Genomic DNA, 55415 nt, shown 5'->3' with positions numbered 1-55415 from the left:
GCCTGCTGATTGCCTTTGGTAGCGCCTTTGCCGGCAGCTGGCTGTTTGGCCTGAAAGCACAGGATGCCAAGCGTGAGCAATAAGCATCCCGCCGCCACTGGCAACTGGCGACCGGCGTTTCACCTGTCTCCCCCGCAAGGGCTGCTGAACGACCCCAACGGGCTGGTTTATTTTGCCGGTCGTTACCATGTGTTTTTCCAGTGGAACCCGCACGCCTGTGCACATGGCCCCAAATACTGGGGTCATGCCAGCAGCCCTGACCTGCTGGACTGGACCATGCACCCGCCCGCACTGCAACCGGGCGAGTGGTATGACAGCCACGGCTGTTATTCCGGCTCCGCCTGGGTGATGGATGGCCGGCTGTGGCTGATTTACACCGGCAATGTGCGTAACGGTGAAGTGCGCCACAGCTACCAATGCCTGGCAGTATCGGATGACGGCATCCACTTCACCAAGCTGGGCCTGGCGCTGGAGAAGCCGCCCGCAAGCTATACCAGCCATTTCCGCGACCCGCGGCTATGGCGCGATTGGGACGGTTTTCATCTGGCGTTGGGTGCACAGCGCAACAACGGCAGCGGCACGGTACTGCATTTTCACAGCGCCACGTTGCAGCACTGGACCTTGCGCGGCGAGCTGTTGCCCGGTAGTGACAACGGCTATATGTGCGAATGCCCGGATCTGCTCACCCTGCAAGATCGCCAGCTGCTGCTGTTCTGCCCGCAAGGGCAGGCCGGTGCAGACTGGCCCTGGCCCAACGCTAATGCCAGCTGCTACACCAGCAGGCAGCAGGACGGCGCGGTGTTTGACCGTCCGCATGCGCTGGATTACGGCCCGGACTTCTATGCGCCGCAAACCCTGCGCGGCCCGCATGGGGAACACATTCTGTGGGGCTGGATGGGACGGCCGGAACAGCCAGACACACCAAGCGTGGCCGATGGCTGGAGCCACTGCCTGAGCGCGCCACGCCTGCTGAGCTGGCGCGACGGTCTGCTCAGCCAGCAGCCGCACCCGGCACTGCAAGCCTTGCGTGGCAAGGGCGTGTTACTGACAGATCATGCCATTCACGGTGACTGGCAGCATGCAGCCGTACACGGTGAGTGCGGCGAGCTGCAACTGAACCTGCGCAGTACCGATGCCAGCGCCTGTCACCTCCTGTTGAGACAAGGTCAACATTGCCATACCCGGCTGAGCTGGCTGCCCGCCACTGCCGAACTACTGCTGGACACGCGTCACAGTGGCAGCGCAGAAGGACGTATCAGCCGTGCGCCGCTCCCCTCCGGCAAGCGGCTGCAACTGCAACTGCTGCTGGATCGCAGCACGTTGGAAGTATTTGCTGCCGACGGCACGGTGGCGCTGTCGGCCTGCATCTTCCCCGATGCTGATGCCCAGGGCATCAGCCTGCAGGCAGAGGGCGACATCCATATCGAACAGCTGGCGTTCTGGCCACTCAATGCCAAGCCGGTACACATGAGCAGCGCAGAAGGCCTGACAGCATGAATCTCCCGCACTATCTGGTTTTTGGCGAAGCACTGACCGACTTCATCCTGCAAGACGATGGCCGCTGGCAAGACTATCCAGGTGGCTCCTGCTGGAATGTGGCGCGCGTGGCCGCTCAACTCGGTTGCTCGGCGGCCTTTGCTGGCGCAGTCAGTCAGGACCGTTTCGGCGACGCCTTGTGTCAAGGGGCGGAAATGGCAGGGCTGGACATGCGCTACACCCAGCAACTGCCCTACCCGCCGCTGCTGGCCATGGTGCCATCCACCAGGCCTCCGCAATATTTCTTCATTGGCGACAATAGCGCTGATCTGCACTTCGATCCCGCACATTTGCCTGCGGGCTGGGATCAGTCAGTACGCATTGCCCATTTTGGCTGCATCAGCCTGGCGCGCGAACCACTGGCCAGTCGCCTGGTGCAGCTAGCCAGGCAACTGACTGCGCAAGGCTGCCGGATTGCCTTTGACCCCAACTTCCGCAACACCATGCACACGCCTTGCTACCAAGCACACTTCAACGCCATGTTAAGCATTGCCGACTACATCAAAGTGGCTGACGATGACCTGTTTGGTCTGTATCCCGGACTGGGCAAGCCAGCAGCACTGGCCACCTTGCGCCGACAGGCCCCGCAAGCCAGCATCCTGTTCACCCGGGGTGCCGACGGCATGACGCTGTTTGCCGACGGTAAAGAATATCGGCAAGCCGCCCTGCCCGTTGTCGTGGCCGACACCGTGGGCTGCGGCGACACGGCCATGGGCAGCTGGATGACATACGTCCTGCACCATCCGCAGACCACAGCGCAAGACTTGCTGCGTTTTGTTGCCACGGCAGCGGCCTGCACCGCCAGACAGCATGGAGCGTATGCACCGACACTTGGCGAAGTCACAGAAATGCTGACTTAACCAACTTAAGCTAGTGCCCACGGGGGGCGGGACAGACCAGTCAGCCTGACAGCGAGATGCGAGGCAGCATCGCAACCCGGTCGGGCTTTGTTAGTTTTTGAGACGCTCTCTTTCAGCATCTGGATATCCAGCGCCTGTTCGACCACAAGCCCTTTCAACCGGTTGCGCTCGTCTTTCTGCGTCCTCAGGCTTCGGACAGCGTCAAACCGCCGAACTTGGCCCACCACCACCTCAAAACTAGCGCGAGTGAATGCCAAAGCAAGGGCTGCGCCACACCCGCCCGTTTTGCATAATATCGAATAAGCATTGAAGAAATACTTATTTTCAGAATAAGAGTCCCGCGGATATCGTTTATTCGGTTATATGAATTGGAATCCACAATGTCAGCGACACTCGCTCCGCCATCCCGCCCTCCCCGCGTCCTGCCAGGCTTCAGCCTGTCGCTGGGTTTCACCGTCAGCTATCTGTCGCTGCTGGTGCTGATCCCGCTGGCCGCGGTGGCGTTGCGCGCCGCCGGCCAGCCGCTGGAAAGCTTCTGGCACGCCGCCGCCTCGCCGCGCGTGCTGGCCTCCTACCGGCTCAGCTTCGGCATGGCGCTGGCGGCGGCCGCCATCAACAGCGTGTTCGGCCTGCTGCTGGCCTGGTCGCTGACGCGTTACCGCTTTCCGGGCAAACGGCTGGTGGACGCGCTGGTGGATTTGCCGTTCGCGCTGCCGACGGCGGTGGCCGGCATCGCGCTGACCGCGCTGTACGCCGGCAATGGCTGGCTGGGCCGATACCTGGAGCCGCTGGGCGTCAAGGTGGCCTTCGGCCCACTGGGCGTGCTGGTGGCGCTGGTGTTCATCGGCCTGCCTTTCGTGGTGCGCACGGTGCAGCCGGTGCTGGAAGACCTGGAATCGGAGCTGGAGGAAGCCGCGGCCTGCCTGGGCGCGCGCCGCTGGCAGATTTTCCGCCACGTGATCCTGCCCACGCTGCAGCCGGCGCTGCTGACCGGCTTCGCGCTGGCCTTCGCCCGCGCGGTCGGCGAGTACGGCTCGGTGATCTTCATCGCCGGCAACGTGCCCATGGTGTCTGAAATCACGCCGCTGATGATCATCAGCAAGCTGGAGCAGTTCGACTACGCCGGCGCAGCCGCCATCGCCTCGGTGATGCTGGCCGCGTCCTTCCTGCTGTTGCTGACGATCAACGGCCTGCAATTCTGGAGCGCGCGCCGCCACGGCCGCGCGGGAGGCACCCGATGAGCGCCGCCATCACCCATCCGCGCCCGGCGGCGGACAAGGCCGCGCAGCTGGAATCCCGCGCCGCCACCCGCGAGTCGCGCGCCGTCAAATGGACCATCCTGACTTTGTCCCTGGGCTTCTTCGCCGTATTCCTGCTGCTGCCGCTGTTCGTCGTGTTCGCCGAGGCGCTGGCCAAGGGCTGGAGCACCTACCTGACCGCGCTGGCCGAGCCTGACGCGCTGGCTGCGGTGAAGCTGACGCTGCTCGCCGCCGCGGTGTCGGTGCCGCTGAACCTGGCCTTCGGCGTCGCGGCCGCCTGGGCGGTCACCCGCTTCGACTTCCGCGGCAAGCAGTTGCTGATCACCTTGATCGACCTGCCGTTCTCGGTGTCGCCGGTCGTCGCCGGCCTGATCTTCGTGCTGGTGTTCGGCCAGCAAGGCTGGCTGGGGCCGTGGCTGGCGGAGTACGGCATCAAGATTATTTTCTCGGTGCCCGGCATCGTGCTGGCCACGTTGTTCATCACCGTGCCCTTCGTCGCCCGCGAGCTGATCCCGCTGATGGAGGCCCAGGGCCGCGAGGAAGAGGAAGCCGCGGTGGTGCTGGGCGCGCGCGGCTGGCAGGTGCTGTGGCACGTGACGCTGCCCAATGTGCGCTGGGCGCTGCTGTACGGCGTGATCCTCAGCAACGCGCGGGCGATGGGCGAGTTCGGCGCAGTGTCGGTGGTGTCCGGCCACATCCGCGGCGAGACCAATACCCTGCCTTTGCACGTTGAAATCCTCTACAACGAGTACAATTTCGCCGCGGCCTTCGCCGTGGCGTCCCTGCTGGCCTTGCTGGCCCTGGTCACGCTGGCGCTGAAGAGCTGGGTGGAATGGCGCAGCGTCAAGGAAAACTGAGATGAGCATACAAGTAGAAAACATCCGCAAGGCCTTCGGCGACTTCGCCGCGCTGGACGACGTCAGCCTCAACTTCCCCGGCGGCGAGCTGGTGGCGCTGCTGGGCCCGTCCGGCTGCGGCAAGACCACGCTGCTGCGCATCATCGCCGGCCTGGAGCAGGCCGACGCCGGCCGCGTGCTGCTGGACGGACAGGACGCCTCCGCCACCCATGTGCGCGAGCGCCAGGTGGGCTTCGTGTTCCAGCACTACGCGCTGTTCCGCCACATGACGGTGTTCGACAATGTCGCCTTCGGCCTCAGGATGAAGCCGCGCCGCGAGCGCCCGTCCGAGGCCGAGATCGCGCGCAAGGTGCACGCGCTGCTGGACCTGGTGCAGCTGGACTGGCTGGCCGACCGCCTGCCGGCCCAGTTGTCCGGCGGCCAGCGCCAGCGCATCGCCCTGGCCCGCGCGCTGGCGGTGGAGCCGCGCGTGCTGCTGCTGGACGAGCCGTTCGGCGCGCTGGACGCCAAGGTGCGCAAGGAATTGCGCCGCTGGCTGCGCAAGCTGCACGACGAGCTGCACATCACCTCGATCTTCGTCACCCACGACCAGGAAGAGGCGCTGGAAGTGGCGGACCGGGTGGTGCTGATGAATCACGGCCGGGTGGAGCAGATCGGCTCGCCGGCCGAGGTGTATTCCCAGCCGGCCAGCGCCTTCGTCTATGGCTTCCTCGGCAGCGCCAACCGCATCCGCGGCGTCAGCGCGGCCGGCGCGGTGGCCGTCGGCGGCCAGACGCTGGACGCCGACCACCAGCTGCCGCACGGCCAGCCGGTGGAAGCCTTCATCCGCCCGCACGAGCTGGCCATTCTGCCGGAACACGGCGCCGGCCTGCCGGCGCGGGTGCAGCGGGTGCTGACCCTGGGCGGGCTGTCCCGCATCGAACTGGAGGGCCGCGACGAACTAGCCGGCCAATCCTTCGACGCCGAACTCCCTGCCGACGCGCCGCTGCTGGCCGAGCTCGCCGTCGGACAGCCGGTGCGGCTGCAGGCGCGCGCCGCGCGCGTGTTCGCCGCCGATCCGCAAGGAGGCGAAGCATGAATTTCCAGCAACTGCGCATCATCCGCGAAACCGTGCGCCAGGGCTTCAACCTGACCGAGGTGGCCAACGCGCTGTTCACTTCCCAGTCCGGCGTCAGCAAGCACATCAAGGACCTGGAGGACGAGCTGGGCGTGGAGCTGTTCATCCGCAAGGGCAAGCGCTTCCTCGGCCTGACCGACCCCGGCAAGGAGTTGCTGACCATCGTCGAGCGCATGCTGCTGGACGCCGGCAACATCAAGCGGCTGGCGCAGCAGTTCAGCCTGCGCGACGAGGGCCAACTGACCATCGCCACCACCCACACCCAGGCGCGCTACGCGCTGCCGCAGGTGGTGACCGAGTTCAAGCGCGCCTTCCCGCGCGTGCACCTGGTGCTGCACCAGGCCAGCCCGGAAGAGCTGGTCCGGCTGCTGCTGGCCGGCGACGCCGACATCGGCATCGCCACCGAGGCGGTGACCGAAGTGTCGGAACTGGTGTCCTTCCCCTACTACAGCTGGCACCACTGCGTGATCGCCCCGCCCGAGCATCCGCTGCACCGCGAGCCGCTGACGCTGGACGCGCTGGCCGAGCACCCCATCGTCACCTACCACCACGGCTTCACCGGCCGGGCCAAAATAGACAACACCTTCGCCGAGGCCGGCCTGGCACCCGACATCGTGATGGCGGCGCTGGATGCCGACGTGATCAAGACCTATGTCGAACTGGAGCTGGGCGTCGGCATCGTCGCCTCGATGGCGGTGGACCCGCGCCGCGACGCCGGGGTCAAGGTGGTGGAAGGACCGCCGCTGTTCGGCCAGCAGACCAGCCGCATCGCGATACGCCGCGGCCACTACCTGCGCAGCTACGCCTACCGCTTCATCGAGCTGTGCGCGCCGGCGCTGAACGAACAGAGCGTGCGCCTGGCGCTGAGCCCGGCGACGCAGGACTAGGCTCAAGCCCGCCGCAACAGACGATCGGTCCCGGCGCGCGTCGCCGCCAGCGCCTGCTCGGCCCGGTTGCGCATGTCGGCCTCGTAGCGGACGACGGCCCGGTCGACATCGCCGTCGGCCAGGCACGCCGCCAGCATCGCCGCGTCGGCCAGCGCGGTGTTGGCGCCGACGCCGCCGGCCGGGCTCATCGCGTGGATGGCGTCGCCCAGCGCCGTCAGCCGGCCGGATGGCCACACCGGCACATTGCCCGCCATCCTGACCTCCCGGCCTTTGATCGTTTCCGGCGCGGTCCGCGCCAGCAAGGCCGACAGGCTGGGATGCAGGCCGCGCGCCGCATCCTCGACGCGCCGGCGCACGCTGTCGCCGGCCTCGTTGGACAGCGCCCCGCCCAGGCATTCCATCCTGCCGAACAGCGCCCAGTAGACGTAGTCCGCCACCGGACTCAGCCGGCAATCCGGCGCATGCCGGGTCGCCAGCGTTTCCATCGGCGCGCGAAAACGCATCGGCTCGATCACCAGCGTGAAGCCGTCGGCGAAAACCACGGTCGGCCCGTCCAGCAAAGCCGGATCGACGCCTGCCAGCACTTCCTTGCCGTAAAGATTCAGCGCGCCGATCGCTTCCGGCTCCGCCTGCGGCAACCATTGCCGACGCAGCGGCGAGTGCAGGCCGTCGGCGGCCACGGCCAGATCCGCCCGGTGTTCAGCGCCGTCGGCGCAATGCACGACGATGCCATCGCCGTCGCGCTCGAATCCCCTCGCCTGCCGTCCCCAGCGGATGCGCGCCTCCAGACCGTGGCTCAGGATGTCCCGCAACAGCTGCCGGTCCGCGCTCAGATCGCCGTCCCCCTCGCACGCGCCGGCGTTTTCCCGCCAGTTTTCCGGCCGGCGGCCCGGCAGCGGATTCAACTGCGGATCGACGAAGCGCGCCGGGCCGCTGACCGCGCAGCTGACGCGGAACAACTCGAACAAGGCCGGCGGCAGGCACTGGCGCAAAGCGCGTTGCCCCATCGCGTCTATCCGCAAGCGATAGCCCTGCTCCCGAACCTGCGGACCCGCATCCGCCTCCAACACCTCGAATTCGATGCCGGCCTTCGCCAGGCCCTGCGCCAGGCACAGGCCGCCGATGCCGCCGCCGACAATGATCACGCTGCTCATGATGATTCTCCATTTCAAATGAATGCGGCTGCCAGCCATGCCAAGCCCCGCGCCATCATTGTCGGGCGATCTGGAATCATCGATATAACGCTATCTGGACAAGAAATAGTGAATAATGGCCATCATGGAATCGACACCCACTCCCGCCGACTTCAGCGAATGGCTGGAAGGCCCGGAGCTGATAGCGCTCAACGGCGGCGACGAGGCCGGCCGCGAGTACCGGCTGGGCACCCGCGAATACGACTGGCACAGTCATGCGCGCGCGCAGCTGTTCTGCGTGAGCGACGGGCTGATCCACGTCCAGACGCCGCGCGGCTCCTGGCTGCTGCTGCCGCACCGGGCCGGTTACCTGCCGCCGGACACGCCGCACCGGGTGCGCGTCAGCGGCGCGCTGAGCGGCTGGAGCGTCTTCCTGCTGCCCGCTTGCTGCGGCCTGCTGCCCGCCCAGCCCTGCGTGCTGGCCATCACGCCGCTACTGCAGGAACTGGTGCGGCGGGCGGCCTCATGGCGGCCCGATGCGCCGCATCAGCCGGAACAGCGGCGCATCACCGCCGTCATCCTCGACGAAATCCGGCTGGCGCCGCGCGAAGCGCTGCATCTGCCGATGCCATCCGACCCGCGGCTGCAAAAGATCGCCCGCGCGATGCTGGCCGATCCGGCGGCGAGCCGTTCGGCGGAAGAATGGGCCGCGCTGGGAGCGCTGTCCGGCCGCAGCCTGCGCCGGCTGATCCAGGCCGATACCGGCATGGGCTTCACGCGCTGGCGGCAGCAGGCGCAACTGGTATGGGCGATGGAGCGGCTGGCGTCCGGCCGCACCGTCGCCCAGGTGTCGGACGCGCTGGGCTACGCCTCGCCCAGCAACTTCATCGCCATGTTCCGGCGCGCGCTGGGCGCGCCGCCGGCGCAATACCTGAGCGCGCGCGGCGGCGAGCCATAAAAAAGCCCGGCTTCGCCGGGCTTATGGAATGATGAAAGGCCGCGCTCAGCGCTTGTCCATCATGATCTGCAGGATCTGGGTGTCGGTCTGCGCCATGCCCTGGGTGGCCAGCTTGCCCAGGTTGGCGATGGACACGTCCACGTCGTGGGCGACAATGCCTTCGTTACCGGTGACGCGGGTGCCGTCCAGCGCCATCAGCACCGCCTTGTAGCCGGAGCCGGCCGAGGTGGACACCTTCATCGCGCAGCTATTGGACGCGCCGTCGCAAATCATGCCGGCCAGGTCGCCGATCATGCTGGAGATCGCCATGCTGACCGCCGGATAGCCGCCGTTCAAAAGCTGGGCCATGCCGGCCGCCGCGCCCATCGACGCGGTGGTCACCGCGCACAGCGCCGACAGCTTGGGCAGCCGGGTATGGATGTAGACGGCGATCAGGTGCGACAGCGCCAGCGCGCGGATCAGGGTTTCCCGGTCCGCCTTGACGTGCTCGGCCACCGCCACCACCGGCATGGTCGCGGCGATGCCCTGATTGCCGGAGCCGGAATTGCTCATCGCCGGCAGCGTGGCGCCGCCCATCCGCGCGTCGGACGCGGCGGTGGTGCGGGTGAGAATGTTGGACAGCAGGCCTTCGGACAACAGGCCGGCTTCGATCTGCCGCTGCAGCGTGGCGCCGATGTGCAGGCCGTACTTGCCGCTCATGCCCTCGTCGGCCAGCGCACTGTTCAGCACCGCCGCCTCGTGGATGAAAGCGATGCTCTCCAGCGGCGCGCGCATCGCGAAATCGTACACATCGCGCGCGGTGGCGTCGCCCAGCTCGTAGGTTTCCACCGGCTTGGCGTCGGCGGCCTCGCGCTTCAGCTTCACTTCGCCGTTGCGCTCGATCTTGATCACATTGGTGTGGGCGTCGGCGATGGCGACGCGCGCGCACTCGTCGCCGTGCCAGACACAGGCCTCGGCGTACAGGATGTTGGGCACCGCGGCCACGCCCAGCTTCACCTTGCCGTCGGCCAGCATCTGCTTGCCGGCCGCCACCTGTTCGACGGTCAGGTTCTTCAATACCTCCAGCTTGGCGTCCGGGTCTCCGCCCAGCGCGCCGACGGCTGCCGCGATCGGCAAACCCACGGTGCCGGTGCCGGGCACGGTCACGCCCATGCCGTTCTTCATCAGGTTGGCCGATACCCAGGCGTCGATGCGCTCCGGCGCCTTGCCCAGCTCGCGCGTCGCCAGCGCGGCGGCCAGCGCCAGCGAAATCGGCTCGGTGCAGCCCAGCGCCGGCACCACTTCCTGTTTCAGGGCCTTGACGAATTCCGGCCACAACCTAACTTCACGTTCAGACATGCTCACTCCGCCGACACATAACAAATTAATATAAGCAAATAACTTTACATTTACTTTACCATCAACTCGCCGTTTTGTGCGCTTAAAAAACAGGCAATGTGCGCACAGTCAAGACACTATCCGTCAGAACTGTCGCAGCGGACGCAGGAGCAAGCCTAGCAGCAAGGCCCCCGCCGCGAACGCCGCGCCACCGTGAAAGGTCGCCGCCGCGCCCCACCCCTGCCACAGCGCGCCGGCCACCGCGCTCGCCAACAGCGTCGCCAAGCCGCAAATCAGGTTGAACAGTCCGAATGCCGATCCCGCCAGGCCCGCCGGCGCGGTCTGCGCCACCAGCGCCGACAACAAACCCTGGCTGCAGCCCAGATGCAGGCCCCACAACAGCGCGCCGGCCAGCAACAGCGCCGGGCCCGCGGCCGCGCCCAAGACCAGATCAGCCGCGATCAGCAACAGCAAGGACAGCTGCAGCAGCCGCGCGCGGCTGACATGGTCCGACAACCAGCCCAGCGGATAGGCGCTGAGCGCGTAACTGATAGACATCGCCACCATCGTCAGCGGCGCCCAGGCCAGCGGCAAGCCCAGCTGCGCGCCGCGCAGCACCAGGAAGGCTTCGCTGAAGCGCGCCAGCGTGAACACCGCGCCCAGCCCGGCCACGCCCCAGAAGCCTGCTGAAAATTGAGAAAAGACAGCTCGGCTGAACAGAGAGGCAGGTGCGCGCGCCGCGCCATGCTCTGCCGGTTCCCGCACCCACAGCCAGATGGCCGTCACCGCCAGCAGCGCCGGCGGCAGCGACCACCACAAGGCGCTGCGGATGTCGTCGCGGTAAAGAAGCATCAGGCCGATCGCCAGCAGCGGGCCCAGCACCGCGCCCGCGGTGTCCATGCTCTGGCGCAGGCCGAAAGCCGCGCCGCGGATGTCCGGCGGCGTGATGTCGGCGATCAGCGCGTCGCGCGGCGCGCCGCGCACGCCCTTGCCCACGCGGTCGACAAAGCGCGCGAGCAGCGCGGCGGAAGCGGAATCGGCGAGAGGAAACAGCGGTTTGGAGACAGCCGCCAGGCCATAGCCCAGCAAGAGCAGGGGCTTGCGTTTGCCGAGCCAGTCGCTGAACGTGCCGGAGAACACCTTGCAGATCAGCGCGGTGGCCTCGGCCACGCCCTCGATCAGGCCGATGGCCAGCACCGGCACGCCCAGGGTGCCGGCCAGAAACAGCGGCAGCAGGCTGTGCGCCAGCTCGGACGAAACATCCATCAGCAGGCTGACGATGCCCAAAACCCAGACACCGCGCGGCATGGCCGGGCGGGCGGCGGAAAGCGGAGTGGAAGACTGCGACACGAAAGCTCCCAACGGCATGGCGCGTCGCCGGGAGCCCCAGGCGAACTCAGCGCCTGATCAGCCCGGCAGCGATCGGTTTGGCCAACAACTGGCGGTACAGCGACTCCAGCGGCTCGGTCAAGGCCGCGCCCCGGCGCGACCACAGCGGCGACAAGGCAGCGTACCAGAAAACCGATACCAGCAAGGCTCCCAGCATGTCCAGCGGGAAATGCACGCCGAGGAACACGCGGGACCAGGCGACGGCGACGCCGGCGATCGCCAGCAGCCAGCCCCAGCCTCGCGCCGGACTGAAGCACCAGCACAAAGCCATCATCGCGAAAATGGTGCCGTGATTGCTGGGGAAGGACGGCGTGGCGTCGTGCAGCAGGAACGCGTGGCCAAGCGGGATCGCGAACGGCCGCGGATGCGGCCAGGCCTGGCCGATCAGCCAATTGCCGAGCAAGGCCACAATCGTCAGCGCCACCGATTTCAGAATGACGCCGCGCAGGGCCGGCCGGCCCCACAGCCACAGCGCCGCCAGCCATAACGGCATCAGGCGCATGATGTCCTGGGCGATAAAGGCGGCCAGCTTGATGGCTAGCGGGGAAGTTTCCGGCGTGGCGTTGATCAGCAGGAACAGCGATTGATTCAGGATTTCGATTTGGGGCATCGGCTTGCAGGGAAACGCGGCCGCACGGGCGCGAAGACTCGTAATAAAAACGACATATTAGGGCGAATGGCGGCGGTTTGGTTCCCCCCGCCGCAAAAATACCAACGACATTCCACCTCTCGCCCATTGCCCGCAGAGCCGTCTACACCAAAGAACAGTTCCCAGCGGAGAAACCCCGCAGCCATGCTTCCACCGTTGGCGGCGCCGGCGGCGGCGCGCCCTCTCCCAAGGAAAACCCGGCATGAGCGTATCGCACCGCCCCCTTAGGCAAGCAACGGCGCAGCATGCAGGCGCCCGCAACATACAAAGCCTGTCCGGCGCGGAATTCGCCGCCAGGCTCCCCGCCCTGTTGCAGCAGGCGCTGCGGCGCGAACATAGCCTGATCCCGCCCCTGCTCGCCGCATGGCTGTCGCTGAAGCCCGCGGCCAACCGCGCGCTGTCCGCCCTGCTTGAGGAGGCGATCGCGTCGCAGGTGCGGCGCATGGCGCTGGCCGCCAATCTGCAGACCGCCATCGGCGGACAGCCGCGCGCGGCGCTGTCCGGCTTTGTGCCGGCCTATCCCTCGCCGCCGCCGCTGGCGCCGGAGGCGCCGGCCTTGGGCATAGAACGATTCAGCTCCCGCCTGTTGCGCGATGTCCTGCTGCCGCAAATCGGACTCTCCTCCGATGGAGAAAACAGACATGCCGGAGCTGCGGGCTTTTACCTTATGCTGCGGGAAGGGCTTCAGCAATGCCATGGACGGCTGGATTTCGACGCCAGGCGCCGTCAGACGCTCGACCATGTTCCCGGCGCGCCGCTCGCCGCCATCCGCGGGCCGGGCGACGCGCTGGCGGCGCTCAACGAGCTGGGCGCCCATCATGCGCCGCTTGTCGACAAACTGGCGGCCTTCGCCGCGTCCGGCTCTCCTTCCGGCTTCGATCCGGACGGCGTATGGCCGATGCCGGCGAATGTCCGCGCCGACGACCACCCGTTCGGCAGCCCGGAACAGTCGCTGCTGGCGCGTTTCTCGGCATGCTACGCCGAGCTGCTGCGCAATCTGGATGCCGCGTTCAACGGCCGCGCCTCGGCGATGGCCCAAGCCCAAGACTTGCTGTTCGATCTCCGATTGCTGGCTGCGGGCCTGATGAACCCGGCCATCGTCATCGCGCCCGGGCATCGCCAGCCCCTTCCGCCCATCGGCCTCTGCTTCGTCGACGCGCAGCCGGCCGGCGGCTCCTCCCATTCAGGCCGGCGCGCATTCGGCTCAGACGGATAGCGCGCGCCGAATGCAAAAAGCCCATGCGCGAACGCATGGGCTTTTTTTGAATTCCTGGCTCCCCGAGCAGGGCTCGAACCTGCGACCTGCGGATTAACAGTCCGTCGCTCTACCAACTGAGCTATCAGGGAACATCAGAGAAAGCGATTCTAATTCAGATCTAAACGCCTGTCAATACCTGGCAGCCGCGGAGAGAGCGTCGCCCTCTCCGCTCCGCATCACGCTCAACCGTTGCGGGTTTCGATCTGCATCAGTTGCACCGGCTCGACAACCGCAGCGTCAGCGGCGGCGACGACATCGCGGCGGCGCGGGCCTTGCGGCAGCTCGGGCTCCGGCGTTGTCGAGGGCTGCTGCGACACCGGCTTGGTCGCGACCATCACCAGGCCGCCCAGATCCAATGGCTTGGACTCCACGGCAACCGGCTTCGACTCGACGACAATCGGATCCGCCTTGGCGGCCGGCGCTTCCACAACCGGAGCATCCTCCACCTTCGCCAACGCTACCGGCGCGGCCTCCTCGACAACCGTCTCTTCCGGAACGACCGGCTCGGCCTGGGCGGCAGCAACCGGCGCCTCAGCCACCGGCTCGGCAACCGGAGCCTGCTCGGCTTCGACCACCACCGCCGGCTCGACCACCACGGCCTCCGGCTGCGGTTCCGCGACGACGACGATCGGCGCTTCGCGCTCGGCGACAACCGCCTCGACCGGAGCGGACTCAACCGCCGGCTTGGCTTCTGCTTCCGCCTGCGGCTTGGACTCGACCGCTTCCACAGCCGACTCTACCGCCACCGCTGCGACGGCTGCTGCCACCGCAGCTCCAGCCGCTTCGGCGACAGGCGCGGCCGGCGACTCGGAAACCGCTTCCGCAGCGTTTTCCTGCTGGCCTTCCGGATTGTCGCGGCGACGATCGCGGCGGCTGCGACGGCGGCGGCGTTCGCCACGCTCCTGCTCGGCCTGCTCGCCTTCGGCATCCAGGCGCAGCTCTTCCTGCACCGGTTTTTCGACGGCTTCAGCCGGAGCGGCTGCCGGCGCCTGACGGCGGCGCGATTCCTGTTGCGGCCTGTCCTGCTTCTCAGCCTTCTCGCTCACGCGCTCTTCGCGCGGCGACTGCTCGCGGACTTCCTTGGGCTCGCGCGGTTCACGCGGTTCGCGGCCCTCGCGCTCGCGGCGGCGGTTGCCTCGCGGTTCGCGCGGCTGCTCGTTGCGCTCTTCACGCTCGCGGCTCGGCGCCTCCTTGCGTTCGGCGCGCTCAACGCGTTCGGCATCCTTGCGCTCGTCCTGGCGGCGGGTCCTGCCCTCATCCTGCTGGGCATGGCGACGCTGGTCGTGCTCGCGGCGGGCCTGGCCGCCGGTGCGGCGTTCCTGCTGCCGCTGGCGGTTGCCGCGCTGCTCGTTGCTGCGCGAAGCGGCCGGCGCGGGTTTTTTCTTGGCATCCTGCGCGGGCGCCTTTTCCGGCTCGGCGAACAAGCGCTTGACCCAGGCCGCGATGCCGGCGAACAAGCCGCCCTGCTCCACGGGCTTGGCCGGCTTGGCCTCGACGCTGGCGTTCGGGGCCGGCTGCTGAGGCGTGATGCCCTTGACGGCGGCTTCCTGGCGCTCCACCTTCGGCTTTTCCTGGCCGAAGTTGGTGATCACGTCTTCTTCCTGCACTTCGACGCGGCTGTAGCTCGGCGCTTCGCCCAGCTCGGCCAGGTCATCGTGGCGCACGCGCACGATCTTGTAGTGCGGGGTTTCGAGATGGATGTTCGGGATCAGCACCACGTCGACATCCAGCCGCTCTTCGATCGAGTGGATCTCTGCGCGCTTCTCGTTCAACAGGAAAGTGGCCACGTCGACCGGCACCTGCGCGTGCACCGCGCCGGTGTTTTCCTTCATCGCCTCTTCCTGGATGATGCGCAGGATGTGCAGCGCCGACGATTCGGTGCCGCGGATGAAGCCGATGCCGTGACAGCGCGGACATGGCTCGTGGCTGGTCTCGCCCAGCGACGGCTGCAGGCGCTGGCGGGACAGTTCCAGCAGGCCGAAACGGGACAGCTTGCCCATTTGGACGCGGGCGCGGTCATGCTTCAGAACGTCGCGCAGGCGGTTTTCCACGTCGCGCTGGTTCTTCGGGTTTTCCATGTCGATGAAGTCGATCACCACCAGGCCGCCCAGGTCGCGCAGGCGCAGCTGGCGAGCAATCTCTTCCGCCGCTTCCAGGTTGGTCTTGACCGCGGTTTCCTCGATGTCGGCGCCCTTGGTGGCGCGGGCCGAGTTCACGTCGATGGACACCAGCGCTTCGGTGTGGTCGATCACGATCGCGCCGCCCGACGGCAGCTGCACGCTGCGCGAGAAGGCGGTTTCGATCTGGTGCTCGATCTGGAAGCGCGAGAACAGCGGCACATGATCCTTGTACACCTTCACACGCGACAGCATGTTCGGCATCACATGGCTCATGAACTGGCGGGCCTGATCGTGGATTTCATCGGTATCGATCAGCACTTCGCCGATGTCCGGATGGAAATAGTCGCGGATCGCGCGGATCACCAGGCTGCCTTCCTGCAGAATCAGGAACGGCGCGGACTGCGCGCCGGCGGCGCCCTCGATGGCGCGCCACAGCTGCATCAAGTAACCCAGATCCCACTGCAGCTCTTCCAGATTGCGGCCGATGCCGGCGGTGCGCGCGATCAGGCTCATGCCATGCGACACCTCCAGCTGCGACAGCAGATCCTTCAGCTCCTGGCGCTCTTCGCCCTCGATGCGGCGAGACACGCCGCCGCCGCGCGGGTTGTTCGGCATCAGCACCAGGTAGCGGCCCGCCAGGCTGATGTAGGTGGTCAGCGCCGCGCCCTTGTTGCCGCGCTCGTCCTTCTCCACCTGCACCACCACTTCCATGCCTTCGCGCAGCACGTCCTGAATACGCGGACGACCGCCCTCATAGCCCTGAAAATAGGAGCGGGACACCTCCTTGAACGGCAGGAAGCCGTGACGCTCGGTGCCGTAATCGACGAAGCAGGCTTCCAGCGAAGGCTCGATCCGGGTGATGATACCCTTGTAGATATTGCCTTTGCGCTGTTCCTTGCCTACGGTCTCGATATCGAGATCGACGAGCTTCTGCCCGTCGACAATCGCGACGCGCAGCTCTTCGGCTTGCGTCGCATTGAACAACATACGTTTCATTTACATTCCTTGCGCAGCACTCACGCAAGGATGCAGCCAGTATTTGACGGCCCAGTGACTATTAATGGGCGCTTTCCGAAAGAAGTGTCGAGGTAAAGATCGAGAAAAACAGGTTTGCTATGAAAGCCGACTTCCTGATTTGAGTCACATGCAGCCCAGCGATTCTGTGCGCAAACGGCGCATCGGCGTTGTCGCCGATCCCGCCTACCAGGCGGGACAAACATTGCAGGACGGCTGGCATGCCGGGTCAAACTTCGCTGCGAAATCTCCCGACTGGCTTAGTATCGAGAGATGGAATACTCGTGAGTGCGTTATGCGTATAAATGCATTACCATCGCTACTTTTCGGTGAGCGAGTTAACCTTGGCTGCGGCTGTGCAAACGGCATCAGGTCAGGAGTTGGCCCCTGCCGGCCATTTCGGTTTCCGCAGCAGCATCACGCTAAACAGGCCGTGACCTTGGTTTCCGACCGCTGCCCGCTCGGGGTGCACTCGCACCGCGGACAGCGCCATAAGTATAAGCAATATGACAGACATTCGCAAAGATTCCGTAACCTTCCTTGAAGTGGACGCAGAAGATGCCGGCCAGCGGCTGGACAACTACCTGCAACGCCTGCTGAAAGGGGTTCCCAAGAGCCATATCTACCGCATCCTGCGCTCCGGCGAAGTGCGGGTGAACAAGGGCCGCGTCGATGCCAGCTACCGCGTGGCGGCAGGCGACACGCTGCGCATTCCGCCGATCCGCGTCGCCGAGCGCGCGGAAAAGAACGTGCCCGCCGCCACCTTCCCGGTGGTGTACGAAGACGACGCGCTGCTGGTGATCGACAAGCCCGCCGGCGTGGCGGTGCACGGCGGCAGCGGCGTGTCCTTCGGCGTGATCGAGCAATTGCGCCGCGCCCATCCGGAATGGCGCTATCTGGAGCTGGTGCACAGGCTGGACCGCGAGACGTCCGGCCTCTTGATGCTGGCCAAGAAGCGCTCCGCGCTGACCCGCCTGCACGACATGATGCGCGACAACGTGCCGGACAAGCGCTACCTGGCGCTGGCAGCCGGCCGCTGGCCGGAGAACGTCAAACAAGTGAAGCTGCCGCTGTTCAAGTTCCACACCCCGGACGGCGAGCGGCGGGTGAAAGTGGCCGAAGGCGACGACGGCCAATACGCGCACACCAACTTCTCCATCCAGCAGCGCTACACTGAATTCACGCTGGTGGAGGCTCATCTGCGCACCGGCCGCACCCACCAGATCCGGGTGCACATGCAGGCCAACGGCTGCGCGATAGCCGGCGATGAAAAATACGGCGACTTCGCGCTGAACAAGGAGCTGGCGCGGCGCGGGCTGAAGCGGATGTTCCTGCACGCCAGAAGCCTGACGCTGCCGCACCCGCTGACCGGCGCGCCCCTCAAGCTGGAAGCGCCGCTGCCGCCCGAGCTGCAGAAATTCCTGAAAACCCTGGAGCCGCGCTAATGCGTGAATACGATCTGGTAGTGTTCGACTGGGACGGCACCCTGATGGACTCCACCGCCCATATCGTGAATGCCATCCAGCAAGCCTGCCGCGATCTGGCCCTTCCCGTGCCGGATCGCGAGGCCGCCAGCCACGTGATCGGCCTGCGCCTGGCCGAGGCGATGCAGCAGTTCTGCCCGCAGGACCAGGCCAGCCGCCTGCCCGAACTGGTGGACGCCTTCCGCCGCCACTACCAGGCCGGACTCGACCGCGTCACGCTGTTCGACGCCGCCCGCGACACACTGGAGGCGATCCGCGCCTGCGGCGCCTTCGTCGCCATCGCGACAGGGAGCAGCCGCGCCGGTTTAGACCGCGCGCTGGCGGCTGCCGGCATCAAGAACCTGTTCGACGCCACCCGCACCGTCGACGAATGCCACTCCAAGCCGCACCCGGACATGCTGCTGCAATTGACCGACCTGTTAGGCGTGGCGCTCGACCGCACCGTCATGGTGGGCGACACCAGCCATGATCTGATGATGGCGCAAAACGCCGGCAGCCACGGCGTCGGCATCAGCCACGGCGCCCACGACAGCGCCGAGCTCATCCGCTGCGAGCCCCGCGCCATCGTCCACTCCCTGCCCGAGCTGTCGTCATGGCTGCTCCCCAGGCTCTGCTGATCTGCCGCTCCTCCGATCTGGAGGACGGCGGCCTCGCCCGCCGCTTCGAGATCGCCCAGGCGGATGGCGATCCGCTGCCCGCCTTCGCGGTGCGCTACCGCGGCCGGGTTTATGGCTACTTGAACCGCTGCCGCCACATCCCGGTGGAGCTGGATCTGCAGGACGGCAATCTGTTCGATCTCTCCGGCCACTACCTGATCTGCAGCATGCACGGCGCGCGCTACCGCCCCGACACCGGCTACTGCACCTGGGGCCCCTGCCGCGGCCAATCCTTGACGACGCTGGATGTGGTCGAAGAAGACGGCCAAGTCTGGCTGAATGTCATGCCCGCCTGAATTTTGCTAGACTCACGGGATTATCCTGGAGCAGATTCGAAAAATGAGCGACACCCCGAACTGGGAACGACAACTGCTGGAAAAGCTCGCCTCGGCGTCCCTGGTGGAACAGCGCCGCAGCCGGCAATGGAAAATCTTCTTCCGCCTGGCCTGGCTGGTCATCATCGGCATGATCGCCGCCAGCGTGTTCATGCGCGGCGAGGAAAAAAGCGCGGTAGGCCTGGCCGGCGGCGGCCACACCGCTGTGATCGAGCTGGATGGCGCCATCACCAGCGAGAATGAAACCGGCAAGAAAATGATCTCGGCGCTTGACCACGCTTTCCGCGACAAGAACACCAAAGGCGTGATCATCGACGCGAACAGCCCCGGCGGCAGCCCGGTGCTGTCCGGCATGGTCTACGATGAAATCCGGCTTCTGAAGAAAAAGCACGCGGATATTCCGGTCTACGTGGTGGTGAGCGAGGTCTGCGCGTCCGGTTGCTACTACATAGCCGCCGCCGCCGACAAGATCTTCGTCGACAAGGCCAGCATCGTCGGCTCCATCGGCGTGCTGTCCGACGGCTTCGGCTTCACCGGCGCGATGGAAAAGCTGGGCATAGACCGCCGCCTGAAAACCGCCGGCGAGAACAAGGCGATGGGCGACCCGTTCTCCCCGCCGAATCCCAAGCACGACGCCATCCGCCAGCAACTGCTGGACGACATCCACGCGCAGTTCATCCAGGCGGTGGAAAACGGCCGCGGCCCGCGGCTGAAGAAAGACCCGCAAATGTTCAGCGGCATGGTGTGGCTGGGCGAAAAAGCGATTCCGCTGGGTTTGGCCGACGGCTACGGCACCGTGGCCTCGGTGGCGCGCGACGTGGTGAAGGCGGAAAAAACCGTGGACTTCACCCAGCAGGACGATTTCTCCAGCCGGGTGGCGCGCCGCATCGGCGTGGAATTCGCCGGCGGCGTGAAGTCGCTGTTCGACACCCAGCTGTTCTGATTCAGGCGGAGGCTCAGATGGCATCGCGGCGCAGGAAGCAGGAAGAAGAGCACGAGAACCACGAACGCTGGCTGGTTTCCTACGCCGACTTCATCACGCTGCTGTTCGCCTTCTTCGTGGTGATGTACGCGATCTCCTCGCTGAACGAGGGCAAATACCGCGTGATGTCGTCCGCCATCATGGACGCCTTCCGCAACGGCACGGTGATCACGGTGCAATCGACGCCGCCCTCCGGCGGCGCCAACACCATGATAGAGATCCCGAAGACCAAGCCCATCGCCAAGGCCATCTCCCATGGCCGCAAAGAAGCGGAAGCCGCCAAGCTGGGCGAGCTGACGCAAAACCTGGCCAAGGTTTTGAGCCCGCTGGTGCAGAGCGGCGAGGTCACCATCACCCAGACCGACCAAGGGATCAATATCGACATCCGCGACAGCGCGCTGTTCGCCATCGGCCAGGCCGAGCCGAACCAGCAGTCGCTGCCGCTGATGTCCAATATGGCCAAGCTGCTGTCCGGCGTGGACAACGCGATCAAGGTTGAAGGCTTCACCGACGACGCGCCGATCCGCACGCCCGCCTTCCCGTCCAACTGGGAGCTGTCGGCGGCGCGCGCCGGCGGCGTCGTGCGGCTGTTCCAGGAAAACGGCATCTCGGCGCAGCGCATGGTGGCGGTCGGCCACGGCGCCAACCTGCCGGTGGCAGACAACGCCACCGCCGACGGCCGCGCGCGCAATCGCCGCGTCACTGTCTCCGTCCAGGCCAACACTTTCGCGGAACCGGAAAATCCTGAAAGCTCCGCGCCCGCCACCGCCGGCGGCGTCAAGCAACCACACCCCACCCCAACCGAGGTAAGACCATGAGCACTCCCCTCTCCCACGCCACGCTGGAACAACTGTTCCTGAATGCCCGCACCCACAGCCACTGGCAACCGCGACCGGTGAGCGACGAGTTGCTGCATCAACTGCACGAGCTGCTGAAACAGGCGCCCACCAGCGCCAACTGCTCGCCGGCGCGCTTCGTGTTCGTCAAGAGCGAGGCGGCCAAGGCCAAGCTGAAGCCCTGCCTGGCCGCCGGCAACGTCGACAAGACCATGGCCGCGCCGGTGTGCGTGATCGTCGCCCACGACACCCGATTCTACGAGCACCTTCCGCAGCTATTCCCCCACGCGGACGCCAAGAGCTGGTTCGAGGGCAATCAGCCGCTGATCGACACCACCGCTTTCCGCAACGGCACGCTGCAAGGCGCCTACCTGATCCTGGCCGCGCGCGCGCTGGGCCTGGATTGCGGCCCGATGTCCGGCTTCGACAACGCCGCAGTGGACGCGGCCTTCTTCCCGGATGGCCGCTTCAAGTCCAACTTCCTGATCAACCTGGGCTACGGAGAAGCCGACAAGCTGTTCCCGCGCTCGCCGCGCTTCGGCTTCGACGAGGCCTGCCGGATTCTGTAAGCCGCGCATTTGCCGCTGGCTTGATCCCGATGCCCGGTTATAATGCCGGGCATTTGTCTGCCCGGAGAATGCCATGCTGTACCCGCTGCTGCGCCCGCTGCTGTTCAAATTCGACGCGGAGACCGCCCACGAGCACACATTGAAGATGCTCGACCGCGCGCATCGGCTGCGCCTGACTCCGCTGGCCGCCTCGCCCGCCGTCCGCCAGCCGGTGCAAGCGATGGGCCTGACCTTCCCGAACCCGATCGGCCTCGCCGCCGGCCTGGACAAGAACGGCACCCATATCGACGCGCTGGCCGCGCTGGGCTTCGGCTTCATCGAGATCGGCACCGTCACCCCTCGCCCGCAGGATGGCAACCCCAAGCCGCGGCTGTTCCGCCTGCCGGAACACGAGGCCATCATCAACCGGATGGGCTTCAACAACCAAGGCGTCGCCGCGCTGCTGGACAATGTGCGCCGCAGCAAATTCAAGGGCATGCTCGGCATCAACATCGGCAAGAACGCGATCACGCCGATAGAAAACGCGGTGGACGACTACCTGGCCTGCCTGGACCAGGTCTACGCCGCCGCCAGCTACGTCACCGTCAACATCTCCTCGCCCAACACCAAGAACCTGCGGCAGCTGCAACAAGGCGACGAGCTAGGCCGGCTCTTGGCAGCGCTGAAGCAGCGCCAGCAGGCGCTGGCCGACAAGCATGGCCGCTACGTGCCGCTGGCGGTGAAGATCGCGCCGGACCTGGACGACGAGCAGATAGCCGAGATCGCCCGGCTGCTGACCAGCAACGGCATAGACGGCGTCATCGCCACCAATACCACGCTGTCTCGCCGCGAAGTGGCCGGCCATCCGCTGGAAAACGAGGCCGGCGGCCTGTCCGGCGCGCCGGTTCGCAGCCGCTCCACAGAAGTCATACGCAAACTGCACAAGGAACTTGGCGGCGCTCTGCCTATCATAGGAGTTGGCGGCATCCTTTCCGGCAACGACGCCGTGGAAAAACTGGATGCCGGCGCCAGCCTGGCGCAGCTGTACAGCGGCCTGATCTATCGCGGTCCGGAGCTGGTCGGCGAATGCGCGCGGGCGGCGGCGCAATATCTACAAGCTCGCAACTAAATAGAAAGAATGGAGCAGGAAAAATGATTTATTCCATCAGCCGCATTACCCTGGTCAGCCTGCTGAGCGTCGGCGTGCTCGCCGGCTGCTCGACATCGGATTCCGCAGCCGTTTACTCCAAAGGCCAAATGCGCCAGGCGCAGACCGTGCAGCTCGGCACCGTGCTGTCGGTGCAGAACGTGAAAATGGAAGGCCAGAACAATGAGCTGCTGACTCTGGGCGGTGCCGCACTGGGCGGCCTGGCCGGCAGCAATATCGGCGGCGGCAAGGGCCAGATCGCCGGCGGCATCGTCGGCGCGCTGGCCGGCGGTTTCGGCACCCAGGCCGCGCAACGCGCGATGACCAAGAACGCGCTGGAGATCACCGTCAAGCTGGATACCGGCCGCACCATCTCCATCGTCCAGGAAGCCGACATCCCCTTCGTCGTCAACCAGCGCGTCAAAGTGCTGAGCGGCGGCGGCAACGACCGCGTCGTACCGTACTGAGCGAATATCGCCCAAAAACGAAAACAGGCCCTTTCGGGCCTGTTTTTGTTTTCATCCATTTCAGCCGCTCTCCGGCATCGTCTGCCAACGGCCGCCGTACAACATCTGCAGCGGCCGATAGCCGGACTTGTAGGCCATCTTGCGGCAGTCTGCGATCCAGTAGCCCAGGTAGACGTAGCTCAATCCCAGCAGGCGCGCCTGCTCCACCTGCCACAGCACGTTGTAGACCCCCAGGCTGGACTGGCTGTCCTCCGGATCGTAAAAGGTGTAGACGGCTGACAGGCCGTCCACCAGCCTATCCACCAGGCTCACCATCTTCAGCTGGCCATTCAGCCGAAATTCGGCCAGGTGGCTGTCCACCCCGCTTTTCAGAATGAACTCGGAATACTGCTGCGCGTCGTCGTCCGACATGCCGCCGCCGGCGTGACGAGTCTGCTGATACCAGCGGTACAGTGCGTAATGCTCGGCGTCGAAACCCAGCGGCAGCCAGCGCGCGCTCATCTCGGCGCCGCGCCGCCACACCCGCCTCTGGGTGCGGCTTGGCCGGAACTGATCCACCGGCAAGCGCACTGGAATACAAGACTGGCAGGAGTCGCAATAAGGACGATAGGTATAGAGGCCGCTGCGGCGGAAGCCCAGCCTGACCAGCTGGCTGTAAACGCCGCTGTCTATCGCCTCGGCCGGGATCGCCACCTGGGAGCGCGCCTGCCGGCCGGACAGATAACTGCACGGGTATGGCGCGGTGGCGTAGAAATGGATGGCCGCGACTTGGCCGGCTTCACGATGACTCATGGCGGTAATGGTAATCCCACATCTGATCCGGCTGAGGATGCCGGATGTTCTCTTTCAGAGTAGCAAGAAAAACATCGCGCGATATCAGCCTCGCGCCGAGGCTGGCCAGGTGCTCGGTGTGCATCTGGCAATCTATCATCGCCACGCCCTGGGCTTGCAGATGCCGAACCATGTGGACGAAGGCGAGTTTGGACGCGTCCCGCCGCCGCGAAAACATCGACTCGCCGTAGAACATGCGGCCGATGGATACGCCGTACAGCCCACCCACCAGCTCGCCGTCCATCCAGGTTTCGAAGCTGTGGGCGTAGCCCAGCTGATGCAACCGGCAATAGGCGGCCACCATTTCCGGCACGATCCAGGTGCCATCCTGTCCCGCCCGCGGCTCGGAGCAGGCGCGGATCACCTCGGCAAAGTCAAAATCGACGCGGACTTCGTAATCGAGATTGCGCAGGGTTTTGGCCAACGAACGGCTGACCTTGAGCTCATCGGGAAACACCACCATGCGGGGCGCGGGCGACCACCACAGTATCGGCTCGCCCTCGGAAAACCAGGGAAAAACACCCTCGGAATAGGCAGTGAGGATGCGGCGCGACGACAGGTCGCCGCCAGCCGCAAGCAGGCCGTTGGGATGACTGAGGGCCTGCGACACCGGCGGGAAGACAGGCTCGGAACCGAGCCAGGGAATCATCCGCGGCGGCCGCTCTTGCCCAGGCAGTCCGGGCACTCGCCATACATGTACAGCGCGTGCTCGACGATGCGGAAACCGTGCTGTTCGGCGATCCGGTCCTGAAGCGCTTCGATCTCCGGATCGAAGAACTCCACCACCTTGCCGCAACTGATGCACACCATATGGTCATGGTGGCCGCCCTGGTTCAGCTCGTACACGGCCTTGCCGGTTTCGAAATGATGGCGCACCAAGATGCCCGCCTGCTCGAACTGGGTCAGCACGCGGTAAATGGTGGCGAGCCCGATGTCGATGTTTTCCGCGAGCAGCTTGCGGTAGACGTCTTCGGCGGACATGTGGCCGGCGTCGCCCTGCTCGAACAGATCAAGGATTTTCAGACGCGGACCGGTGGCTTTCAGGCCGATATCTTTGAGGTGACTGGCTTTGCTCATCGTGATATAAAGTGTGTCGGTTTTCGAATCATGATAAAGCCTTTTGACGGCTTTGCCTAATTACAGCCTCATAAACGTTTGAGTCAATCGGAGTACCATGCGCGCCCTGATTTTCGCCGCCGTCATCGCAGTCGCCGGCTGCAGTTCGATGAATCCCCTCGACTGGAGCCACCGCGTGGAAGTCCAGCAAGGCAATTACGTCACCCAGGACGCTGTCGCCAAGCTCAAGCCCGGCATGACCCGCGCCCAGGTGCGCTTCCTGCTGGGCACCCCGCTGCTGACCGACCCCTTCCATGCCGACCGCTGGGACTACAAGTATAGCGACGCCAAAGGCGGCAAGGTGGACCCCGCCAGCGACAAACTGCTGACCGTCTATTTCAAGGGCGATACGCTGGAGCGCGTCGAAGGCAACGCTCAGCCCGCGCCGCCGGCCAAGCAGTTGGACGCGTCCGCGCCCGCCCAGGAAGCCAAGAAGCCATGAGCGGCCAGAACATCGTGATCGTCGGCGCGTCCGGCCGCATGGGCCGCGTGCTGATCGAGTCCGTGCTGAATGCGCCGGGCGCCCGCCTGCACGCGGCGATAGACCGCGCCGACTCCGGCTTCATCGGCCAGGATGCCGGCCTGTTCTGCGGCCGCAACAGCGGCGTCGCCATCAGTTCCGACTTCATCTCCGCTCTGGACGGCGCCGACGTGGTGATAGACTTCACCCGCCCCGAAGGCACGCTGGAGCACATGCTTGCCTGCGCGGAACGCGGCGTGCGCATGGTGATCGGCACCACCGGCTTCGACGATGCCGGCAAGGCCGCCATCCGCGCCGCGGCGGACAAGATCGGCATCGTGTTCGCATCCAACTTCAGCGTGGGCGTCAACCTCACCTTCAAGCTGCTGGACATGGCCGCGCGCGTGCTGAACGAAGACTATGACATCGAAATCATCGAGGCCCACCACCGCTTCAAGGTGGACGCGCCGTCCGGCACCGCGCTGCGCATGGGAGAGGTGATCGCCGACGCGCTGGGCCGCGACCTGAAGCAATGCGCGGTTTATGGCCGCGAAGGCGTGACCGGCGAGCGCGATCCTCAAGCCATCGGCTTCGCCACCGTGCGCGGCGGCGATGTCGTCGGCGACCACACCGCGCTGTTCGCCACGCTGGGCGAACGCGTGGAAATCAGCCACAAGGCCTCCAGCCGCGCCACCTTCGCCAACGGCGCGGTGCGCGCCGCGCGCTGGCTGTCCGACAAACCGCGCGGCCTGTTCGACATGCAGGACGTGCTCGGCTTGCGCTGACGCTCCGGAGGGGCCTCGCCCCTCCCTCTTCCAGCCATGCGCGTCCGCCCCCTTCTCTTCATCCTGCTTCCCCTGCTCGGCCTCACCGCTCTCGCCTCCCTGCTGCACCATAGTCAGCTGCGGCCAGCCAGCCTGCTCATGCTGGATCCGCAGCCGCACCTGGAGTGGCAGCTGCTGCTGGAACTGCGCCTGCCGCGGCTGCTGGCGGCCGCCTCCGCCGGGGCGCTGCTGGCCAGCGCCGGCTGCGCGGTGCAGGCCCGCTTCCGCAACCCGCTGGCCGAACCCGGCCTGATCGGCATCAACAGCGGCGCGGCGCTGGCCGCGGCGCTGGCCCTGAGCCTGGGCGCGGGCCTGTACGGCGTGGCCGCGGCCGGTTTCGCCGGCGGCCTGGGCGCGCTGCTTCTGGTCCGGCTATTGGGCGACGACAAGGACGGCAACCGCCTGATTCTCAGCGGCCTGGCAGTCAGCACCCTGCTCGGCAGCCTGCTGACCCTGCTGATCACCATGTTGCCGGACGGCTCCCTGCGCGTGGTGACCTTCTGGCTGATGGGCAGCTTCGCCAGCGCCGAGTGGCCGCTGGCCCTGGCGCTGGCGGTGTCAACGCCGCTGGTCTGGCTCGCGCTGTTCAGCCACTGGCGCTTCCTGAACGCCCTGCAACTGGGGGAAAGCGCGGCTTTCCATCTGGGCTTTTCCGTGCGGGGGCAGGAATGGCGCATCGTGCTGCTGGCCGCGCTCGCGGCCGGCCTGGTGGTGTCCGGCTGCGGCATGATAGGTTTCGTCGGCCTGATGGCGCCCCATCTGGCGCGCCAGTTGCTCGGCAGCGACTCCCGCCGGCTGCTTGCCGTCTCCCCGCTGCTGGGCGCCTGGCTGACCGTCAGCGCCGACTGGCTGGCCCGTTCGCTGCTGGCGCCGGCGGAATTGCCGGTCGGCGTGATCACCAGCCTGCTGGGCGCGCCGTTCTTCCTGTGGCTGCTTCGCCGCCAGGGGCCTCGCCATGCTTGAAGCCCGCGGCCTGTCTCTGAGCAAAGGCGGCCGAACCTTGCTGGCCGATATCGACCTGACGCTGCGCCCCGGCGAGCTGCTGGCCGTGCTGGGACCCAACGGCGCCGGGAAAAGCAGCCTGCTCAAGCTGCTGTCCGGCCTGTGGCAGCCGGACCGGGGAGACATTCTCCTCGCCGGACAACCGCTGAAGCGGATGCGCAGCGCGGAGCTGGCCCGCTGGCGCGCCGTCGTCGAACAGCACCCGGTGACGCCGGACGGCTGGCGCGGAGCCGAGCTGGTGGCCGCCGGCGCCTACCTGAGCCCGGAAGCCGGGCGGCAACGCGTCGATGCCGCCGTGGCCGAGGCGCTGCGCCTCAGCGATGCCGCCGGCCTTGCCGATCGATACCTGACCCGCCTCTCCGGCGGAGAGCGGCAAAGGCTGCAGCTGGCGCGCGCATTGTGCCAGCTGCTGCTGTCGCCGCAGCCCGAGCGCTATCTGCTGCTGGACGAGCCCACCGCGGCGCAGGACTTCGCGATGGCCGACGCGCTGATGGCCCGGGTCCGAACCCTGGCTCACGAACTGGGCATAGGCGCGCTGGCGGTGGTGCACGACCTCAATCTGGCGCTGCGCCACGCCGACCGGGTGCTGCTGCTGAACGACGGCCGCGCGGCAGGCTGCGGCGACAACCGCGAGATGATGCGGCGCGAGCGGCTGGAAGCCGTCTACGGCGTGCGGCTGGCCGAACTGGCCCACCCCGAGCAGCCGTGGCGCGCCTTCATCCCCATGCCCGGACCAACGCCCCCGCAAGCCTGACCCGTATTGCATTCGCCAGGCAAACCTGCGATCCTGACCATCTCGCATCCGCAACCGGAAGAGAGAAGTCATGCCGCTGCTAGCCGCTCTGCAATCGCTTCCCAACCAGTTCTGTGGCGAAGGCATCAACCACGAAGACCAGACCTTCACCGGCTGCCTGCACTGGCAGGCCCTGCCCGGCCAGCGCGCGCTGCTGCTGCACTATACGGCCAGCGGCACCGACGGCGAAATCCTGCATCGAGAAACCACCCTGCTCGGCTATCTGCCCGACGGCACGCTATGCCTGTGGCCAGTGATGGACGAGCTGCCCTATGTGCTGGCCCACCCGGCGATACGCCAGGCGGAAAGCGGGCACGGCGTGCTGGAGGTGGTGTTCGCCAGCGGCCCCCGCAGCCTGAGCGAGCATTTCCGCCAGGAAATCACCATCCGCATCGAAGCCAACGGCCAGGTGCTGTACGCCCAGGCCTGGGGCGAACCCAACGGCAGTTTCGAAGATCGTTCCCACTGCCGGCTGTCGCCGGTGGCCGGCACCGCCTGATCCCCGCCCGGGGCCAGTCGGCTTCCCAGCCAAACTGGCAGAAAAAAGAAAACGGACGACGCCCCGCGCCGTCCGTTGCATTTCATAGCCAATGGCTTCAGGCTGTTTCCGCCTCCCTCACCGCCTGCACCTCGTACACCTGCTTGACCTCGCCATTGATGTCCACGCTCTCCAGCCTGACGTCGAAACCCCATAGCCGGCATACGTGCTTCAGCACCTCCTGCGCGCTCTGCTCCTCCAGAGGCCGGCGGTTGTGCATGGTGTGGCGCAGCGTCAGGCTGCGGTCGCCGCGCATATTGACCGACCACACCTGGATATTGGGCTCGCGCGAGCCCAGATTGTATTGCTCGGCCAGCTTGCCGCGGATGTCGCGATATCCTTCCTCGTCGTGAATGCTGGAAATCTCCAGCTTGTCGTCGCGGTCGTCGTCGCGGATCGAGAAGAGGCGGAAATCGCGGATCAGCTTGGGCGACAGGTACTGCGAGATGAAGCTTTCATCCTTGAAGTTGCGCATCGCGAACTCCAGCGACTCCCGCCAGTCGCTGCCCGCCAGGTCCGGGAACCAGGCGCGGTCCTCGTCGGTCGGCTCCTCGCAGATGCGCTTGATGTCCTGGTACATCGCGAAGCCCAGCGCATAGGGATTGATCCCGCTGTACCAGCGCGCGGTGACCGGCGGCTGAGACACCACATTGGTGTGGCTCTGCAGAAACTCCAGCATGTAGCCGTCAGTGATCAGGCCCTTGTCGTACAAGCGGTTCATGATGGTGTAGTGCCAGAACGTCGCCCAGCCCTCGTTCATCACCTGAGTCTGACGCTGCGGATAGAAGTACTGGGCCACCTTGCGCACGATGCGCACCACCTCGCGCTGCCAGGGCTCCAGCAGCGGCGCCGATTTCTCGATGAAGTACAGGATGTTCTCCTGCGGCTCGGCCGGGAAGCGCGGCGGCATCTTGTCGCCGCCATCCTTGTCCCGTTTCGGTATCGTGCGCCACAGATCATTCACCTGCATCTGCAGGTAATGCTCGCGCTCTTCCTGGCGCGCCTGCTCCTTGGCCAGCGACAGCTTCTGCGGCCGCTTGTAGCGGTCGACGCCGTAATTCATCAACGCGTGACAGGAGTCCAGCAGCTCCTCGACCTCGTCTATGCCGTAGCGCTCCTCGCACTTCATGATGTAGCTCTTGGCGAACACCAGGTAGTCGATGATGGCCGAGGCGTCGGTCCAGGAGCGGAACAGGTAGTTGCCCTTGAAGAAGCTGTTGTGGCCATAGGCGGCGTGGGCGATCACCAGCGCCTGCATCATCATGGAATTCTCTTCCATCAGATAGGCGATGCAGGGATTGGAGTTGATCACGATTTCGTAAGCCAGCCCCATCTGGCCGCGCTTGTAGCTCTTCTCCGTGGAGACGAAATGCTTGCCGTAGCTCCAGTGGTTGTAATTGACCGGCATGCCCACCGAGGCGTAGGCATCCATCATTTGTTCGGCGGTGATGATTTCCAGCTGGTTCGGGTATACGTCCAGCTTGAATTCGCCCACGGCGATCTCTCGAATCGCGCGGTCGTATTCGCCGACCAGATCGAAAGTCCATTCCGACCCAGTGGAAATCGGCGCCATGCCCTCCGCCTTGCGCGTCCGTTTCATGCGGATACCCTCCCATTCGCCGGCTGCCGCTTGAACAGTTCCCGGAACACCGGATAAATGTCGGACGCGGAGCGGATTTTCTGCATCGCGAACTGCGGACACTGGGCCTTGACCTTCAAGTATTCGTACCACAGGTTCTGCGGCTCGCCTTCAGTGATTTCGATGTAGGCGAAATACTGGCAGTACGGCAGCAGGTTTTCTTCCAGGATGCGGCCGCAATTGGCCGAGTCGCTGTCCCAATTATCGCCGTCGGACGCCTGGGCGGCGTAGATGTTCCACTCGCTGCTGGCATAGCGCTTGCGAATGACGTCGCTCATCAGATTCAGCGCCGACGACACCACGGTGCCGCCGCTCTCGCGGGAATGGAAGAAATCCTGCTCATTCACTTCCACCGCGCTGGTATGGTGGCGGATGAACACGACTTCGATCTTCTCGTAATTCCGCTGCAGAAACATGTACAACAGGATGAAGAAGCGCTTGGCCATGTCCTTCTTCTGCTCGTCCATCGAGCCTGACACGTCCATGATGCAGAACATCACCGCCTGGCTGGTCGGCTTGGGCTGCTTGACGCGGTTGTTGTAGCGCAGGTCGAACGGATCAATCCACGGGATGCTGGCCAGCCGCTCCTTCATCTGATGGATGCGTTGGCGCCGATCCCTCACTTCCATCGCGTTGTCGTCGTCGGACTCGATCAGGGTGTCGAGCTCCTCTTCCGCCTCGTCTATGCTGCTGAGCGTCGGCGCGGCAATCGCCACCCGCCGCGCCAGCGCGCCGCGCAGCGAACGCACGATGTTGATATTGGTCGGGGTGCCGTCGTTGGTATAGCCGGCGCGCACCGTTTTCATTTCCTCGATGCCCATCAGCTGCGTCTTGACCAGATTGGGCAGGGCCAGGTCGTCGAAGAACACGTTCATGAATTCCTCGCGCGACAGCTGGAACACGAAATCATCCTCGCCCTCGCCATCCTGGCTGGCCTTGCTGCCGCCGCCGCCGGCGCCGCCCTGGGGCCGCGGCATGCGATCCCCCTTGATGAACTCCTCGTTGCCGGGATGGACGTTTTCCCAAACGCCGCCCTTTCCATGATGGAAGGTAGGCTCGGAAATGTCCTTCACCGGGATGGACACCTTTTCCCCGCTCTCGATATCAGTGATGCTCCGCCCCTTGATCGCCTTGGAGACGGCTTCCTTGATTTGCGCCTTGAAACGGCGAAGAAAGCGTTCGCGATTGACCGCCGACTTGTTCTTGCCGTTGAGGCGTCTGTCTATGATATGGGACATCGCCACCTCTCTGGCGCGCGACTGCCGGCTGCCGGCCCCCTGCAGGAGGCCGTGACCGATCGCCGCGCGCGGTTGTGTCTCCTTGTCGCCGGACCGCGCGGACCCGGCGCCTCCTGCCGGCCCGGCTCACGGGCCGGGCCGGCTGGGGGGGCTTATGAGGATTTGCGCACGCGCAGGTACCACTCGCACAACAGCCGCACCTGCTTCGCGGTATAGCCCTTCTCCACCATGCGGTTGACGAAGTCCTCGTGCTTCTTGGCGTCCTCGGCGCTGGCCTTGGCGTTGAAGGAAATCACCGGCAGCAACTCTTCGGTGTTGGAGAACATCTTCTTCTCTATCACCGTGCGCAGCTTCTCATAGCTGGTCCAGGTAGGATTCTTGCCGCCGTTGTTGGCGCGGGCCCGCAGCACGAAGTTGACGATCTCGTTGCGGAAATCCTTGGGATTGGAAATTCCCGCGGGCTTCTCGATTTTCTCCAGTTCGGCATTAAGAGACGTGCGGTCGAAGATTTCGCCGGTATCCTGGTCGCGATATTCCTGATCCTGTATCCAGTAATCGGCGAAAGTCACGTAGCGGTCGAAAATGTTCTGCCCATATTCGGAATAACTTTCCAGATAGGCGGTTTGAATTTCCTTGCCGATGAATTCAACGTATTTCGGCGCCAGATATTCCTTCAGGAAGGTCAGGTATTTCTGTTCCGTTTCGGCCGGGAATTGTTCGCGCTCGACCTGCTGCTCTATTACATACAGCAAGTGCACCGGATTGGCGGCCACCTCGCTGTGGTCGAAGTTGAACACCTTGGACAGGATCTTGTAGGCGAAGCGCGTCGACAAACCGCTCATGCCCTCGTCCACGCCGGCGTAATCGCGGTATTCCTGCAGCGACTTGGCCTTGGGATCGGTATCCTTCAGATTCTCGCCGTCGTATACCTGCATCTTGCTGTACAGGCTGGAGTTTTCCGGTTCCTTCAAGCGCGACAGCACCGCGAACTGGCCCATCATCTTCAGCGTGCCCGGCGCGCACGGCGCCTTGCCCAGCGAAGAGTTGCGGATCAGCTTGTCGTAGATCTTGATTTCCTCGGCCACGCGCAGGCAATAAGGCACCTTGACGATGTAAATCCGGTCGAGGAAGGCTTCGTTGTTCTTGTTGTTGCGGAACTGCTTCCACTCGCTCTCGTTGGAGTGTGCGAGAATGATGCCGTCAAACGGAATCGCGCCAAAACCCTCCGTGCCCTTGAAGTTGCCTTCCTGGGTGGCGGTCAGCAGCGGGTGCAGCACCTTGATCGGCGCCTTGAACATTTCGACGAACTCGAGCAGGCCCTGGTTGGCCAGGCACAAGCCGCCGGAGTAGCTGTAGGCGTCCGGATCATCCTGCGCGTACTTCTCCAGCTTGCGGATGTCCACCTTGCCGACCAGCGAGCTGATGTCTTGGTTGTTCTCGTCGCCCGGCTCGGTCTTGGCCACGGCCACCTGGCGCAACACCGACGGATAGCGCTTGACCACGCGGAACTGGCCGATATCGCCGTTGAACTCGTGCAGGCGCTTCACCGCCCAGGGGCTGGGAATGGACTTCAGATAGCGGCGCGGGATTCCATACTGCTCTTCCAGGATGGAGCCGTCCTCGTCATAGCTGAACAGGGACAGCGGAGACTCGTTGACCGGGCTGCCCTTCAGGCAATAGAACGGCACCAGCTCCATCAGCTCTTTCAGCTTCTCGGCGATCGACGATTTGCCGCCGCCCACCGGCCCCAGCAAATAGAGAATCTGCTTTTTCTCTTCCAGACCCTGGGCCGCGTGGCGGAAGTAGGCGACCACCTGCTCGATCACCTCCTCCGTGCCGTAGAAGTCACGGAATGCCGGGTAAACCTTGATGACTTTGTTGGAGAAAATGCGGGACAGCCGCGAATCGTGGCGGGTATCCACCAGTTCGGGCTCGCCGATGGCGGTCAACATGCGTTCGGCCGCGGTGGCGTAAGCCCCCGGATCTTTCTTGCACAGCTCCAGGTACTCCTGGATCGTGTACTCCTCCTCGCGGGTCTTGTCGTATCGCACTGCGTAGTGACTGAAGATATCCGGGTGCATGACTCTCTCCTGGCTGGTAGCAGGGGCCGGGCGCGCTGCGACTCGCAATCTGCGTTTCCCCTTGCTGAATTAGAGTACTGACTGTGTCTCCGGTTCTGTTTTGGGTATAGCATAGCAGCGCCAATCAACCGGACAAAAGCCGGTCTGAACCGGGTTCAGGCAGTGCCGAGAACATTGTGCGAGGGAAGCCTTTGAATCAATGGATTTTTTTAATTGCGGAATTTTGTAACAATAGATGTAGCTTAGTAAATTCTTGTAATGCCTACTGCAATTAGTGCGGAAAAACGATGAATATCTCGCCGCTCAGGTTTTCCGCACCAGAATGCGCACGCCTATTTCATAAATCAGTCCGCGCTGCACTTCATTGCAGCGCTTGACCTCCACCTCGGCCTCGAACGGCTTGCCGGCAGTGGCGCCGACGCCGGGCACCAGCACGATCACGCTGAGCCGTTCGCCGAATTGCGGCACGAAGGCCGAACGCAGGGCCATGCCGTCCACCGACAGATCCACGCACTCCCCGTAGAACGTCTGCCCGCTCAGCAGCGACTTGATGCGGGCCTTGCACCCCATGCTGACCCGGCGGCCCCGCCTCCGGTCGTAATACGCGTCAAATCTCGACACCCCGCATCCTCCCGCCCAGGTAGGCCGCCAGCCAGTGCAGGCCGACAATGGATTTGCTGTCGCAAATTTCGCCGGTCAGCGCCATGTTCATCGCGGCGTCCAGAGGCACGGTCAGCACTTCCAGAAACTCGCCGGCATCCAGTTGCCTTTCGCTAAGCATAAGTTCTTGCGCGAGGTAGTAGCTGATTTTTTCGTTGGAATAGCCGATGCAGGGGTGGGCGGTGCCCAGATAGGTCCAGCGGCCAGCCCGGTAGCCGGTCTCTTCCAGCAGCTCGCGCCGGGCGGTCTGCTCTGGCGCTTCGTCCGGGTCGATCTTGCCGGCAGGTATCTCAATGAACTCGCGGCCGGCCGGATAACGGTATTGCCGCTCCAACACCAGCTCGCCTTCCGGCGTGATCGCCAGCACGGCCACCGCGCCGGGATGAAGAATGTATTCGCGCGAGGACTCGTTTCCATCCGGCAGGGCTACCCGGTCCTTGCGCACGTTGATGAATCCGCCCTGGTAGACCAGTTCCGACGACAACCGCTTTTCAACGAGATCCACACTTCGCCTTTCTATCGTTCCATGCGCTGACCACCGCCCAGCGCCATAACACCCGGGTGGCCAGATAGCCCGCCGCACCCAGAGTCGCCCCCAGCGCTGGCATGCCCACCAGCAGCGGCCAGCCCAAATCGATCAGCCACCCCAACGTCTGCCGCGCCCAGGCCGCCGGCCCCAGGGCGAGCAAACCCGGCGGCGCCGTCATTGTAGCCACCGCGTCCGAGCCCAGCAGCCATCGTCCATAGCAATACGCCAGATAGTACAGCGGCAGCACGGTCAGTGGATTGCTGTACAGCGAAACCACCATCGCCGCCGGAATGTTCACGCGCAGCAGCAAGGCCAGCGCCAGCGCGGTGGCCTTCTGCGTGAAGCCCGGCATCACGCCCGAATACAGCCCCACCGCCACGCCCATCGCCACCTTGCGGCGATTGAACGACCAGTAGGCCGGCCGATCCAGGTACGGCGCCAGCCGCCGCATGCCGGGACGGGCGAACCAATTGTGCCGCGCCGCGGAAAAGCGGCGCATCTTGCGTTTAAGCCAGGTCATTCCATTTCTTGCCGTCGCGTTGCCGTTAAGCCACACCCCCGCCAAGGCGCGGGCGCGATTTAGTTGTCAAAATCCCGGGAATAATTTAAACAAGCGTTTGAATGAATGCCCCAGCCAATCCAGGGTTCATCATAACAACGTATCGCCCTGGCACGCACCAGGCGGCGCCACCAACTGGAGAAACCGAATGCCCGCTTACACAGCCCCGCTGCGCGATTTTGATTTCGTTCTCAACGAGTTGATCAAGGTACAGGACATCATCCCCACATTGCCGGGATATGAAGAAGCCACCCAGGACATCTTCAGCGCCTACCTGGAACAAGCGGCCCAGTTCTGCGAATCCGAACTCGCGCCGCTGAATCGCCAGGGCGACGAGGAAGGCTGTCACTACGACAGCGCCACCAAATCGGTCACGACTCCGGCCGGTTTCAAGGAAGCATACAAGCAGTATTGCGAGCTGGGCTTCCCGGCGCTGGACTGCGACCCGGCCTACGGCGGCCAGGGTCTGCCCAAGAGCCTGGGCTTCCCCATCATGGAGATGCAATGCTCGGCCAACGTGGCCTGGTCGATGTACCCGGGCCTGTCGCACGGCGCCTATTCCGCCATCCACGCCCACGGCACCGACGAGCAGAAGGCAACCTACCTGCCCAAGCTGGTGGATGGCAGCTGGACCGGCACCATGTGCCTGACCGAGCCGCACTGCGGCACCGACCTGGGCCTGCTGAAGTCCAAGGCCGAGCCTCAGGCCGACGGCAGCTACCTCATCAGCGGCACCAAGATCTTCATCTCCGCCGGCGAGCACGACCTGTCCGACAACATCGTCCACCTGGTGCTGGCCCGCCTGCCGGACGCGCCCAAGGACGTGAAGGGCATCTCCTTGTTCATCGTGCCGAAATACCTGGCTGACGGCAGCCGCAACGCCGTCGCCTGCGGCAGCCTGGAACACAAGATGGGCATCAAGGCCAACGCCACCGCGGTGATCAACCTGGACGGCGCCAAGGGCTGGCTGATCGGCGAAGCCAACAAGGGCCTGTCCTGCATGTTCACCATGATGAACGCCGCCCGCCTCGGTTGCGGCATGCAGGGCCTGGGCCTGGGCGAGGCATCGTTCCAGGGCGCGCTGGCCTATGCCCGCGAACGCCTGCAGATGCGCGCGCTGAATGGCGCCAAGTGCCCCGACAAGCCGGCCGACCCCATCATCGTGCATCCCGACGTGCGCCGCATGCTGCTGACGCAGAAGGCCTACACCGAAGCCGGCCGCGCGCTGGCCGGCCTCCTGGCGCTGCAGCTGGACATCGAGGACAAGCATCCGGACGCCGCCGTCCGCGCCGACGCCGCCGACCTGGTCGCGCTGCTGACTCCGGTGGCCAAGGCCTTCATGACCGACAACGGCTTCGCCGCGGCCAACCTCGGCGTGCAGGTGTTCGGCGGCCATGGCTACATCCGCGAATGGGGCATGGAGCAACTGGTGCGCGACGCCCGCATCTCGCAGATCTACGAAGGCACCAACGGCATCCAGGCGATCGACCTGCTGGGCCGCAAGGTGTTGCTGGACCAGGGCGCCAAGCTGCGCAAGTTCACCAAGTTGATCCACAAGTTCTGCCAGCAGCACGAAGGCCATCCGCAACTGGGCGAGTTCGCCAACCCGTTGGCCAAGCTGATGAAGGAAGTGGGCGAGCTCACCATGGGCGTGGGCATGGCCAGCCTGCAGGACAAGGATGAGGCCGGCGCGGCCGCTTCCGACTACCTGCGCCTGATCGGCCACCTGACCTACGCCTGGCTGTGGGCGCGCATGGCCGAAGTGTCGTTCGCCAAGCTGGGCCAGGGCGACGACGCGTTCTACAACGCCAAGATCGCCACCGCCCGCTTCTACTACGCCAAACTGCTGCCGGAAGCCGAAGCGCTGAAAGCCAGCATCAAGACCGGCGCCAAGCCGCTGATGGCGCTGGACGAGGAGCACTTCGCCTTCTAAGCATCGACGCATCGCAGTTTTCCAGGCCGCGCCCGGGCGCGGCCTGTGTCATTTTGATCAGTAAAATCACCTACTTGCCTACACCGCCCCCAAGTTTTCGGCCGGATTGCCGATATCGGGGCATACTGGAGTTGTCCCCTCAACCACCATAAGCGTGCGCCAGCCAAATAACGACGCGCCGACAGGAGTCCGTGATGTCGATATCCTCTCTGAACAACAATCAGCCCGGCCAGGCCGGCAGCGCGCTCCCGGCCAAGGATGCCGCCTACAGCGCCCAAAATACCCGCAACCAACTCAATGCGGTGCTGGTGCAGTCGCTGGATGTGTCGATCAGCAGCGGCAAGCAGTCGCAAACCCTGCTGTTCCGCGCGTCGATCACCAATATCACCCAGATTCTCAACGCCGACTTCTCCAATCAGAACGGCTCTCAGCAAAATCAGGGCAGCGCGTCGCTGCAAGTCAGCAGCACCCAGCTGAGCATTTCCATCCAGCAGGACGGCCAGAGCGACGACAACTCGCCGGAAGCCACCTCCAAGCGCATCTTGGACGGCGCCACCGGCATGTTCGCGCTGTACCAGCAACAGCATCCCGAACTCAGCGCCGACGACCAGGCCAAAAACTTCGTCAACCTGATCCGCCAAGGCTTCGAACAGGGTTACGGCGAAGCCACCGACATCCTGAAGAGCCTCAAGGTATTCAACGGCGACGTGCAAAGCGGGGTGGAGAAAACCAAGGATCTGGTCGAAAAAGGCCTGGACGCCTTCCTGCAAAGCAACCTGTCCTCCAGCGCCAAGTCGGCCTCGTCCGGGACGGGAACCAGCCAGGCCAGCGCTAGCTGAGCCTGCGGGAGGCGGCGATGGCGGAGGAGAACGATATCGCCGTGCAACCGATCCGCGGCGTGCAGCCGCGGCCGGCCGGCAGCCACGAGCCATTCGCCGTCTCATACCGGAGCGGCCAGCACGGCGACACACCCGCGGGAGAGGACAGCGCCGACATCAGCCTCAGCCAGGGCTCGCAAGCCGCCGAACTGCTGTTCAGCGCGGCGATGGACCAAATCTCCCGCCTGGCCGGCCTGGACATCGAACCGGTGCTGCCGCCGGAAAACGAGCTGACCGGCGGCAGCCACAGCCAGCGCCTGCTGTTGGGCATGGAAATCCTGCTGGAGCTTTATCGCCGGCAGCGCGAAGATCTGCCCCAACAGGCCCTCCTGCAGGCGTTCGCGCCGCTGGCTCGCTCCGGGCTGGAGCGCGGCTACCAGGAAACCTGCCAGGTGCTGCGCCAGTTGAATGTCTATACGCCCGTCGTCGCCGACCAGCTGCAGGGCCTGCTTCTGCTGACCCAGCAGCTGTTCGAGGAACGGCTGCTGGCCGTCTAGCCCCGCAGCTCAAGTCTCAAGGCTGCGCGCCTGCCGCGCGTTGATGAACTCACGGCTTTCTCTGGTCGCGAAACAGCCTCCAGGCCAGCTCTGCCGACTCCACATCGCCATTCTGATGCCCCAGCAGATGCGTGTATAACGCGCCGACCCGATGGGCCACGCTGGGCTCGACATGGCCGCCGCCGCTGATGGTCAGCAGCAGCACTCTGCGCCCCGGACCATCCTCCCCCCATTGAGTCAGCGTGGCCCGCGTCGGATCGCCGGCGCTGGCATGCGGCAACTGCGCGGTGACATGCGGAATGTCCGGCAGATCGTCCAGCCGGCGCCAGAACGCGGCGCTGTCCGCCACCGGGACCACCTCGCCCCGCCCTTTTTCGTCGAACAGGCGAACCTGCCCGCCTGCATAGGGCACTACCGGGTCTGCGGTGCCGGCGATGATCAGCGCGGATAAAGGATGACTGGGCGCGGCGCAACCACTGCTGCGCGCCATCGACGCGCCGACGGTGGCGAACGCCGCCAGGCCGTCTCCCAACTCGCTGGCCAGGCGGAAGACCATCATGCCGCCATTCGACATGCCCATTGCGTAGACGCGGGCCGAATCGGCGCCGCGCTCTGCCACTTCGCGCCGGATGATGGCCGCTATCAGGCCGACGTCGTCGGTCTGCGGGTTCTTGGTGGCATCGGCCCGGCAATCATGCCAGCCCGGCTTGCCGTCGCCGCCGCGCGCGCCGTCGGGAACCGCCAGCAGCAAGCCTTCGCGGTCGGCGATCTCCATCCATTGCGACAATGGCGCCGCCCCTGCCCCCAAGCCCAGCAGCTGGCGCGCCGAACCGCCGTGGCCATGCAGCAGAATCACCAACGGACGCTTGCCCGCCGGCAAGGGATGCGGCGTCGCAAGCAGATAATCGCGCAGTCCTTCCGGACGCTGAATCCGCATCGACGCCACCTCCGCGCCCAGCGAGGCTGTAGCGGCCAGCGCGATGGCGCCGGCGCCAAACCAGGATTTCCAGTCCATCGCCCTCTCCCTGCCTTCTGCTTGGCATCTTGCCGACATAGGCCTAAATTGCCGGCCCCGTTCGCCACGATTCGTTCTATCACCCGCTCCGGCTTCCGGCCAGCGCCATGCCAGCCTGCCAAGCCGGGAGCTCGCGGCCGGCGCAAACAAAAAAGCGGACCGAAGTCCGCTTTCACCATGGTCCTGGCAGCCTCAGTTGGCGCCGCAGCAGGCCTTGTATTTCTTGCCGCTGCCGCACGGGCACAGATCGTTGCGGCCCACCTTGTCGCCTTCGCGGCGAACGGTGGTGGGGGCCTGGTCCTTGGCGCGCCAGTAGGCGAACACCGCGGCCAGCGCGTCGCTCAGCTCGCCCTTGTAGCCGTCGACTTCTTCGTCGGTGAACGTCAGCAGATCTTCGCCGCCTTCCTCGTCCTCGAAGGCGCCGCCCAGCACCAGCATCGGCATCATCAGGCTTTCGAAGCCTTCATCCTCTTCCGCCACTTCGAACCAGTCGGTATCGACCAGATCCAGCGCGTACAGGTAGGCGTTGGCCCACGGCCAGTAGTCCGGCTCGCCCTCTTCGCCGCTGTCTTCCTCGGCGTACAGAATCAGGTCCAGCTCCTCGCCCGCGGCCAGCGCGTCGCGGGTGGCGTCGAACAGCTTCTGCAGCAGGGCCTTCAGCTCGGCCTCGTCGGCCGGGTTTTCGAAAGCCGGCGCGTCGCCCAGCACTTCCGGCAGCCAGAAGTCAGTGTCCACCGCGTCCGGACCGCTGACCAAGGCGGAGAAGAAGCCCTGCACCTCGTCCGGGCGCATGGTGCTGCCGCTGGCCGACAGCGGCGTCAGCAGGGTTTCGAGACGGGTCAGGTCTGCATCATTGAAAACGGTTGCGGTCATGGTGTGATTCCTCTGGATGTATCTGGTCTGGCGGCATTGTAAGCCAAAAGCGCGGCGGCGGCCTCGCATTTCGACTAGCGTTCTTGTCCTCGATCAGGCCGTCCTGGCGTCGTTCAGACTCAGCTTTTCGCCATCGTCCGCCGCATCAGGCATTTCTGGATTTTGCCGATGGCGGTCATCGGCAAATAGTCGACGAACCCGATGTAGCGGGGAGTCGTGCAATGGGTGCCCCAATCCCTGGCAAAAAGAACGGGAACGCTCTCACGCCGCAGTTTCGCTGCGCCCAAACGACTCGCACGCGCCTCTTGCCGCCAGGCGCCGTATTTGCCACCCATCAGCCCTGGCGGCGCTCCTCAATGCACCAGTTGCTTGCCAGGGACACAAAGCTCCCCCATTTCGGCGCCGCACTGCGATCCATCACCCCTCCCTGAATGCCGCTTGCTCAGCTTGCATTTTCTCATCTGCAAAACGAATAACTTATCCATTAAAAACAATAACTTATATGAGTAAACATACCATCTTGAATGCGCAAAACCAGATTCCATAATCATGTGGCAGTAAAGCATTCGCTCTGGCAGTCATGTTGCGCCGATAGGCAGCCATCGGCATTAAGAAACACCCATGCTCCACGTCTCCAGCCATACCAGGAAACCGAAGCCGGATATTTCGATATCAAATGTGACCGCTAACGAATCCTGATTGACTCTCTGATTTGGAGATTGACATGAAGAAAGTAACTCACTCCGTATTGATGAGCTTGGCCATGCTTGGAAGCGTATCCTTGTTCAGCGCCGCCGCGCATGCCGCCACGGTTATTGGTCATGGCGGCAACTGTCTGGATGTCAGCGGCGGCGGCACGGCCAACGGCACCAATGTCCAGATGTGGCAATGCCAGCCCGGAAACGGCAACCAGCAATGGATACTCAGCCAGGGAAGAATCATTTGGGCAGGAACCGCCAAATGCCTGGATGTCTCGGGCGGGGGCACCGCCAACGGCACCAATGTCCAAATCTGGGACTGCCAGGCGGGCAACCGCAACCAGCAATGGTCGACCGACTCCAACTTTCCCGGCAGGATTGTCTGGGTCGGCGGCAAATGTCTGGATGTCAGCGGCGGCGGGACCACGAACGGCACCAACGTTCAGGTATGGGATTGCATGTCAGGCAACGATAATCAAGTATGGGTAGTGCGATAAAACGCTCAGAAGTCGTCAACGGCAGTCTGAGCTGCCGAATCCTCCTTCCCGCCAGATGCGGGACGCCTTCGGGGGTCCCGCCTTCTTGACGCGGTCCTGACGCCTGGCGCCTGGCTCAGCGCAAGAAGCGCAGCCTTGCCTCATCGATCCGCTCACTGGGCAGCCAAGCGGTAGCCTCGCATTCAGCCATGCCCGTTGGCCAGTCTCGCCTAACGTGACACTCATTCCCCGTATCGATCATGACTGGCCGCAGCGCTTGCGATGCGGTTTTTCAGCGACGACACTCTTAAAATCTTGAAGGAACAGATTGACGATTACGTAAACGTAAATCAAGCTTTCAGCAAGCCCCGTGGGAAAAACGCTACAATCGCGCCTGTAAGGAAATCTATGAACCAAGCCGAACTTTTCACCATCTCCGACCTGGCGCGCGAATTCGACGTCACCCTGCGGACCATCCGCTTCTATGAGGAACAAGGCCTGATCGAGCCCAGGCGCGACGGCCGCCAACGCCTGTTCACCCGCCGCGACCGCGCCCGGCTGAGACTGATCCTGCGCGGCAAGCGCATCGGCCTGTCGCTGGCGGAAATCCGCGAAATCATAGACATGTACCAGCTGGCGCACGACGAGGCCAGCCAGTCCCAGAAACTGCTGGACCTGCTGCTGGACCGGCGGCGCCAGCTGGAAGAGCAACGCCGCGACATCGACGCGGTGCTGGACGAGATCGGCGCGCTGGAAACGCACTGCCGCGGCGTGATCGCGGGCGGCGGCGCGGCAGCCTGACCCAAGGAATTATTGCATTGGCATTTCCTCTTCGGCACAATGGCCGGCTCGATCAGGAGATGCCCCATGCCAAGCCCGTACACCGCCCCATACACGCTGCAACCGCTGACTTTGGAGCGCGCCGCGGATTTCTGGCGCGTCACCGACAGCGTGGCAAAAGAACGGCGCTATCTGGCCTTTCTGGAAATTCCGCAAGCGGCTTCGGCGGAATACGTGCGCAGCCAACTGGCCTGCCAAGCCCCTCACTTGCTGTTGCTGGATGGCAATCAAGTCGTTGGCTGGTGCGACGTCATCCCTCATCGCCTCCCCATTTATCAGCATGGCGGCACGCTCGGCATGGGCCTGCTCCCACGCTACCGCGGCATGGGCCTGGGCGGATGGCTGATGGAAAACACCCTACGATTAGCGGAACAGCGCGGCTTCCGCCGCCTGGAGCTGACCGTGCATGAAGACAATATCCACGCGATCAAACTCTACGCAAAACATGGCTTCGAGCTGGAGGGCCGCAAACGCCGTGCCATCAACATCGACGGCCGCGATCTGGATGTCTTGATGATGGCGCGGCTCAACCCGCATGAGTCGCGCTAAGAGCTGCTAAAAACCTCACAGAGGACCAGAACCAAAGCGCACCCGCCGGCGATGCACGGCGTCAGCGGCGTTGCCAGCAGGGCCAAGCTCAAGCGCTCCTACTTTGGCGCGGCATTCATCATGCCCCACTGCACCGCCAACACGCTGGCCAGCACCACCGCCATGCCCAGCAGCGATTGCGCGGACAAGGCCTGCCCCAGCAGCGCCCATCCCAGGATCACCGCGGTCAGCGGGCTGAGCAGGCCCAGCGACGACACCGCCACCGGCGACAGCCGCGCGATGCCGCGGAACCACAATAGATAGGCCAGCAGCGCGCCGAACAAGCCCAGGTAGGCGTAGCCGGCCACCTGTGTCCAGCCCAGGGCGGGCAACGGCGGATCGACGGCCAGCGCCAGCGGCAGCAGCATCAGCCCGCCCAGCGTCAGTTGCCAGCCTGTCAGCGCCGTCACCGGAGCCGGCAGCTTCCAACGCCGGGTCAGATAAGTGCCGCAGGCCATCGCCACCGCGCCGCCGAAGGCCGCCAGCATGCCCACTCCGTCCCAGCTCGAACCCGGCGACAGCAACAGCGCCGCCATGCCCGCCACGCCCGACAGGCTGGCCCACAGCGCCAGCGCCGCCGGCCGCCTGCTGTCCAGCCGCCAGGCCAGCGCCATCACCAGCAGGGGCTGGCAAGCGCCCACCACTGCCGCCAGACCGCCCGGCAGCCGGTAGGCGGCGACAAACAGCAAGGCCTGGAACGCGCCGATATTGAGCGCGGATAGGATCAACAGCCTGCCCCACTCCGCCGAGCGCGGGCGCCAGCCGCCCATCCACACCAGCAACAGGCCAGCCGGCAACACCCGCAGCAAAGCCGCGATGAATGGCCGGTCCGGCGGCAACAGCTGGGTGGTGACAATATAGGTGGAACCCCAGATCACCGGGGTGAGCGCCGTGAGCAACACGTCGCGCCAGTGGACGGCATCATTATTTTCCGCAGACATGGGCAATCCTTCCGCTTGAGCTTATAATTCAAACATTATTAACTTGAATTCAAGATAACATTTATCTCGAATTCAAGGCAAATAAATCTTGAAATCAAGACAAGGAGACGGCATGAGCGATACCCTTCCCGGCGACGCGGTGGACCGCATACTCGAACAATGGGCGCGCGAGCGCCCGGATCTGGACGTCAGCCCGATGGGGGTGATCGGTCGGCTCAGCCGCTGCGCCGCGCTGCTGTCGCAACGGCTGGACGGGGTGTTCGCCGAATACGGCCTCAGCGGCTGGGAGTTCGACGTGCTGGCCACGCTGCGCCGCGCCGGCGCGCCCTACCAGCTGGCACCGACCGAACTGTTCTCGTCGCTGATGGTCACCTCGGGCACCATGACCCACAGGTTGAAAGTGCTGGAGGGCAAGGGCTGGATCGTGCGCGAAGCCAGCAATCAGGACGCGCGCAGCACGCTGGTGCGCTTGAGCGGCGAAGGTTTCGCCCTGGTGGAGCGCGCGCTGGAAGGCCACGTCGCCAACGAGCACGCGATCCTGTCCGCGCTGCCGGCCCGCAGCGTGGACGCGCTGGAAAAGCGGCTGGCGGAATTGCTGGCCGCGCTGGAGGCACCGAACGGCTGAGCCGGTTTATTCCGGAAAGTGGAATGATCCATTGTCAGCGGCGGAGATTCATGTCCTCATCATTGCCAGGCAGAATGATGGCCCGAATCCCGTTTTTTCCCCCTAGGAGAAACGCATGACCCGTCCCGCCATCAAACTTTACGATTTCGTCCTGTCCGGCCACAGCCACCGCGCCCGGCTGATGCTGGCGCTGCTGGGCCTGGAATACCAAGCCATACCGGTCAATCTGCGCGACGGCGAGCACAAGCAGCCGGCCTTCCTCAAGCTCAACCGCTTCGGCCAGATTCCGGTGCTGGTGGACGGCGACGAGGTGATCGCCGACTCCAACGCCATCCTGGTTTACCTGGCGCGCCGCTATGGCCACGGCGACTGGCTGCCATCCGATCCAGTCCGCGAAGCCCGGGTGCAGCGCTGGCTATCCGTCGCCGCCGGCCCGCTGGCATTCGGCGCCGCCCAGGCCCGGCTGCACAAATGGCTTGGCGTGCCGCTGGACTACGAACTGGCCGCCAGCCGCGCCAAGGCGCTGCTGCAGGTGATGGACGAGGAGCTGGCCGAGCGCCGCTTCCTGGCCGGCGACGCCGCCACCATCGCCGACGTCGCGCTGTACAGCTACAGCGCCCATGCGCCGGAAGGGGAAATATCGCTGGAACCATACCCACAGGTCCGCGCCTGGCTGGCTCGCGTGGAAGCGCTGCCCGGTTTCGTGGCCATGCCGGCCGTCAACGCTTGAACAACAGGAACAAGTGATGTCCGACACCCGCCCCGCCCCCTCCCCCTGGCATCCCGGCGAACTGGAAATGCAGCGCCGCGCCGGCAGCCAGGAGAGGATGGCCGCCGCCGGCCCGCGCGTGATCCGCGACCACATGCCGGAGCAACACCGCGACTTCTTCCGCCAGCTGCCCTTCATGGTGATGGCGGCGGTGGACGAGGCCGGCAGGCCATGGGCGGGCATCGTCGAGGGCAGGCCCGGCTTCGCCGGCTCGCCCGATCCGCGCAGCTTGCGGATAAACGCCCAGCCCAGCCCGGCCGATCCGCTGCGCGACTGCCTGCGCCCCGGCGCGGCGGTGGGCCTGCTCGGCATCGAGCTTCACACCCGCCGCCGCAACCGGATGAACGGCGAGCTGACGGCGCTGGACGACGATGGCTTCACCATCGCCGTCGGCCAGTCCTTCGGCAATTGCCCCAAATACATTCAGCTGCGCGAGTTCGAATTCGCGCGCGAACCTGGGCCGCGCATCCTGGGCTCGGTGGAGTGGATGCACGAGCTGGACGATGACGCGCGCGCCGCGATCTCGTCCGCCGACACCTTCTTCATCGCCAGCGCCTGGATCGGCGAAGAAGGCCGCTGGCAGGCCGACGCGTCGCACCGCGGCGGCAAGCCCGGCTTCGTCAAGGTGGATGGCGACACGCTGACCATTCCCGATTTTGCCGGCAACGGCTACTTCAACACCTTGGGCAACCTGTTGCTGCAGCCGCGCGCCTGCCTGCTGTTCGTCGACTTTTCCAGCGGCGACACGCTGCAGCTTGCCGGCCGGGCCGAGGTGCCGGACATGGAAGCGCCGCCCCCATTGGCCGGCGCCGAGCGGGCGTGGACCTTCCGCGTCGAGCGCGTGGTCCGCCGCCGCAACGCTTTGGCGCTGCGCTGGACGCTGCGCGAGTACTCGCCGTTCGCGCTGGCCACCGGCTCCTGGCCGCAGCAGGCCCCGGAGCGGCAATGGCTGCCACTGCGGGTCAGCCGCGTGGAGGACGAAAGCGATTCGGTCAGATCGATCTACCTGGCCCCAGCCGACGGCTCCCCGCCGCCGGCGTTTCTGCCCGGCCAGCATCTGAGCCTGAAAGTGGCCGGCGTGGACGGCGTGCGCCTGCGCAACTACACGCTGTCGCGCACCGGCGGCTACCGCATCAGCGTCAAGCGCCAGGGCAAGGCATCCGCCCGGCTGCACCAGCTGGCGCCGGGCGACATCGTGGAAGCGCTGCCGCCGCGCGGCGATTTCACGCTGGCGCATGCCGACCGGCCAATCGCCATGCTGGCCGGCGGCATCGGCATCACCCCGTTGTTGGCGATGCTGCACCAGCTGACGGAGCATCCCGCCGCGATGCCGCCGACGCTGCTGGTCTATGCCACCCGCACCGTCGCCGAGCGCGCGTTCGACGCGGAATTGGAAACGCTTCAAGCCAAGGCCGCCGGCAGGCTGCGCATCGTCAAGGCCGCCAGCCAACCGGAAACCGGCCGCCTGCCGGGCGTGGATTACCAGCATGCCGGCCGTGTCGATATCAAGCTGCTGCTCAAATCCGGCGCGGATCTGGCCGGCGATTTCTACCTGTGCGGCCCGGCCGGCTTCATGCAGGCGCTGTACGATCAACTGACCGCCGCCGGCGTCGACGACAATCGCATCCACGCCGAAGCCTTCGGCCCCGCCGGGCTGCAGCGCAAGGGCCATGCCGCGCAGGCGCTGCAGCCGCCGGCCGACGGCGCGGTGCCGGTGCGGTTTTCCGCGTCCGCCGTCAATGCCGAATGGCAGCCCGGCCAAAGCCTGCTGGAACTGGCCGAATCCTGCGGCCTGAACCCTGACTTCAGCTGCCGCGGCGGCACTTGCGGCAGTTGCCGCGCCGCGCTGCTTGCCGGCCAGGCCACCTATCTGCAGCCGCCGGATTATGCAACCCGGCCCGGCGAGATCCTGCTGTGCTGCGCCTATCCCGCCGCTGGCGCGGACAGGCTGGAAATCAACCTGTAAGCCGGGGGTCGGCGCGCAGCCGCTCGGCCAGAAAGTCGATGAAGCGGCGCATCCGCGTCGAGCCGTAGCGGCTTTCGGCGTGGACGATGTGTATCGGCAGCGGCGCGCTCTCGTAAGACGTCAGCACCCGCTCCAGCTTGCCCGCCGCCAGCGCCTCCGCCACCTGGTAGGACATCACCCGGATCAGGCCGAAACCGCCCTGCGCCGCGTCTATCGCCACGTCGTTGCCGCTGACCGTCAGCCGCGGCCGCACTCTCACCCGCCGCTCGCCGTCCGCGCCGAACTTCCACTCCAGCGAGGCCGAGGCGGCGGTGGAGGCGATCACCGTATGTTCCCGCAAATCCTCGGGCGCGGCCGGCGCGCCATGGCGCGCCAGATAGTCCGGCGCCGCGCACACCAGCCGCCTCACCTCGCCCACCCTGACCGCGCGCAGCGAGGAATCCGGCAAATGGCCGATGCGCACCGCCGCGTCCAGCCCTTCCTCCATCAGGTTCACCACGTTGTCGCGCAACTGCGCCGACACCTCCACCAGCGGGTGCTGACGCAAGAAGTCCAGCACCGCCGGCATCACGTACAGCCGCCCAAACAAGACCGGCGCGGTCAGGCGGATCAGGCCGCGCGGCTCGGCGTTGCCCCCCGCCGCCGCATCTTCCGCCTCGGCCACCGCCGCCAGGATGCGGCGCGCGTCGTCCAGATAACGCGCGCCGGCTTCGGTCACCCTGACATAGCGCGTGGTGCGGTTCAGCAGGCGCACGCCCAGGTTTTCCTCCAGCGCCGCCACCGCGCGCGTCACCGCCGGCGGCGACAATTTCAGCCTGCGCGCCGCGCCGGCGAAACCCTCTTCCTCCGCCACCGCGACGAAAACGCCCATCAAATGAAAACGGTCCACTCGTCATTCCTCAAAACGGAACAATCAATTAAATAAAACAGATATTCTTCCAAGATAAAGAATTTGGCAAAGTGCTCTCCATGGCGGAAACGTTCCGCCCCACTCCAGGAGACTTGCCATGAACCGCATCGCCATTCCCGCCGCCGAGCACATCCCCGCCGCCAGCCAGCCGCTGCTCGCCACCGTGCGACAACAACTGGGCATGGTGCCCAATCTGATGCAGCTGCTGGCCCGCAGCCCGGCCGCGCTGGAAGGCTATCTGTCGCTGAACGGCGCGCTGGCCAAAGGCAGGCTCGACGCCGCGCTGCGCGAACGCATCGCGCTGGCGGTGGCCGAATTCAACGGCTGCGACTACTGCCTGTCCGCCCACAGCTACCTGGCCAAGCATGTGGCCAAGCTGGGCGATGATGAAATCGCCGCCGCCCGCGATTTCGCCAGCGCCGACGCCCGCCAGGGCGCCGCGCTGCGCTTCGCGCTGAATGTGGCCAAGCAGCGCGGCCGCGTGACCGACGCCGAGCTGGCCGCGCTGCGCGGCGCCGGCTTCGATGAGGCGGAAACGCTGGAAATCGTGCTGACGGTGGCGCTGAACATCCTGACCAACTACGTCAACAACGCCGCCGCCACCGCGGTGGACTTCCCGCTGGTCCAGTCCCGCGGCTAAGCCCGCCGCCGCCGGAAGCCCGCGGGCTTCCGGCCCTCCCATGCCCATGGTCTTTTATTGCCCGCCAGGCTGCTCCAGTCGTTCCCATGCCTTAAAATGGCGTCAACTGTTCCGTTTTCCGCGGCCGCCGCCGCGGCTTTGCCCCCGATGATAGAAAACAATCCCAATATGCTGCTGCTCGCGGTGTTCGAGCGCGCCGCGCTGATGTTGATGGCGCTGTTCTTCCTGACTCGCGTCCGGCCGTTCCAGCACCTGCTGCGCCAGCAACGCCACACCCCGGCCGAGCTGGCCGGCGTGTCGCTGCTGTTCTGCCTGTTCGCCGTGTTCAGCACCTATACCGGCATTCCGGTGGACGGCTCGCTGGTCAACGTCCGCACCATCGCCATCCTGGCCGGCGGCATATTGTTCGGCCCCTGGGTGGGCATACCGGCCGGCATCGTCTCCGGCCTGCACCGCTACCTGATAGACATCCACGGCTACACCTCGCTGCCCTGCCTGATCTCCAGCATCTGCGCCGGCCTGTTGGCCACCGTCATCCATTTCCGCGCCGGACGCAAGCGGCTGTGGCTGTATGGCGTGGCCGCCGGCATCGCCTGCGAAAGCCTGACCATGGCGCTGATCCTGTGGTTCACCGAGCCGGCGGTCGGCCAGGCCATCGTCGGCCACATCGCCTACCCGATGATCACCGGCACCGTCTGCATCGGCCTGATCATCAAGCTGGTGCAGGACCTGGACGACGAAAAGGAGCTGTTGGCGGCGCGCCAGGCCAAGCTGGCGCTGACCATCGCCAACCGCACCCTGCCCTATTTCCAGAACGTGGACCGCGACGCGCTGGTGGAAGTGTGCACGGTGATCCGCAACCACATCGGCGCCGACGCGGTGGCCATCACCGACACCCGCGACGTGCTGGCCTATGTCGGCCTGGGCAAGGACTACTACGAGCCGGCCGCCCACTCCGCCATCGGCGAAATCACCCGCCGCGCGGTGCGCGAGGATGCGATCATCATCGAGAACGACCTGCGCCAGTACCGGGTGGCGGACTTCCACTCGGTGATCATCATTCCGCTGCGCGAAAACGGCCGCGTCACCGGCACGCTGAAAATCTTTTTCCGCAAGAGCGGCGGCATCACCGGCTCGCTGCGCGAGCTGGCCGTCGGCCTGTCGCAGCTGATCTCCACCCAGATGGAAGCGTCGCGGATCAAGCAGCTGCAGGAGATGGCGCGCAAGGCCGAGTTCGCCGCGCTGCAGAGCAAGATCAACCCGCACTTCCTGTTCAACGCGCTGAACGCCATTTCATCGCTGATCCGCATCCGGCCGGCCGACGCGCGCCAGCTGATCGCCCAGCTGGCCGACTACCTGCGCTACAACCTGTCGCTGGGCGACACGCTGATCGACATCCAGGAGGAGCTGAAACAGGTGCGCGACTACGTGGCCATCGAGCAGGCGCGCTTCGGCGACAAGCTGTCGGTCGTGTTCGATGTCGACGAAGTCCACGCCCGCGTGCCCAGCCTGCTGCTGCAACCCTTGGTGGAGAACGCCATCCTGCACGGCATCCAGCCGCGCAAGGAGCCGGGCGAGGTGCGCATCGCGGTGAAGAAGCGGGACGACCGCATCCGGGTATCGGTGCGCGACACCGGCTACGGCATCAGCCAGGAGGTGATGGACGGCATCGCCGAGGGCAAGGTGGAAAGCCGCAGCATCGGCCTGTCCAACGTCAACGAGCGCATCAAGCTCTTGTACGGCGAAGGTCTGACGCTGGCCCGCCTGGAGCCCGGCACCGAAGTGAGTTTCGAACTGCCGCTGGAGGGCGCAGCATGCTGAAAGCGCTGATCGTGGAAGACGAATACCTGGCGCGCGAGGAGCTGGCCTACCTGATCCAGGAGCATAGTTCCATCGAGATCGCCGCCAGCGTCGAGGATGGGTTGGAGGCGTTCAAATTCCTGCAGGAGCGCGATGTCGACGTGGTGTTCCTGGACATCAACATCCCGTCGATAGACGGCCTGCTGCTGGCCAAGAACCTGCACAAGACCGCGCGGCCGCCGCGCATCGTCTTCGTCACTGCCTACAAGGAGTTCGCGGTGGACGCCTTCGAGGTGGAAGCCTTCGACTACATTCTCAAGCCCTATAACGAAACCCGCATCGCCAGCGTGCTGGCCAGGCTGGAGGCGCAGGAGCCGCAAGCTTCAGCGCCACCAAGCGCCGCGCCGGCCGCGCCTCAGGCTGCCGAAAGCGCGCCCGTCAGCCGCACCGTCAATCTCGCCAAGGGCGACAGCATCATCGTCACCCCCTGCGACGACATTTATTACGTGGAAGCCGACGAGAAAGTCACCCTGGTCTACACCGCGCGCGACCGCTACGTGATGGCGATGAGCATCAGCGAATTCGTGTCGCGGCTGCCCGCCGACAGCTTCTTCCGCTGCCATCGCTCCTTCTGCGTCAACATCCACAAGATCCGCGAAATCGCGCCCTGGCAGAACAGCACCTACATCATCAAGCTGTATGACCTGAAAGCGGAAATACCGGTCAGCCGCAGCAACATCAAGGCGTTCAGGCAGCTGATGCACCTCTGATTGCAGTTCATTCCCCTTTGCCTGCATTTCATTCCCGCGCTGCGCCGCCTTTATAAGCTTAGGCTTATAGTCATGCCAACAGTAATGACTTTAAGCGAGCAGCGCCATGAACGCCTCAAGCAACGCCATCCGCTACCGTACCCTGGCCGGTACCGTCATCACCCAGTTCGCGCTGGGTTCCGTCTATACCTGGAGTCTGTTCAACGCCCTGCTGTCGCATAAGCTCTCCGAGCCGGTCAGCCAGGTGGCTTTCGCCTTCGGCCTGCTCAGCCTCGCGCTGGCGGTAGCGTCGTCGATGGCCGGCAAGTTGCAGGAGCGCTTCGGCGTGCGCAGGGTCGCCATCGCTTCCGGCCTGATGCTGGGCCTGGGCTTCTACCTGACCTCCCACGCCGGCAACCTGATCATGCTGTATCTGTGCGCCGGCCTGCTGGTGGGCTTCGCCGACGGCGCCGGCTACCTGATGTCGCTGTCCAACTGCGTGAAATGGTTCCCGGAGCGCAAGGGCCTGATCTCGGCCTGCGCCATCGGCGCTTACGGCCTGGGCAGCCTGGGCTTCAAGTTCATCAACCTGGCCTTGCTGTCGCGCTTCAGCCTGGAAGCCACCTTCCAGCTGTGGGGCCTGATCGCCATGGCCATGGTGGTGGCCGGCGCCCTGCTGATGACCGACGCGCCCAAGCAGCCCGCCGCCGCGCAAACCGGCGGCAGCCGCGACTACACGCTGGCCGAGGCGATGCGCCAGCCGCAATACTGGATGCTGGCGCTGATGTTCCTCACCGTGTGCATGAGCGGCCTGTACGTGATAGGCGTGGCCAAGGACATCGGCGAGAGCTTCGTCCACCTGTCGGCCGCCACCGCCGCCAACGCCGTGGCCGTGATCGCCGTGGCCAACCTGTCCGGCCGCTTGGTGCTGGGCGTGCTGTCCGACAAGATGCCGCGCATCCGCGTCATCACCCTCGCCCAGATCGCCGCGCTGGCCGGCATGCTGACCCTGCTGTTCGCGCCGCTCAACGCCGGCCTGTTCTTCGCCGCCATCGCCTGCATCGCCTTCAGCTTCGGCGGCACCATCACCGTCTACCCATCGCTGGTCAGCGATTTCTTCGGCCTGAACAACCTGACCAAGAACTACGGCGTGATCTATCTGGGCTTCGGCATCGGCAGCATCGTCGGCTCCATCGTCGCCTCGCTGTTCGGCGGCTTCCTCGCCACCTTCCACCTGATCCTGGCGCTGTTGATCGTCGCCCTGCTGTTCTCGCTGACCATCCGCCAGCCCGGCGCGGCCCAGGCCAAGAAAGAAGACTTCGACGCCGAACCGCAGCTGGGCAAGGCCTGAGCCCCTTCCCTTCCAGATAAGACAAAGCCCCCGGATTCGGGGGCTTTTCGTTTGCCCAGTACCTTGGAAGCTATACGCGATCTTTTACACAGCGTTTTACCACTTGATCAGATAAAAACCGCGTATCCGACTCGCCCCCATCCCTTCAAGCCTGTCGACGGGCGGTAGGCCCGAGGGTTTAAGCGGCTGCCTGTTTGAGCGCCGCGACGTTAGCGCGGCGCGAGTTCAGCCGCGCCTCGGGACTGACGGGAACCGGCGAGAAGCCGAAGGCCAGGCTTGCAGGGCGGCCTTGAGGGTGAAGGGAGATTTGGCCGCACAAATCGCCCTTCCCGTTCACCGGGCGGAACCGGCCCAAAATCATCATTCGCGCAGCGAACTCAAACAAGTTTTTAAAACTGGCGAGAAGAGCAGTAAAAGGCAGCCACTCGCAAGCGCTGGTTCAAACCCGCCTCTTCGCCAGCCAGATGTCCAACTGGCGGGCAAAGGCCTGCCGGTCCGCCTGGCTCAAGGGCGGCGGCCCCTCGGTCTGCACGCCGCTGGCCCGCAGCGTATCCATGAAGTCGCGCATCGTCAGTTGGGCGGCGATGGTCTCTTTGGAGAAGGCCTCGCCGCGCCAGTTCAGCGCCTGCGCGCCCTTGGCCAATACCTCGGACGCGAGCGGAATGTCGCCGGTGATCAACAAGTCATTAGGCTCGATGCGGCGGGCGATCTCGTTGTCGGCCACGTCGAAGCCCTTGGGCACCTGCAGCGCGCGGATATTCGGCGCCTTCGGCACCATCAGCAGCTGGTTGGCGACCAACACCAGCTCCACGCCGGTGCGCTGCGCCGCGCGGAACAACACTTCCCTGATCACCTTGGGACAGGCGTCGGCGTCTACCCAGATCGTCATCGCGTTTCTTTCTTCATTTACATAGCCGGCCATGATACCCGCCCTTGTCGATGACGGGAGAAAGCGCTATGCTGCGCGCCCGCCAAAATGCCAAGGAGATATCGCATTATCAGCGTCGACATAGCCGGCACCCGCTTCAATCTGCGCGCCGGCGCCATCATCGAGCATGAGGGCAAGGTCTTGCTGCACCGCCTGATCCGCGACGATTTCTGGACCCTGCCCGGCGGCCGTGTAGACCCCAACGAGGAAGCGCCCAAGACGGTGGAACGGGAAATGCTGGAGGAACTAGGCGAAACCGTGTCTTGCGGCGAGATGGTCATGCTGATAGAAAACTTCTTCACCGCTCGCGGCCAACGCAACCATGAGCTGGACCTGTATTTCCAGACCCATCTGGCCGCCGGCTCCGCGCTGCCGCAGCGCCCCGCGCCGTTCATCATGGAGGACGGCGGCGAACGTTTTGAATTCGACTGGTTCAGCCGCGAGCAGCTCAGCGAGCTGCGCATCTTGCCGCTGCCCATGAAAGACATGCTGATCAGCGAAGACCGCAGCCTTCGCCACGTCATCAACCGCGAATAAACGCCCGGCCGCCCGCTATGGCGGCCATCATATCGACATGTTGACGCTTACGTAAACGTAAGCGATGATGTGTTCATCAGGCGCCGCCAGCCGCGCCGCACGTTCAACGAGGAGAACCCCATGTACAGCAGCCTGCGCTTCGCCTTCGGCGAGACTTACGACCTCCTGCGCGAATCGGTGCGCGACTTCGCCGAACGCGAGATCGCTCCGCGCGCCGCCGCCATCGACCAGGACAATCTGTTCCCAGCCGATCTGTGGCGCAAGTTCGGCGAGCTGGGCTTGCTCGGCATCACCGTCAGCGAGCAGTACGGCGGCGTGGACATGGGCTACCTCGCCCACATGATCGCCATGGAAGAGATCAGCCGCGCCAGCGCCTCGGTGGGCCTGTCCTACGGCGCGCACTCCAATCTGTGCGTCAACCAGATCTACAAGAACGGCAACGACGCGCAGCGCGCGAAATACCTGCCCAAGCTGATCTCCGGCGAGCACGTCGGCGCGCTGGCGATGTCCGAGCCCAACGCCGGTTCCGACGTGGTCAGCATGAAGCTGAAGGCCGACAAGACCGACGGCGGCTACCTGCTGAACGGCAGCAAGATGTGGATCACCAACGGCGGCGACGCCGACACCCTGGTGGTCTACGCCAAGACCGACGTCAACGCCGGCCCCAAGGGCATCACCGCCTTCATCATTGAAAAGAGCTTTAGCGGCTTCTCCCACGGCAGCAAGCTGGACAAGCTGGGCATGCGCGGCTCCAACACCTACCCCATCTTCTTCGACAACTGTTTCGTGCCGGAAGAGAACGTGCTGGGCGGCGAAGGCAACGGCGTCAAGGTGCTAATGAGCGGCCTGGATTACGAGCGCTCGGTGCTGGCGGCCGGCCCCTTGGGCATCATGCAGGCCAGCCTGGACATCGTGGTGCCCTACCTGAACGACCGCAGCCAGTTCGGCCAACCGATAGGCGACTTCCAACTGATGCAGGGCAAGCTGGCCGACATGTACGTCAAGCTGTCCGCCAGCCGCGCCTACGTCTACGCTGTCGGCCAGGCGCTGGACCGCGGCGAGACCGGCCGCCAGACCCGCAAGGACGCCGCCGGCGCCATCCTGTACGCCGCCGAAAACGCCACCCAGCTGGCGCTGGATGCCATCCAGTGCCTGGGCGGCAACGGCTACATCAACGAATACGCCACCGGCCGCCTGCTGCGCGACGCCAAGCTGTACGAGATCGGCGCCGGCACCAGCGAGATCCGCCGTTGGCTGATCGGCCGCGAACTGATGGCCGAAACCCGTTAATCGCGGTGGATAAAATGCCTGATGCCGCGTTG

56 protein-coding genes, 1 tRNA gene and 1 pseudogene (1 of these 58 only partly in view) are annotated in these 55415 nt (G+C 65.0%); 37 read left to right on the top strand and 21 right to left on the bottom strand.

Annotated elements, in window-relative coordinates; all coding sequences use genetic code 11:
- The 7 genes from ACY3GB_RS22910 to ACY3GB_RS22880 all read left to right on the top strand — a co-directional run.
- Positions 1-83 carry the 3' end of a sucrose-specific PTS transporter subunit IIBC gene (locus tag ACY3GB_RS22910; RefSeq protein ID WP_463090772.1) on the top strand. 1300 nt of this gene lie to the left of the window's left edge, so only the last 83 of its 1383 coding nucleotides appear in the window; the start codon falls outside the window, past its left edge; its stop codon occupies positions 81-83.
- Entirely contained in the window at positions 73-1497 is a 1425-nt protein-coding gene (locus ACY3GB_RS22905) for a glycoside hydrolase family 32 protein (protein WP_463090771.1), read from the top strand. Before ACY3GB_RS22910 ends, ACY3GB_RS22905 begins: the two co-directional genes overlap by 11 nt.
- Positions 1494-2396 carry a carbohydrate kinase family protein gene (locus ACY3GB_RS22900; protein ID WP_463090770.1) on the top strand — a complete coding sequence of 301 codons (903 nt, stop codon included), beginning with the start codon at positions 1494-1496 and terminating at the stop codon, positions 2394-2396. The genes ACY3GB_RS22905 and ACY3GB_RS22900 overlap by 4 nt, the downstream gene beginning before the upstream one ends.
- 380 nt (positions 2397-2776) lie before the next feature.
- A complete protein-coding gene (gene cysT / locus ACY3GB_RS22895) occupies positions 2777-3637 on the top strand; it encodes a sulfate ABC transporter permease subunit CysT (RefSeq protein ID WP_463090769.1) in 861 nt (286 codons plus the stop codon).
- Positions 3634-4512: a sulfate ABC transporter permease subunit CysW gene (cysW, locus tag ACY3GB_RS22890; RefSeq protein ID WP_463090768.1), complete on the top strand. Its 879-nt coding sequence runs from the start codon at positions 3634-3636 to the stop codon at positions 4510-4512. The genes cysT and cysW overlap by 4 nt, the downstream gene beginning before the upstream one ends.
- A 1-nt stretch (position 4513) precedes the next feature.
- Entirely contained in the window at positions 4514-5590 is a 1077-nt protein-coding gene (locus ACY3GB_RS22885; protein ID WP_463090767.1) for a sulfate/molybdate ABC transporter ATP-binding protein, read from the top strand.
- Positions 5587-6516 carry a CysB family HTH-type transcriptional regulator gene (locus ACY3GB_RS22880; RefSeq protein ID WP_463090766.1) on the top strand — a complete coding sequence of 310 codons (930 nt, stop codon included), beginning with the start codon at positions 5587-5589 and terminating at the stop codon, positions 6514-6516. The genes ACY3GB_RS22885 and ACY3GB_RS22880 overlap by 4 nt, the downstream gene beginning before the upstream one ends.
- Positions 6517-6518: 2 nt before the next feature.
- Here ACY3GB_RS22880 and ACY3GB_RS22875 read toward each other — a convergent pair whose 3' ends face one another.
- On the bottom strand, positions 6519-7670 hold the full coding sequence (locus ACY3GB_RS22875; protein ID WP_463090765.1) for an FAD-dependent oxidoreductase: 1152 nt from the start codon (positions 7668-7670) through the stop codon (positions 6519-6521).
- 124 nt (positions 7671-7794) lie between these two features.
- Here ACY3GB_RS22875 and ACY3GB_RS22870 point away from each other — a divergent pair, with 124 nt between their 5' ends.
- On the top strand, positions 7795-8607 hold the full coding sequence (locus tag ACY3GB_RS22870) for an AraC family transcriptional regulator (protein ID WP_463090764.1): 813 nt from the start codon (positions 7795-7797) through the stop codon (positions 8605-8607).
- 45 nt (positions 8608-8652) lie between these two features.
- Here the strand turns inward: ACY3GB_RS22870 and ACY3GB_RS22865 are convergent, their stop codons facing one another.
- The 3 genes from ACY3GB_RS22865 to ACY3GB_RS22855 form a co-directional block, all read right to left on the bottom strand.
- Complete coding sequence (locus tag ACY3GB_RS22865) at positions 8653-9945, bottom strand: L-cysteine desulfidase family protein (protein ID WP_463090763.1); 1293 nt, start codon at positions 9943-9945, stop codon at positions 8653-8655.
- A 123-nt stretch (positions 9946-10068) separates the two neighbouring features.
- Complete coding sequence (locus ACY3GB_RS22860) at positions 10069-11274, bottom strand: MFS transporter (protein ID WP_463090762.1); 1206 nt, start codon at positions 11272-11274, stop codon at positions 10069-10071.
- Positions 11275-11320: 46 nt separating this feature from the next.
- The gene (locus tag ACY3GB_RS22855) at positions 11321-11923 is read right to left on the bottom strand and encodes a phosphatase PAP2 family protein (protein WP_463090761.1); all 603 of its coding nucleotides are present in this window, start codon (positions 11921-11923) and stop codon (positions 11321-11323) included.
- Positions 11924-12164: 241 nt separating this feature from the next.
- Here ACY3GB_RS22855 and ACY3GB_RS22850 point away from each other — a divergent pair, with 241 nt between their 5' ends.
- Positions 12165-13178 carry a ferritin-like domain-containing protein gene (locus ACY3GB_RS22850; RefSeq protein WP_463090760.1) on the top strand — a complete coding sequence of 338 codons (1014 nt, stop codon included), beginning with the start codon at positions 12165-12167 and terminating at the stop codon, positions 13176-13178.
- A gap of 55 nt (positions 13179-13233) precedes the next feature.
- Here the strand turns inward: ACY3GB_RS22850 and ACY3GB_RS22845 are convergent.
- Both ACY3GB_RS22845 and ACY3GB_RS22840 read right to left on the bottom strand, forming a co-directional pair.
- Positions 13234-13309 (bottom strand) — tRNA-Asn (locus ACY3GB_RS22845).
- 93 nt (positions 13310-13402) lie between these two features.
- The gene (locus tag ACY3GB_RS22840) at positions 13403-16336 is read right to left on the bottom strand and encodes an Rne/Rng family ribonuclease (RefSeq protein WP_463090759.1); all 2934 of its coding nucleotides are present in this window, start codon (positions 16334-16336) and stop codon (positions 13403-13405) included.
- A gap of 524 nt (positions 16337-16860) precedes the next feature.
- Here ACY3GB_RS22840 and ACY3GB_RS22835 point away from each other — a divergent pair.
- From ACY3GB_RS22835 to ACY3GB_RS22800, 8 genes are all read left to right on the top strand, one after another.
- Positions 16861-17799, top strand: coding sequence for an RluA family pseudouridine synthase (locus ACY3GB_RS22835; protein ID WP_463090758.1), 939 nt, complete (start codon positions 16861-16863; stop codon positions 17797-17799).
- Entirely contained in the window at positions 17799-18455 is a 657-nt protein-coding gene (locus ACY3GB_RS22830; RefSeq protein ID WP_463090757.1) for an HAD family hydrolase, read from the top strand. The genes ACY3GB_RS22835 and ACY3GB_RS22830 overlap by 1 nt, the downstream gene beginning before the upstream one ends.
- Positions 18431-18790 carry a Rieske (2Fe-2S) protein gene (locus ACY3GB_RS22825; RefSeq protein WP_463090756.1) on the top strand — a complete coding sequence of 120 codons (360 nt, stop codon included), beginning with the start codon at positions 18431-18433 and terminating at the stop codon, positions 18788-18790. The genes ACY3GB_RS22830 and ACY3GB_RS22825 overlap by 25 nt, the downstream gene beginning before the upstream one ends.
- 43 nt (positions 18791-18833) lie before the next feature.
- Positions 18834-19772 (top strand): S49 family peptidase, encoded by a 939-nt coding sequence (locus ACY3GB_RS22820; protein ID WP_463090755.1) that lies wholly within the window; start codon positions 18834-18836, stop codon positions 19770-19772.
- 17 nt (positions 19773-19789) lie between these two features.
- On the top strand, positions 19790-20629 hold the full coding sequence (gene motD, locus ACY3GB_RS22815; protein ID WP_463090754.1) for a flagellar motor protein MotD: 840 nt from the start codon (positions 19790-19792) through the stop codon (positions 20627-20629).
- On the top strand, positions 20626-21216 hold the full coding sequence (locus ACY3GB_RS22810) for a malonic semialdehyde reductase (RefSeq protein ID WP_463090753.1): 591 nt from the start codon (positions 20626-20628) through the stop codon (positions 21214-21216). The genes motD and ACY3GB_RS22810 overlap by 4 nt, the downstream gene beginning before the upstream one ends.
- Positions 21217-21289: 73 nt before the next feature.
- Entirely contained in the window at positions 21290-22324 is a 1035-nt protein-coding gene (locus tag ACY3GB_RS22805) for a quinone-dependent dihydroorotate dehydrogenase (protein WP_463090752.1), read from the top strand.
- Positions 22325-22347: 23 nt separating this feature from the next.
- Complete coding sequence (locus ACY3GB_RS22800; protein ID WP_463090751.1) at positions 22348-22809, top strand: outer membrane lipoprotein; 462 nt, start codon at positions 22348-22350, stop codon at positions 22807-22809.
- 60 nt (positions 22810-22869) lie between these two features.
- On the opposite strand, the gene ACY3GB_RS22795 is transcribed toward ACY3GB_RS22800, so the two are convergent.
- Genes ACY3GB_RS22795 through fur form a run of 3 tightly spaced genes read right to left on the bottom strand, consistent with a single transcriptional unit; the run spans position 22870 to position 24717 of the window.
- Positions 22870-23601, bottom strand: a complete 732-nt coding sequence (locus tag ACY3GB_RS22795) for an arginyltransferase (protein ID WP_463090750.1) — start codon at positions 23599-23601, stop codon at positions 22870-22872.
- Entirely contained in the window at positions 23588-24289 is a 702-nt protein-coding gene (gene aat, locus ACY3GB_RS22790; protein WP_463090749.1) for a leucyl/phenylalanyl-tRNA--protein transferase, read from the bottom strand. Before aat ends, ACY3GB_RS22795 begins: the two co-directional genes overlap by 14 nt.
- Positions 24286-24717: a ferric iron uptake transcriptional regulator gene (gene fur, locus ACY3GB_RS22785; protein WP_463090748.1), complete on the bottom strand. Its 432-nt coding sequence runs from the start codon at positions 24715-24717 to the stop codon at positions 24286-24288. The genes aat and fur overlap by 4 nt, the downstream gene beginning before the upstream one ends.
- Positions 24718-24814: 97 nt before the next feature.
- Here fur and ACY3GB_RS22780 point away from each other — a divergent pair, with 97 nt between their 5' ends.
- The 5 genes and pseudogenes from ACY3GB_RS22780 to ACY3GB_RS22760 all read left to right on the top strand — a co-directional run bounded on the left by ACY3GB_RS22780 (position 24815) and on the right by ACY3GB_RS22760 (position 28334).
- Positions 24815-25198, top strand: a complete 384-nt coding sequence (locus tag ACY3GB_RS22780; protein ID WP_463090747.1) for an outer membrane protein assembly factor BamE — start codon at positions 24815-24817, stop codon at positions 25196-25198.
- Entirely contained in the window at positions 25195-26001 is an 807-nt protein-coding gene (gene dapB / locus ACY3GB_RS22775) for a 4-hydroxy-tetrahydrodipicolinate reductase (RefSeq protein WP_463090746.1), read from the top strand. The genes ACY3GB_RS22780 and dapB overlap by 4 nt, the downstream gene beginning before the upstream one ends.
- A 36-nt stretch (positions 26002-26037) precedes the next feature.
- The gene (locus tag ACY3GB_RS22770; RefSeq protein WP_463090745.1) at positions 26038-27003 is read left to right on the top strand and encodes a FecCD family ABC transporter permease; all 966 of its coding nucleotides are present in this window, start codon (positions 26038-26040) and stop codon (positions 27001-27003) included.
- 40 nt (positions 27004-27043) lie between these two features.
- Positions 27044-27796: pseudogene (locus tag ACY3GB_RS22765) on the top strand (ABC transporter ATP-binding protein); the annotation flags it as partial.
- Positions 27797-27866: 70 nt separating this feature from the next.
- A complete protein-coding gene (locus ACY3GB_RS22760; RefSeq protein WP_463090744.1) occupies positions 27867-28334 on the top strand; it encodes a hypothetical protein in 468 nt (155 codons plus the stop codon).
- 97 nt (positions 28335-28431) lie between these two features.
- Here ACY3GB_RS22760 and ACY3GB_RS22755 read toward each other — a convergent pair whose 3' ends face one another.
- The 6 genes from ACY3GB_RS22755 to ACY3GB_RS22730 form a co-directional block, all read right to left on the bottom strand.
- Positions 28432-29973: a SpoVR family protein gene (locus tag ACY3GB_RS22755; protein ID WP_463090743.1), complete on the bottom strand. Its 1542-nt coding sequence runs from the start codon at positions 29971-29973 to the stop codon at positions 28432-28434.
- Positions 29970-31250: a YeaH/YhbH family protein gene (locus ACY3GB_RS22750; protein ID WP_463090742.1), complete on the bottom strand. Its 1281-nt coding sequence runs from the start codon at positions 31248-31250 to the stop codon at positions 29970-29972. Before ACY3GB_RS22750 ends, ACY3GB_RS22755 begins: the two co-directional genes overlap by 4 nt.
- Before the next feature lie 152 nt (positions 31251-31402).
- Complete coding sequence (locus tag ACY3GB_RS22745) at positions 31403-33331, bottom strand: PrkA family serine protein kinase (protein WP_231150602.1); 1929 nt, start codon at positions 33329-33331, stop codon at positions 31403-31405.
- A gap of 303 nt (positions 33332-33634) precedes the next feature.
- Positions 33635-33952 carry a PilZ domain-containing protein gene (locus ACY3GB_RS22740; protein WP_463090741.1) on the bottom strand — a complete coding sequence of 106 codons (318 nt, stop codon included), beginning with the start codon at positions 33950-33952 and terminating at the stop codon, positions 33635-33637.
- Positions 33939-34496, bottom strand: a complete 558-nt coding sequence (locus ACY3GB_RS22735) for an NUDIX domain-containing protein (RefSeq protein WP_046156747.1) — start codon at positions 34494-34496, stop codon at positions 33939-33941. The genes ACY3GB_RS22740 and ACY3GB_RS22735 overlap by 14 nt, the downstream gene beginning before the upstream one ends.
- Positions 34483-35040 carry a DUF2062 domain-containing protein gene (locus ACY3GB_RS22730; RefSeq protein ID WP_463090740.1) on the bottom strand — a complete coding sequence of 186 codons (558 nt, stop codon included), beginning with the start codon at positions 35038-35040 and terminating at the stop codon, positions 34483-34485. Before ACY3GB_RS22730 ends, ACY3GB_RS22735 begins: the two co-directional genes overlap by 14 nt.
- A 187-nt stretch (positions 35041-35227) precedes the next feature.
- Between ACY3GB_RS22730 and ACY3GB_RS22725 the strand changes: the two genes are divergently transcribed.
- The 3 genes from ACY3GB_RS22725 (at position 35228) to ACY3GB_RS22715 (ending at position 38387) form a co-directional block, all read left to right on the top strand.
- Entirely contained in the window at positions 35228-37012 is a 1785-nt protein-coding gene (locus tag ACY3GB_RS22725; RefSeq protein WP_463090739.1) for an acyl-CoA dehydrogenase C-terminal domain-containing protein, read from the top strand.
- Between the two features lie 194 nt (positions 37013-37206).
- A complete protein-coding gene (locus tag ACY3GB_RS22720; protein WP_463090738.1) occupies positions 37207-37851 on the top strand; it encodes a DUF5610 domain-containing protein in 645 nt (214 codons plus the stop codon).
- A 17-nt stretch (positions 37852-37868) separates the two neighbouring features.
- Positions 37869-38387, top strand: coding sequence for a DUF5610 domain-containing protein (locus tag ACY3GB_RS22715; RefSeq protein ID WP_463090737.1), 519 nt, complete (start codon positions 37869-37871; stop codon positions 38385-38387).
- Between the two features lie 49 nt (positions 38388-38436).
- Here ACY3GB_RS22715 and ACY3GB_RS22710 read toward each other — a convergent pair whose 3' ends face one another.
- The 3 genes from ACY3GB_RS22710 to ACY3GB_RS22700 form a co-directional block, all read right to left on the bottom strand.
- A complete protein-coding gene (locus ACY3GB_RS22710; protein ID WP_463090736.1) occupies positions 38437-39402 on the bottom strand; it encodes a CE1 family esterase in 966 nt (321 codons plus the stop codon).
- Between the two features lie 192 nt (positions 39403-39594).
- The gene (locus tag ACY3GB_RS22705) at positions 39595-40275 is read right to left on the bottom strand and encodes a UPF0149 family protein (RefSeq protein ID WP_463090735.1); all 681 of its coding nucleotides are present in this window, start codon (positions 40273-40275) and stop codon (positions 39595-39597) included.
- Positions 40276-40394: 119 nt separating this feature from the next.
- Positions 40395-40610 (bottom strand): hypothetical protein, encoded by a 216-nt coding sequence (locus ACY3GB_RS22700; RefSeq protein WP_463090734.1) that lies wholly within the window; start codon positions 40608-40610, stop codon positions 40395-40397.
- A gap of 389 nt (positions 40611-40999) precedes the next feature.
- Between ACY3GB_RS22700 and ACY3GB_RS22695 the strand changes: the two genes are divergently transcribed.
- The 3 genes from ACY3GB_RS22695 (at position 41000) to ACY3GB_RS22685 (ending at position 42838) form a co-directional block, all read left to right on the top strand.
- A complete protein-coding gene (locus tag ACY3GB_RS22695; protein WP_463090733.1) occupies positions 41000-41470 on the top strand; it encodes an RICIN domain-containing protein in 471 nt (156 codons plus the stop codon).
- 387 nt (positions 41471-41857) lie between these two features.
- A complete protein-coding gene (locus ACY3GB_RS22690; RefSeq protein ID WP_463090732.1) occupies positions 41858-42250 on the top strand; it encodes a MerR family transcriptional regulator in 393 nt (130 codons plus the stop codon).
- Positions 42251-42262: 12 nt separating this feature from the next.
- On the top strand, positions 42263-42838 hold the full coding sequence (locus tag ACY3GB_RS22685; RefSeq protein ID WP_463090731.1) for an N-acetyltransferase family protein: 576 nt from the start codon (positions 42263-42265) through the stop codon (positions 42836-42838).
- A gap of 98 nt (positions 42839-42936) precedes the next feature.
- Here the strand turns inward: ACY3GB_RS22685 and ACY3GB_RS22680 are convergent, their stop codons facing one another.
- A complete protein-coding gene (locus tag ACY3GB_RS22680) occupies positions 42937-43818 on the bottom strand; it encodes an EamA family transporter (protein ID WP_463090730.1) in 882 nt (293 codons plus the stop codon).
- Between the two features lie 112 nt (positions 43819-43930).
- Here ACY3GB_RS22680 and ACY3GB_RS22675 point away from each other — a divergent pair, with 112 nt between their 5' ends.
- The 3 genes from ACY3GB_RS22675 to ACY3GB_RS22665 all read left to right on the top strand — a co-directional run bounded on the left by ACY3GB_RS22675 (position 43931) and on the right by ACY3GB_RS22665 (position 47178).
- The gene (locus ACY3GB_RS22675) at positions 43931-44443 is read left to right on the top strand and encodes a MarR family winged helix-turn-helix transcriptional regulator (RefSeq protein WP_463090729.1); all 513 of its coding nucleotides are present in this window, start codon (positions 43931-43933) and stop codon (positions 44441-44443) included.
- 115 nt (positions 44444-44558) lie between these two features.
- Complete coding sequence (locus ACY3GB_RS22670; protein ID WP_463090728.1) at positions 44559-45173, top strand: glutathione S-transferase family protein; 615 nt, start codon at positions 44559-44561, stop codon at positions 45171-45173.
- Between the two features lie 16 nt (positions 45174-45189).
- Positions 45190-47178, top strand: coding sequence for a 2Fe-2S iron-sulfur cluster-binding protein (locus ACY3GB_RS22665; protein WP_463090727.1), 1989 nt, complete (start codon positions 45190-45192; stop codon positions 47176-47178).
- On the opposite strand, the gene ACY3GB_RS22660 is transcribed toward ACY3GB_RS22665, so the two are convergent.
- Positions 47168-48067 carry a LysR family transcriptional regulator gene (locus tag ACY3GB_RS22660; protein ID WP_463090726.1) on the bottom strand — a complete coding sequence of 300 codons (900 nt, stop codon included), beginning with the start codon at positions 48065-48067 and terminating at the stop codon, positions 47168-47170. The two genes, ACY3GB_RS22665 and ACY3GB_RS22660, sit on opposite strands and share 11 nt — an antisense overlap.
- A 118-nt stretch (positions 48068-48185) precedes the next feature.
- Between ACY3GB_RS22660 and ACY3GB_RS22655 the strand changes: the two genes are divergently transcribed.
- The 4 genes from ACY3GB_RS22655 (at position 48186) to ACY3GB_RS22640 (ending at position 52628) form a co-directional block, all read left to right on the top strand.
- Positions 48186-48728, top strand: a complete 543-nt coding sequence (locus ACY3GB_RS22655; protein ID WP_463090725.1) for a carboxymuconolactone decarboxylase family protein — start codon at positions 48186-48188, stop codon at positions 48726-48728.
- A gap of 147 nt (positions 48729-48875) precedes the next feature.
- Entirely contained in the window at positions 48876-50549 is a 1674-nt protein-coding gene (locus tag ACY3GB_RS22650; RefSeq protein WP_463090724.1) for a LytS/YhcK type 5TM receptor domain-containing protein, read from the top strand.
- On the top strand, positions 50543-51298 hold the full coding sequence (locus tag ACY3GB_RS22645; protein ID WP_463090723.1) for a LytR/AlgR family response regulator transcription factor: 756 nt from the start codon (positions 50543-50545) through the stop codon (positions 51296-51298). The genes ACY3GB_RS22650 and ACY3GB_RS22645 overlap by 7 nt, the downstream gene beginning before the upstream one ends.
- 106 nt (positions 51299-51404) lie before the next feature.
- Positions 51405-52628 carry an L-lactate MFS transporter gene (locus ACY3GB_RS22640; RefSeq protein WP_463090722.1) on the top strand — a complete coding sequence of 408 codons (1224 nt, stop codon included), beginning with the start codon at positions 51405-51407 and terminating at the stop codon, positions 52626-52628.
- A gap of 439 nt (positions 52629-53067) precedes the next feature.
- Here ACY3GB_RS22640 and ACY3GB_RS22635 read toward each other — a convergent pair whose 3' ends face one another.
- Positions 53068-53517 carry a YaiI/YqxD family protein gene (locus ACY3GB_RS22635; protein WP_463090721.1) on the bottom strand — a complete coding sequence of 150 codons (450 nt, stop codon included), beginning with the start codon at positions 53515-53517 and terminating at the stop codon, positions 53068-53070.
- Positions 53518-53604: 87 nt separating this feature from the next.
- Between ACY3GB_RS22635 and ACY3GB_RS22630 the strand changes: the two genes are divergently transcribed.
- Both ACY3GB_RS22630 and ACY3GB_RS22625 read left to right on the top strand, forming a co-directional pair.
- On the top strand, positions 53605-54093 hold the full coding sequence (locus ACY3GB_RS22630; RefSeq protein WP_463090720.1) for an NUDIX hydrolase: 489 nt from the start codon (positions 53605-53607) through the stop codon (positions 54091-54093).
- 120 nt (positions 54094-54213) lie between these two features.
- Positions 54214-55383 carry an isovaleryl-CoA dehydrogenase gene (locus ACY3GB_RS22625; RefSeq protein ID WP_463090719.1) on the top strand — a complete coding sequence of 390 codons (1170 nt, stop codon included), beginning with the start codon at positions 54214-54216 and terminating at the stop codon, positions 55381-55383.
- Positions 55384-55415: the final 32 nt, after the last annotated feature.

The sequence above is a fragment of the Chromobacterium sp. Ag138 genome, assembly GCF_055181315.1.
The sequence above is the reverse complement of the archived record's forward strand: the minus strand, read 5'-3'. Positions and strand labels throughout refer to the sequence as shown.

Bases quoted from the DNA above. Each gene is read 5' to 3' on its own strand.
- ACY3GB_RS22875 (WP_463090765.1), bottom strand. From the start codon at position 7,670: ATGAGCAGCGTGATCATTGTCGGCGGCGGCATCGGCGGCCTGTGCCTG.
- ACY3GB_RS22675 (WP_463090729.1), top strand. From the start codon at position 43,931: ATGAGCGATACCCTTCCCGGCGACGCGGTGGACCGCATACTCGAACAA.
- aat (WP_463090749.1), bottom strand. From the start codon at position 24,289: ATGATTCCCTGGCTCGGTTCCGAGCCTGTCTTCCCGCCGGTGTCGCAG.
- ACY3GB_RS22690 (WP_463090732.1), top strand. From the start codon at position 41,858: ATGAACCAAGCCGAACTTTTCACCATCTCCGACCTGGCGCGCGAATTC.
- ACY3GB_RS22880 (WP_463090766.1), top strand. From the start codon at position 5,587: ATGAATTTCCAGCAACTGCGCATCATCCGCGAAACCGTGCGCCAGGGC.
- ACY3GB_RS22670 (WP_463090728.1), top strand. From the start codon at position 44,559: ATGACCCGTCCCGCCATCAAACTTTACGATTTCGTCCTGTCCGGCCAC.
- ACY3GB_RS22680 (WP_463090730.1), bottom strand. From the start codon at position 43,818: ATGTCTGCGGAAAATAATGATGCCGTCCACTGGCGCGACGTGTTGCTC.
- ACY3GB_RS22665 (WP_463090727.1), top strand. From the start codon at position 45,190: ATGTCCGACACCCGCCCCGCCCCCTCCCCCTGGCATCCCGGCGAACTG.
- ACY3GB_RS22760 (WP_463090744.1), top strand. From the start codon at position 27,867: ATGCCGCTGCTAGCCGCTCTGCAATCGCTTCCCAACCAGTTCTGTGGC.
- ACY3GB_RS22695 (WP_463090733.1), top strand. From the start codon at position 41,000: ATGAAGAAAGTAACTCACTCCGTATTGATGAGCTTGGCCATGCTTGGA.
- cysW (WP_463090768.1), top strand. From the start codon at position 3,634: ATGAGCGCCGCCATCACCCATCCGCGCCCGGCGGCGGACAAGGCCGCG.
- ACY3GB_RS22825 (WP_463090756.1), top strand. From the start codon at position 18,431: ATGGCTGCTCCCCAGGCTCTGCTGATCTGCCGCTCCTCCGATCTGGAG.
- ACY3GB_RS22805 (WP_463090752.1), top strand. From the start codon at position 21,290: ATGCTGTACCCGCTGCTGCGCCCGCTGCTGTTCAAATTCGACGCGGAG.
- ACY3GB_RS22820 (WP_463090755.1), top strand. From the start codon at position 18,834: ATGAGCGACACCCCGAACTGGGAACGACAACTGCTGGAAAAGCTCGCC.
- ACY3GB_RS22865 (WP_463090763.1), bottom strand. From the start codon at position 9,945: ATGTCTGAACGTGAAGTTAGGTTGTGGCCGGAATTCGTCAAGGCCCTG.
- fur (WP_463090748.1), bottom strand. From the start codon at position 24,717: ATGAGCAAAGCCAGTCACCTCAAAGATATCGGCCTGAAAGCCACCGGT.
- motD (WP_463090754.1), top strand. From the start codon at position 19,790: ATGGCATCGCGGCGCAGGAAGCAGGAAGAAGAGCACGAGAACCACGAA.
- ACY3GB_RS22850 (WP_463090760.1), top strand. From the start codon at position 12,165: ATGAGCGTATCGCACCGCCCCCTTAGGCAAGCAACGGCGCAGCATGCA.
- ACY3GB_RS22885 (WP_463090767.1), top strand. From the start codon at position 4,514: ATGAGCATACAAGTAGAAAACATCCGCAAGGCCTTCGGCGACTTCGCC.
- ACY3GB_RS22640 (WP_463090722.1), top strand. From the start codon at position 51,405: ATGAACGCCTCAAGCAACGCCATCCGCTACCGTACCCTGGCCGGTACC.
- ACY3GB_RS22840 (WP_463090759.1), bottom strand. From the start codon at position 16,336: ATGAAACGTATGTTGTTCAATGCGACGCAAGCCGAAGAGCTGCGCGTC.
- ACY3GB_RS22795 (WP_463090750.1), bottom strand. From the start codon at position 23,601: ATGAGTCATCGTGAAGCCGGCCAAGTCGCGGCCATCCATTTCTACGCC.
- ACY3GB_RS22700 (WP_463090734.1), bottom strand. From the start codon at position 40,610: ATGGGTGGCAAATACGGCGCCTGGCGGCAAGAGGCGCGTGCGAGTCGT.
- ACY3GB_RS22770 (WP_463090745.1), top strand. From the start codon at position 26,038: ATGCGCGTCCGCCCCCTTCTCTTCATCCTGCTTCCCCTGCTCGGCCTC.
- ACY3GB_RS22655 (WP_463090725.1), top strand. From the start codon at position 48,186: ATGAACCGCATCGCCATTCCCGCCGCCGAGCACATCCCCGCCGCCAGC.
- ACY3GB_RS22780 (WP_463090747.1), top strand. From the start codon at position 24,815: ATGCGCGCCCTGATTTTCGCCGCCGTCATCGCAGTCGCCGGCTGCAGT.
- ACY3GB_RS22855 (WP_463090761.1), bottom strand. From the start codon at position 11,923: ATGCCCCAAATCGAAATCCTGAATCAATCGCTGTTCCTGCTGATCAAC.
- ACY3GB_RS22870 (WP_463090764.1), top strand. From the start codon at position 7,795: ATGGAATCGACACCCACTCCCGCCGACTTCAGCGAATGGCTGGAAGGC.
- ACY3GB_RS22725 (WP_463090739.1), top strand. From the start codon at position 35,228: ATGCCCGCTTACACAGCCCCGCTGCGCGATTTTGATTTCGTTCTCAAC.
- ACY3GB_RS22750 (WP_463090742.1), bottom strand. From the start codon at position 31,250: ATGTCCCATATCATAGACAGACGCCTCAACGGCAAGAACAAGTCGGCG.
- ACY3GB_RS22755 (WP_463090743.1), bottom strand. From the start codon at position 29,973: ATGAAACGGACGCGCAAGGCGGAGGGCATGGCGCCGATTTCCACTGGG.
- ACY3GB_RS22900 (WP_463090770.1), top strand. From the start codon at position 1,494: ATGAATCTCCCGCACTATCTGGTTTTTGGCGAAGCACTGACCGACTTC.
- ACY3GB_RS22715 (WP_463090737.1), top strand. From the start codon at position 37,869: ATGGCGGAGGAGAACGATATCGCCGTGCAACCGATCCGCGGCGTGCAG.
- dapB (WP_463090746.1), top strand. From the start codon at position 25,195: ATGAGCGGCCAGAACATCGTGATCGTCGGCGCGTCCGGCCGCATGGGC.
- ACY3GB_RS22745 (WP_231150602.1), bottom strand. From the start codon at position 33,331: ATGCACCCGGATATCTTCAGTCACTACGCAGTGCGATACGACAAGACC.
- ACY3GB_RS22710 (WP_463090736.1), bottom strand. From the start codon at position 39,402: ATGGACTGGAAATCCTGGTTTGGCGCCGGCGCCATCGCGCTGGCCGCT.
- ACY3GB_RS22630 (WP_463090720.1), top strand. From the start codon at position 53,605: ATGCCAAGGAGATATCGCATTATCAGCGTCGACATAGCCGGCACCCGC.
- ACY3GB_RS22650 (WP_463090724.1), top strand. From the start codon at position 48,876: ATGATAGAAAACAATCCCAATATGCTGCTGCTCGCGGTGTTCGAGCGC.
- ACY3GB_RS22730 (WP_463090740.1), bottom strand. From the start codon at position 35,040: ATGACCTGGCTTAAACGCAAGATGCGCCGCTTTTCCGCGGCGCGGCAC.
- ACY3GB_RS22835 (WP_463090758.1), top strand. From the start codon at position 16,861: ATGACAGACATTCGCAAAGATTCCGTAACCTTCCTTGAAGTGGACGCA.
- ACY3GB_RS22810 (WP_463090753.1), top strand. From the start codon at position 20,626: ATGAGCACTCCCCTCTCCCACGCCACGCTGGAACAACTGTTCCTGAAT.
- ACY3GB_RS22720 (WP_463090738.1), top strand. From the start codon at position 37,207: ATGTCGATATCCTCTCTGAACAACAATCAGCCCGGCCAGGCCGGCAGC.
- ACY3GB_RS22645 (WP_463090723.1), top strand. From the start codon at position 50,543: ATGCTGAAAGCGCTGATCGTGGAAGACGAATACCTGGCGCGCGAGGAG.
- ACY3GB_RS22625 (WP_463090719.1), top strand. From the start codon at position 54,214: ATGTACAGCAGCCTGCGCTTCGCCTTCGGCGAGACTTACGACCTCCTG.
- ACY3GB_RS22635 (WP_463090721.1), bottom strand. From the start codon at position 53,517: ATGACGATCTGGGTAGACGCCGACGCCTGTCCCAAGGTGATCAGGGAA.
- ACY3GB_RS22800 (WP_463090751.1), top strand. From the start codon at position 22,348: ATGATTTATTCCATCAGCCGCATTACCCTGGTCAGCCTGCTGAGCGTC.
- cysT (WP_463090769.1), top strand. From the start codon at position 2,777: ATGTCAGCGACACTCGCTCCGCCATCCCGCCCTCCCCGCGTCCTGCCA.
- ACY3GB_RS22705 (WP_463090735.1), bottom strand. From the start codon at position 40,275: ATGACCGCAACCGTTTTCAATGATGCAGACCTGACCCGTCTCGAAACC.
- ACY3GB_RS22830 (WP_463090757.1), top strand. From the start codon at position 17,799: ATGCGTGAATACGATCTGGTAGTGTTCGACTGGGACGGCACCCTGATG.